Source organism: Burkholderia sp. RF2-non_BP3 (assembly GCF_001522185.1).
In the GTDB taxonomy this organism is placed as follows: Bacteria; Pseudomonadota; Gammaproteobacteria; order Burkholderiales; family Burkholderiaceae; genus Burkholderia; species Burkholderia diffusa.
The window spans coordinates 1-57,671 of sequence record NZ_LOSU01000002.1 but is presented as its reverse complement, the minus strand read 5'-3'; the positions used below and the strand labels follow the sequence as shown (position 1 = coordinate 57,671).

The window sequence follows — 57,671 nt, the reverse complement described above, 5'->3', positions numbered from 1 at the left end:
ACTGGTAGACGGGCATGCCCGCGAGTTTGCCGAGGATGTCCCACAGCGCCATGTCGATCGCGGCGATCGCCGTCATCGTCACGGGCCCGCGCCGCCAGTACGCGCCGCGATACAGGTATTGCCAGATGTCTTCGATTTTGCGCGGGTCGCGGCCGACGAGGCACGGGAACACGTGGTCTTCCAGGTACGCGCGCACCGCGAGCTCGCGCCCGTTGAGCGTCGCGTCGCCGAGGCCGTATACACCTTCGTCGGTCACGATCTTCACCGTCACGAAATTGCGGCCCGGACACGTGACGATGATCTGCAAGCGTTCGATTTTCACTGCGCTCCTCCAGCGGGCGTTTCAGTCGACAAAGTAATGCGGCGCGCGGCTGCGCACGTCGGGCAGGTGCGAGCCGATCCGGTCGACGTGCGCCGCGACCGATGCGCCGAGCAGCGCCATGTTGCGCGACGCGATGTGCGCGAGGATCTGTTCGTGTTCCTGCAGCGCGCGGCGCGCGTGATCCTCGACGCGGTCGAGCAGGAGCCAGCGCACGCGGTCGAACTGGCGCTTCATCGGTTGCAGCATTTCCCACACGTGCGGCCGGCCCGCGAACGCGAACATCCGGCCGTGCATCGCCTCGTCGAGATCGAAGAACGCTTCGACATCGCCGGCCGCCACGGCCTCGCGCTGCGCATCGATGATCCGCGACAGTTCCGCGAGCTGCGCCGGCGTGATCTTCTGCGCGAGCTCGACGTGGTTCGCGCATTCGAGCGTGCTGCGCGCGAAGCGCCCTTCCTCGAGGATCGACACGGGAATCGGCGCGACCAGCGTGCCGACCTTCCGGATGATCTGCACGAGCCGCTCATCGGCGAGCTGCGCGAACGCTTCGCGCACCGGCGTGCGGCTGACCTTGATCGTCGTGGAGATCACCGCCTCCGACAGCGCGGTGCGCGGCGGCAACGCGCCGCGCACGATCGCGTGGCGCAGCAGCGCATGCACCTGATCCGTATACGACCGGCTCTCGTCCAGCGAGAACCCCTGCAACGCCGTGACCACGACGTCTGCTTCTTCCAGTGCTGCCGTTTCGCTCATGGTTGCGATTGATCTGGCTTGATATCGATGTCTACCATGGTACATAAGCAATCGAATTCAGACGATCTAGCGTTTACACCGATAACTTCGCGGTGAAACTCGAAATAACCTGCACGCACTCCACCATCTACCATGGTACAACTCGTTGCCAATCGTCATGTCATCAGCCCCCGATTTCCTGCGCACCGCGCCGCCAGGCACGCGCCGCCCCGGTTATGACCGGCAGGCGGTCCGCACGGGCATCGTCCATCTCGGCCTCGGCGCGTTCCATCGCGCGCATCAGGCGCTGCATACGGATACGGTGCTCGAACAGGGCGACCTGCGCTGGGGCATCGTCGGCGTCGAACTGCGGCGGCGTCATACCGTCGACCTGCTCGCCGCGCAGGATCACCTGTACACGGTGACCGAACGCGACGGCCAAGGCGCGCGCACGCACATCGTCGGCGCGGTGCACGGCGCGCTGTTCGCACCCGAATCGCTGCCGGCGCTGCTGGCGCTGATTGCCGATCCGGCCGTGTCGATCGTCAGCCTGACCGTCACCGAGAAAGGTTATTGCCGCCGCCCCAGTGGCGGTCTCGATGCCGACGATCCCGCGATCCGCCACGATCTCGCAACACCCGACGCGCCGCGCACCGCGCTCGGCGTGATCGCGGCCGGCCTGCGGCTGCGGCCGGCCCATGCGCCTCTGAGCGTCGTCAGCTGCGACAACATGACGTCGAACGGCGACACGTTGCGCGCGCTGATGATCGACTACGCGGAACGCATCGACAGCGCGCTCGCGCGGCGCATCCGCGACGACGTCGCGTTCCCGAACAGCATGGTCGACCGGATCGTGCCGGCCGCGACGCCCGAATCGCTCGACTGGGCACATGCCCATCTCGGCGCGCGCGACGCGGCCGCGATCGTCTGCGAGCCGTTCTCGCAATGGGTGATCGAGGATCGCTTCGCCGGCCCGCGCCCGCGCTGGGAAGATGCCGGCGCACACCTCGTCGGCGACGTGCGGCCCTACGAGACGATGAAGCTGCGGCTGCTGAACGGCTCGCATTCGGCGATCGCGTACGCGGGGCAATTGCGCGGCCGTGCGACCGTGTCCGATGCGATGGCCGATCCGGCGATCGCGGCACTCGTCGACGGCGTGATGACGCGCGACCTGCTCGCGACCGTCGACGTGCCGGCCGGATACGACGCGCACGGCTATTGCGCGACGCTCGTGCAGCGCTTCCGCAATCCGACGCTCGCGCATCGAACCGAACAGATCGCGATGGACGGCACGCAGAAGGTGCCGCTGCGCTGGCTGCCGGCGCTCGGCGAAAGCGCGGCGGCCGGTGCCGAGCGACCGTACCTGGAACGCGCGCTCGCGCTGTGGCTGCACTACCTCGCCACCGCGCATGACGAATCGGGCCGACCGCTCACGATCAGCGATCCGGGCGCGGCCACGCTCGGCGCGACGTTGTCCGCGGCCGGCGATTCGACCGGCGCGGTTCGGGCCGCACTCGGCAGCACCGCGCATGCAGGCTCGGCCGCGTGGCCCGACACATTGATCGCGCGCGTCGGCGAGCACCTGTCGACGCTGCGCGCGGGCGGCACCGATGCGCTGCTCGCGCCATTGCACGCGCGCTGAACGACCGTTTACCCGGTTCGCGGCAATCGACGCGAACCGCGCAATACCCTGCCCGCCGAGGTCCACGACGACGCGGCAAACGATCGACAAGACAACACATGACGGCCGGCCCACCGGCACGAAGGAGACGGAGATGAAGCAGAAGTCGCAGGCATGGTTCACGGTATTCCTGCTGTTCCTGGTGTACGGCATCAACTATCTCGACCGCGTCGCGCTGTCGATCGTCGCGCCGATCGTGCAGACCGATCTCGGCATCGACGCCGCACAGATGGGCCTCGTGTTCAGCACGTTCTTCATCGGCTACGCGCTGTTCAATTTCATCGGCGGGCTTGCGTCCGACCGGCTCGGGCCGAAGCTCGTGTACGTGCTGTCGGTCGGGCTGTGGTCGGTGTTCTGCGGGATGACCGCGCTCACCGTCGGCTTCGTGAGCCTGCTGATCGTGCGGCTGCTGTTCGGCATGGCCGAAGGGCCGCTGTGCTCGGCGGCCAACAAGATGGTCAACAACTGGCTGCCGCGCGACGCCGCCGCGACCGCGATGGGCCTGCTCAGTGCCGGCTCGCCGCTCGGCGGCGCGATCGCCGGGCCGATCGTCGGGCTGCTGGCCGCGCAGTTCGGCTGGCGACCGGCGTTCTGGATCGTGTGTGCGATCGGGCTCGTGTGGGTCGTCGTGTGGATGATGTCGACGACGGACCGTCCGGCCACGCCGGTCGGCGATGCCGAGCGTGCGCCCGCGGCAACGCTTGCCGCAACGCCCGCCCACGCCGCCCCTGCCGCTGCCCCTGCCGCCGCCGGCACGGCAACGCCCGCGCACACGCTGTCGCACTACGTGCGCCAGCCGCGCATCCTCGCGACGGCCGCCGCGTTCTTCAGCTACAACTACGTGTTGTTCTTCTTCCTGAGCTGGTTCCCGAGCTACCTCGTGCGCGCGCACCATCTGAACATCAAGGAGATGAGCATCGCCACCGTCGTGCCCTGGCTCGTCGGCACCGTCGGCCTCGCGTGCGGCGGCGCGATCTCGGATGCGCTGTACCGGCTCACCGGCAACCTCCTGCTGTCGCGCCGCATCGTGCTCGTCACCTGCCTGCTCGGCGCCGGCGCGTGCGTGGCCGTCGCGGGCGCCGTGCAGTCGACGCAAGGCGCGGTCGCACTGATGTCGGTATCGCTGTTCTTCCTGTACGTGACGGGCGCGATCTACTGGGCGATCGTGCAGGACGTCGTGCATCCGGCGCGCGTCGGCGGCGTCAGCGGCTTCCTGCATTGCATGGGCAGCCTCTCCGGCGTGATCGGGCCGGCCGTGACCGGCTTCATCGTCGAGCGCAGCGGCTCGTTCGCGTCCGCGTTCGTGCTGGCCGGCGCGATCGCACTGGCAGGCGCGGTGCTGGCCGGCGTGTTCGTGCGCAACGTGCGGCCGTCGGAAGTGCTGCGCGAACGCGCCGCGCACTGACCTTTCACGGCTGACGAAGGCCGCGCGATGCCGCAGACGTCGGCGCCGCGCGGCCTTGTCGTTTCCGCCAATCATCGGACCCTCGAATATCTCCCATCCGATATCGCGATTTCCGCCGTCGAGCGCGCGCCTCTAGACTGGCTACGCGATGGCGACGCATCGCCGCGACACGGCGATGCGTCACGCCCCCACAAAAGCGATATGGGAGAGTTCGATGTCCGACCGGGATGCGCGCCGCGGCGCGCTCAAGACACTCGGCCTCGCGGCCGGCACCGCGCTGCTCGGCGCCTCGCGCGTCGCGCAGGCGGCGACACCCGAATCCGGCGCGCTGCTGGCCAGCGGCGCGACGCGCCTCGCCGACCTCACCCGCCGTCTCGCGGCCATACCGAGACGACGCGACTTCAAGACGGTGCCGATGATCGTCGAGCGCCCCGATCAATGGGATCATGCGGCGCTCATGGAAGTGATCGGCTATCGCGGCGGCCGGAAGCAGGTGTGGGACAACACCGAGCTCGGCGGCCCATGGCTGAACCTGATGCGCAACGCGCTGAACGCGCAGATCTGGGCGTTCGGTCATCCGGACTTCCTCGTCGTATCGGCCACGCATGGCGCCGCGCATCTCGCGCTGTTCGACCAGGCCGCGTGGGACAAATACGGCCTCGCGAAATTCGCCGGCGCAGCGTTCGCGACCAACACGCTGCTTGCCGCGAAACCCGCGCAATCGAAAGACGCCGCCGACCATGAACGGGCCGACGGCGCATTCTCGTCGCACGACAACAGCATCGCCGCGCTGCTGCAGCGCGGCGTCGTGTTCCTGTCGTGCCACAACGCGATCTGGGAACTCGCGGAACGGCTCGACGGCGCGAACGCGAATCCCGACAAGCTGCCGCTCGACGCCCTCGCCGCCGATCTCACCAACCACGTGATTCCGTCGGCGATCGTCACGCCGGGCGCGGTCGGCACGCTGCCCGAACTGCAGCACGCCGGTTTCACTTACGCGAAGTGAGGCGCCCGATGACATCGCTCCGCACGCGTTCTCCGTTGCGACGCCGGTGGCAGCCAGCGCTGCATGCCGCGCTGGCCGCGCTTTGCTGCACGTCGATGCTGTCGCTCGCCGCACCGGCCGACACGTCGCGCAGCATCTTTCCGCCGTGGCAGGACGGCCGCAACAACGACGCGACGAACCGCGGCCTCGAATTCACGGTGCCGCAGGTCGACGTGCTCGCCGATTTCCACGGCGACCTCACCGCGCCGAAGCTGGTGCTGTACGTCGGCGGCAACTACTTCTTCGCGATGGCACCGCTCGTCGCGAAGTTCGAGACCGACCATCCCGAATACCGCGGCCGCATCTTCTGGGAAACCATCCCGCCCGGCCTGCTCGTGAAGCAGATTCACGCGGGCGGCACGATCACCGTCGGCAACATGACGTGGACGGTCAAGCCCGATGCGTATTTCGCCGGGCTCGGCAAGATCCGCGAGCTGATCGCGGACGGCACGCTCGAAGGCCCGGCCGTGCCCTACGTGACGAACCAGTTGACGATCATGGTGCGCGCCGGCAACCCGAAGCGCATTACGTCGCTGAACGATCTTGCGCGGCCCGACGTGACGCTCGCGATGCCGAACCCGGCATTCGAAGGCGTCGCGCGGCAGATCCGCACATCGCTCGTGAAGGCCGGCGGCGATGCGCTCGCGCGCATCGTCTACGACGACAAGGTGCGCGCCGGCACGACCGAGCTCACGCACATCCATCATCGGGAAACCGCGCTGTTCCTGATGCAGGGGCGTGCCGACGCCGGCGTGCTGTGGCAATCGGAAGCGGCGTTCCAGGAACAGGTCGGGCATCCGCTGATGCACATCGACATTCCGGCCGCGCACAATACGACGGCGATCTATGCGGGCGCGATGGTGAAGCAAGCACCGCATCCGGAAGCCGCACGCGCGTGGCTCGCGTTCATCCGGTCGCCGGAAGCGTTCCGGATATTCGCGCGCTACGGCTTCGGGCAATACGACGCGACGGCACCGACGCCGAATCTCGCGCCACGGCCAGACGGGCCCGACGCCGGCTGACCGCGCGGGTGTGCACGCCGGGCCACGCCATAAGACAGACATCAAGGAGGGGACACGTGAACGATTCGGTCGACATCCCGCGGCGCCGGTCCGCGCGGTTGCTGCTCGCCGCGGCGGCACTGCTCGCCGGCCATGCCCACGCGGACGACATCGCACTCGGCAAGACCATCGCCACCCAGGGCACGACGACGGGCGCGGCCGCATGCATCGGCTGCCACGGCGCGCAGGGCGAAGGCAACGCGGCCGCCGGCTTTCCGCGTCTCGCGGGCACGAACGCCGCCTATCTTTCCGCGCAACTCGCCGCGTTCGCGGACGGCAGCCGCCAGAACCCGGTCATGCAGCCGCTCGCGAAACTGCTGTCGGCGCACGATCGCGACGCGGTCTCCGCGTACTTCGCGAGCCTGCCCGCGCCGCCCGCCATTGCCGCTTCCGACGCCACGTCGATCGACCCGGCGAACACCGGCGCTTGGCTCGCGACGCGCGGACGCTGGTCGCAGGGCCTGCCCGCGTGCGCGCAATGCCACGGCGCGGGCGGCCTCGGCGTCGGCGCCGCGTTTCCGCCGCTCGCCGGCCAGCCGGCCGCATACATCGCGGGCCAGTTGAACGGCTGGAAGCACGGCACGCGGGCGCCCGGCCCGATGGCGCTGATGCCGACGATCGCCGGCAAGCTGTCCGACGCCGATGTCGACGCGGTGGCTGCGTACTATGCGCGTGGCGGTGCCGCGAACGGAGAAAAACAATGATCGACCGCACGACGTTGATCCGCGGCGCGCGCGCCGCGCTGCTCGGCGCGGCCTGGATGCCCGCGCTCGCTTGCGCGGCCGCGCCGCAGGACGCACCGGCCACCGCTTCCGCTCCTGCGGCGGTCGCCCTCCCCGCCGCGACGACGGCGAAGCCGTTCACGCCGCCGCCCGAATCCGCGATCCCCGCGGACGACTTCGGCAAGACCGTGAAGCTCGGCGAGCAGATTTTCCTGCACACGCCCGAATACGCGGGCAAGTACGTCGGCAACAAGCTGACCTGCGCGAGCTGCCACCTCGACGCGGGCCGCCGTCCGGATTCGAGCCCGATGTGGGCCGCGTACCTGCTGTACCCGGCCTACCGGATCAAGAACGGCCATGTGAACACGTTCGCCGAACGCCTGCAGGGATGCTTTCGCTACAGCATGAACGGCAAGGCGCCGCCCGCCGGCGACCCGATCCTCGTTGCGCTCGAAACCTATTCGTACTGGCTCGCGAAGGGTGCGCCGGTCGGCGCGAAGCTGCCGGGGCAAGGCTTTCCGAAACTGCCGCCGCCCGCGCAGAAGGCCGACTACGCACGTGGCGCCGCCGTCTACACGCAGCACTGCGCGCTGTGTCACGGCGCGGACGGCCAGGGGCAATCGAGCGGCGGCAAGCCGGTCTTTCCGGCGCTCTGGGGCGCGCGCTCGTTCAACTGGGGCGCGGGGATGGGCGACATCCGCAACGCGGCCGGCTTCGTGAAGGCCAACATGCCGCTCGGGCTCGGCGGCACGCTGACCGATCAGGAAGCGTGGGACGTCGCGACCTTCATGGACAGTCACGAGCGCCCTCAGGACCCGCGTTTCACCGGTTCGGTCCAGGACACCCGCGCGAAATTCCACGACACGCCCGACTCGATGTACGGGCGCGAGGTGAACGGCCGCGTGCTCGGCGCGCCGTGAGACCTGGCTGGTCCGAACGGTGCGGCATGCGCGATCACGGATGCCAGCGATACACGACGACGCTCGACCCGTTGTAGTTGTCCTTCGTGATCACGTATTCGCCGGTCGAGCGCAGGTACGCGCGGATGCCGTACATCGAGTCGACGTCGTTGCCGACGTCCATCGCCGACGTGTTCGAGTTCGTCAGCGTGGTCACGAGGCTGCCGGTGTTGAGGTCGAACACATCGACGTTCGGCACCGTGTGCACGTAGCCGACGAACAGGTAGTGGCCGGCCGCCGCCATCGATTTCGGATTCGCGCTCGTCAGGTTGATCGCGACGTTCGGCGTGCTCGTGTTGCCGGCCTTCCAGCCGCGATAGACCTCGATGTGCCCGTTCATCGCGGTCCAGTCCCAGGTGCCCGCGATGCCTTGCGCGAGGATCATCGTGTCGCTGTCGGCCTGGTAGATGATTCGCGTGAGCGGCAGCACGGTGCGCGGAATCGGGATCTGCACCGGCTTGCCCCACGTCGGTTTCCCGGTCGCGTCGAAACCCGTCATCGGATAGTGCGAAATGTTGTTGGTGCGATCGAGCCCGGCCCACACGTCGCCGTTGTCGTCGAGCGAGAAACCGGCCGTGACCTGCAGCGTCGTGTTGAACGGCTTGCCGGGGATCGAGCCGTCCGGAATCGCGATGTAGCCGTTCGCGCCGTTGAAGTGATAGATGTTGTAGTTGCCCGGGTTCTGCCCGGTCGCGACGAGCATCCGGGTGCCGTTCACCAACGCGAGCTGGCCGAAATGCTGGCCGCGCTGGTAGTCGTTCATGTCGAGGCGCGGGTCCTTCGGATAGCTGAACGGATCGATCGTGTTCGCGACGAACGTGCCGCCCGCGCTGCCGGTGTATACGTTGTTGCCGCTGTAGAAGAATGCGCCGTCGGTCGCCGGATCCGGCGCGGCGGCGCCCTCGAAGTTCAGCGCCTGCAGTTTCCATTGCAGCGCGCCCGTCGGGCCGTACGAATGAAGGTCGGTGCTGCCGTTGCGCCCGAGATCCCAGCCGCCGCCCCACGCGTTGTTCAGCACGTACAGGTTGCCGGCCGCATCCTTGCCGATGCCGGCGACGCGCGTGAAGCGCTTGTCGCCGACCTGCCCCTTGATGCCCGAGGTCGTGTCGAGATACCCGCCCTGCACGCCGAACGTGCCGAGCTGCACGGGCTGACCCACGAGCGCGTAGATCTTGATGTTCATGTCGGGGCCTTCGTCGCCCACCAGCAACTGCCCGCTCGGCGCATCGAAATACAGCGACGCCGGCCGCGCGCGGGCCGCCATCTGGATCGTGCTCATCGCCGTGCCCGTCGGGCTGAACTGCGCGACGACGCCCGCGCTCTTGCGCGCGACCCACAGGTTGCCGGCCGCATCGAGCGCCAGCGCGCCGGGGCCCGACACGCCGATGTCGCGCTGCCACACGCCGTCCGTCGTATAGACGCGCACGCGGTTGCCGTAGAAGTCGCTCACGTACAGCAGGTTGCCGGTCGTCGCGAGGCCCGTGATCACGTCCGCGTACTGGATGCCCGTCCACGTGCTGACGGGAATGCGCAGGTCGCGCTGGTTCGTGCTGCGGTTGTAGCGGCCGACCGAACCGCTGCCGAACGTGCGGTTGTAGCCAAGCGCGACGAACAGCGAGTTCGCGTTGCCGGTGATCGCGCCACCCTGGAATTCGTCGTGGATGCCGATCGTGCCGAGCGTCTGTCCGTTCTGGTAGATCGCGACGCCGCCCGCGTTCTCGTCCCAGCGCGACGCCGTATAGATCACGCCCTCGGGCGCGACCCACAGCGAGCGCGCACCGTTGCCGACGTGCGCGGCGAGCGTGCCGAACGTGTTCGCAAGCCAGTCCGTCGTGTATTGCGCTTGTGCGTGACCGACCGGCGCCAGCATTGCCATGCACAATCCAAGCAATGCCGCGCGAATTTGTTTCGATAACATGAATGATGCTCCCGGACGATCGTTTTTCGACACTCTAAATCGCTGCGTATGAAATATTGGTGATTTTTTCAAAAACCGGCTCAATTGCGCCGCGAATGATCCATTACGTTCTTTGACCACGCGACACCGGCTGACTGAAGACACGCCGCTGCGGGTGTCGTATCGCAGATCCGCGCCCCGGCGGCGCTCTCGCAATTCGCGCTTTCCGGCACTAAATTCCGAATCGCCCAATACGGACGCGTCATTTTTTCTGATTTACATGCATTGAATTCCCATTTCCGGCAAAGCGATTCAATGATTACAAATCGAAATTAAAATGAAAGAGAAAAAATATTATGCGGCGCACGCTGCATTGCCGGGAAAGTCGTGAATATGTGAAATAAGGCGATGTGCGGCGGAATGCCGTTGCCGATGAAGATGCGGATGAGGAGAGAGATGTCCCACGCGTGCGGCGACGGGCGATGCGCGCAGCGATGGCAGCGCATCGACGATGCCGATCACGCGCTGCCGGCGGAACAGACATCGACAAGCAACGGGCCACGCAATCGGCGGCCCGCCTCGAACGCGGGCCGCCCGTCATGCGCGTGACGTCAGAACTTCTGGCGCAGGCCGAGGCTGACGATCGCCTGCGACCGCGAGTCGGACGAGTGGCCATTCGCCTTGTCCGACACCGACGCGGTCGCGGCCACCGGCCGGCCGAGCGCGTCGAGCGTCGTGCCGGACGCATGCTGGTACGCGCCGAGCAGGTACACGCTGGTGCGCTTCGACAGGTCGTAGACCGCGCCGAGCGTGACGTTGTGATACTGCGCGCGGTTGTCGATGCCGTCGACGTCGCTGCCGCGCGTGTAGCTGTAGCCCGCGAACAGCTGCGTCTGCGGCTGCACGTTCCAGCGCGTGAACACGCCCGCGACGTTGAAGGTCGCGTGGCCGTTGAACAGCGACTGCGCACCGCTGCGGTACTGCACGTTGCTGTAGTTCACGCCGACCACGGCCGGGCCGAAGTCGTACGTCGCGCCGGTCGCGATGATCTGCTGCGACTGCGCGCTCGCATAGCCTTCGTTGATCGACGAGTTGAACAGGCCGTCGTCGGTGCTTCGCCACTTGCCGGCCGTCGGGTCGGTCGCGCCCGTCTTGCTGTTGTCCGAACGCTCGTAGCCGACGCCCACGCGCAGCGGCCCCGCCGCATATGCCGCGCCGACGCTCCACGTGTTGCGCTGCTTCATGCTGCCCGGCTGGCTGCCGAAGCCGTACAGCGCGCCGAACGTGAAGCCCGAGTAGTTCGCGCTCGTGTACTTGATCGAACTGTCGACGCGCGCGGTCTGGTCGAGATCGTCGATGTCGCCCGGGTGCGCGCCGAAGCCGCCGATGAACGACGACGGGCCGACCGGGCTCACGAAGTCGTCGAGCGACGTGTACTGGCGGCCGAGCGTGACCGTGCCGTAACGGGTGCTGCCGACGCCGACGAACGCCTGCCGGCCGAACTGGCGACCGCCCTGGCCCGATGTGCCGTTGGTGATGTCGAAGCCGTTCTCGAGCACGAACAGCGCGCGCATCCCGCCGCCGAGATCCTCGGAACCCTTGATGCCCCAGCGGCTGCCGGACAGGTTGCCGGTGGTCAGGCCGACGTTCGAATGCCCGGTATAGGCGCCCGGCGAGCCGACCCGGTCGTTGCTGCGATAGGTGACGCCCGCGTCGACGATGCCGTACAGCGTGACGGAGCTTTGCGCGGATGCGATGCCCGCGAGCGAGAGCAGCAGCGGGGCTGCGATCAGTTGCTTGTTCATGGTTGTTAGCGTCTCCGGGCTGAACCCGTTGTTCTATGCGAGTAGCGTGTGCGGCAGGGAGATCCGCCGGCATGCGAGGCCGGCCGCGGCCGCATACGGGAACGCGCGCGTGCGATACGCGCGCGCGACGTCGCGGCGAGCATGCCCGCCACGGCCGCCATGGTAGTTGGAACCGGTTCCCGTCGACAGCGCAATGATGAAAACAATTTCTTGCGAGAATCGAGATAATCGGTCGCGCATCGAACGCCGCTGTACAGCGCGACGACGTGCGCCCGATAATCGAGCACCCGCCTTGCACAGGGAGCCTTCGGCATGCATCAAACGACCTTGCTGATCTTCGCCGCCGTCGCGTTCGTCGGAATCGCGACGCCCGGCCCGACCGTGCTGCTCGCACTGACCAACGGCTCGCGCTACGGCGTGCGCCGCGCGGCCTACGGTTTCGCCGGCGCGATGCTGTCCGACTTCGCGCTGATCGTCGCGGTCGCGCTCGGCCTCGGCGCGCTGCTGATGGCGTCGGCATTCTGGTTCTCGGTGGTGAAATGGCTGGGCGCCGCCTATCTCGCGTATGTCGGCATCCGGCTGCTCACGTCGAAGGGCTCGCTCGACGTCGCCGTCGCGCATGGCGGCGCGGCGCACGGCCGCAACGCGTCGATCTTCGCGAAGAGCTTCCTGACCGCGGCGACCAATCCCAAGGGCTATCTGTTCTTCTCCGCATTCCTGCCGCAGTTCCTCGATCCGTCCGCGCCGCTCGCGCCGCAATACGTCGCGCTCGCAGTCACGTTCGCGCTGCTCGACGGGGTGGTGATGTTCGGCTACGCGCTGCTCGGCGCTCGCGCGGTGCGGCTGCTGAAGCGCTCGGGCGCGCTGTGGCTCGAACGCACGTGCGGCGCGATGCTGCTCGCCCTGGCCGGTTCGCTCGCGCTGTACCGGCGTCATGCCGCGTAGGCGCGACGGCATGCGCGCCGCAGCGTGCGTGGCGGGTGCGCGATGAGGATCGCCGCGCCGCCCCGCTCCGGTTTCCCCGGCCTGTCGCTCCGGCAGCTCGACCGCGCGGATCTCGACGCGTGGTACGCGTACCTGTCGAATCACGACGTCGTCCGCCACACGAGCTGGAACCTGCATGCGCGCGACGATCTGCTGCCGCTGTTCGACGGCATCGAGTCGACTCATCCGGATTCGATCCGCCGTCTCGCGATCGTCGACGACGCGTCGGGCGCGCTCGCGGGGACGATCGGACTGCATACGGTGTCCACCGCGAACCGCTCGGCCGAGATCGCGTACGACCTCGCGCCGTCGCACTGGGGGCGCGGCATCGCGAGCGCGCTGTGCGCGAGCGTCACCGCGTGGGCGTTCGCCGAAGGTGGCTTCATGCGCATCCAGGGCGTCGTGCTGACCGGCAACGCCGGCTCCGTGCGCGTCCTGCAGAAATGCGGCTACCGCTACGAAGGATTGTTGCGCGCGTACCGGATGGTGCGCGGCGTGCCGGGCGATTTCGCGATGTACGCGCGCATCGCGACCGACTGAAACTCGCCGCACGTCGCGCGTGTCCCGCCATCGATGCGATTGGACGATCCGCGCCGAATTCGCGACAATCGCCGTTCCCCGCCTCGACTTGCTCACCATGAAAATCGCCGCGCTGTCCGACATCCACGGCAACCTCGCCGCGCTCGACGCGGTGCTCGACGACGTGCGCCGCCGCGGCGCCGACGTGATCGTCAACCTCGGCGACATCGTGTCGGGCGCGCTCCATCCCGCCGACACGGCCGACCGCCTGATCGCGCTCGACCTGCCGACCATCAAGGGCAATCATGAACGGCAACTGCTGACCGGCGATCGCGACGCGATGCGGCTGTCCGATCGCTGGGCGCACGACACGCTGCGCGACGACCACCGCGCGTGGATCGCCGCGCTGCCCGAGCGCCTGACGCTCGGCGACGACGTGCTGATGGTGCACGGCACGCCCGCCAGCGACCTCGTCTATTTCCTCGAAACGGTGACGCCCGACGGCTGCCGCGCGGCGACGCCCGATGAAATCGCGCAGCGCGCGGGCGACGCGCCGGCGTCGCTGATCCTGTGCGGCCACACGCACGTGCCGCGCATCGCGAAGCTCGACGACGGCCGTGTGATCGTCAACCCGGGCAGCGTGGGGCTGCAGGCTTACATGGACGATCTTCCGCATCCGCACCGGATCGAAACCGGTTCGCCACATGCGCGCTATGCGATGGTGTCGCGCACGCCGGCCGGCTGGCACGCCGAGTTCCATGCGGTCGAATACGACTGGCATACGGCCGCCGCCACCGCGGCATCGCGCGGCCGCGACGACTGGACCGTCGCGCTGCGCACCGGCCGGTGCTGACGCCACATCACGCGGCGTCCGATCACGCCGCGTTCGCCAGCGTCAACCGCGCTTCGAGCCCGCCGCCGTCCGGCCGGTTGCGCAACGTGAGCGTGCCGCCCATCGCGAGCGCGAGCTGACGCGCGATCGCGAGGCCGAGCCCCGTGCCGCCCGTCTCGCGGTTGCGCGACGTCTCCACGCGCCGGAACGGTTCGAACACCGCGTCGAGCTGATCGTCCGGAATGCCGGGCCCGCGATCGCGCACCGCGATGACCGCGCCGCCGCCCGGTGCGGCCTGCACGTCGATCTCGGCCGCGCCCGCGAACTTCAGCGCGTTGTCGACGAGGTTGCCGACGATCCGGCGCAGCGCCTTCGGCCGCGTGACGAGCGCGAGCGGCCCGCCGCTGTGCAGCGCAACGTCCTGCCCCGCATCCGTGTAGTCGCACACGATGCTGTCGAGCAGCGCGTCGAGATCGATGCGGCGCGCGGCCTCTTCCGTGCCGTGCAGCGTGCGCGCATACGCGACGCCTTCCTTCACCAGATGCTCCATCTCGAGCAGGTCCTGGCGCAGCTTCGCGCCCTGCGCGTCGTCGTCCATCACGTCGACGCGCAGGCGCATCCGCGTGATCGGCGTCTGCAAGTCGTGCGAAATCGACGCGAGGATCTGCATGCGCTCGGCCATGTACTGCGCGATGCGGTCCTGCATCGCGTTGAACGCGCGGGCCGCGCGCGCGACTTCGGACGGGCCGTCCTCGTTCAGGCGTTCGCCCTTCAGGTCGGGGCCGAGCGCGTCGGCCGCCTGCGCGAGCTGCTTCAGCGGCCGCGTCGCGAGCCGCACCGCGAGCCAGCAGCATGCGGCCAGCACCGCGAGTTGCAGCGCGAGCACGACCGGCAGCCAGCCCGACAGCGGCACAGTCGACATCGGATGGATGTCGATCGTCAGCGGCGAGCCATCGGTCAGGCGCAGATGCACTTGCAGATGCTCGCGATCGCCGGGGAGCGCGTTCGCGGTCAGCGGGTAATCGCCGCCGATGCCGTCCGAGATCGAACGTTCGACGCGCGCCGAGAGCCGCGCCTCCGGCGGCGTGCCCGTCTCGCCCGGCCCGAGGATGAACGCGTAGCTGCGCCGCGCGAGACGCGGCAGCCACGCGGCGCGCTGATCGGGCGGCAGGTGGTCGAGCAGCGCGACCGAGCTCGCGACCTCGCGCTCGATGTAGCCCATCATCAGGTTGGTGGTCGCCTGGTCGCGCTCGGTCACGGTGAGCCAGAACGACAGCGTCTGCGCGAGCGCGAGGCCCACGCACAGGATCAGCGCGAGCCGCGCGAACAGCGAGCGCGGCCAGTGCCACAGGGTGCGCGTGTTCATGCGTCGCCTTCGACCGCGGTCACCGCCGACGAGAACACGTAGCCCTCGTTGCGCAGCGTCTTGATGTAGCGCGGCTCGCGCGCGCCGTCGCGCAGACGCTGCCGCAGCCGGCTCACGAGCAGGTCGATCGACCGGTCGAACGGATCGGACTGCCGGCCCTGCGTGAGGTTGAGCAACTGGTCGCGCGTCAGCACGCGCTGCGGATTGTCGAGGAACACCCGCAGCAGCCGGTACTCGGCGCCGCTCAACGCGACCAGCGTGCCTTCGGTGTCGAGCAGGTGACGCCCCGTCGTGTCGAGCCGCCATTCGCCGAACGCGAGCATCGCGGCCGTCTCCGTCACCTGCATGCCGGGCGGCAGCATGCGCGCGCGGCGCAGCACCGAGCGGATCCGCGCGAGCAGTTCGCGCACCGCGAACGGCTTCGCGAGATAGTCGTCGGCACCCATCTCGAGGCCGATGATGCGGTCGGTTTCCTCGCCGCGCGCGGTCAGCATCAGCACCGGCACCGTCCGGAACTTGCCCGCGCGCAGGTCGCGGCACAGCGTGAGGCCGTCCTCGCCGGGCATCATCAGATCGAGCACGATCAGGTCGGGCGCGCCGTCGTCGAGCGCGTTGCGCATCTCGCGGCCGTTCGCGGCGAGCGACACGCGCATGCCGTTCTTCTCCAGATAATCCGCGATCAGTTCGCGGATCGCGCGATCGTCGTCGACGATCAGTACGTGGTCGATCTTGTCCATGAGTCGATGTCGTTGGCGTGATGTTCCGGCTGGTGATGTCCGCTTTTATACCGCACCGCGGGCGCGCGTTTGTATCCCAATGTATCGCGTCGCCGTGACGACACACAACTTTGCACACGCGCGGCTTGCCGGACACACCGCAGATACGTCGGCGCGGCCCAATGACGGCTGTCGAAACCTGTCCGGCCCGCGCACTCGCGCAGCGGCCGGCCGAACCGGAGAACCGCCATGCTGCCCAGATTCAAGACCGCCGCCCTCGTGATCGCCCTCGCCGCCACGGCCGGGCTCGCCGCGTTCGCCGGCACCCGCGACGACGCGGGCATGACCGCCTCGCTGGCCGGCACGCCGGCGCCCGACTTCACCGGCATCGAGCGCTGGCACAACAGCGCGCCGCTCAAGCTCGACCAGTTGCGCGGCAAGGTCGTGCTGGTCGACTTCTGGACGTACTCGTGCATCAACTGCATCCATACGATTCCGTACGTGAACGACTGGTACCGGAAGTATCGCGACCAGGGGCTCGTCGTGGTCGGCGTGCATACGCCCGAGTATCCGTTCGAACGCGACGCGAAGAACGTCGCCGATGCGGTCAAGCGCTTCGGCATCCAGTATCCGGTCGCGCAGGACAACCGCTACGACACGTGGCGTGCGTACGGGAACCAGTACTGGCCCGCGCTATACCTGATCGACGCGAACGGGAAGGTCGTCTATACGCGGTACGGCGAGGGCGGGTATGACAAGACGGAAGCGGCGATTCGGGGGGCGCTGGCGCAGGCGGGGGAAGGCGAAAAGCGATCGCAATAGATGACGCGAGCGGCCGCAGGTAAACCGATTCGGAAACAGCGAACGCACGCACTCCGGATTCATGCCCCCAGCGGGCGGTTTCCCCGTGATTGTTGCTGGTTCAAACTTGCCATTCCAAGGAAACCTATCAATATCGAGATGCGCTATCGCACCACGCGGCTACGATGACGGCTTTCCGAGAGGGCTGACCAATGAAAAGAAGAATTGCAGTCGTTGGCGATAGTCTTTCAAGCGGTGGGACAATTGAACCATACCGCGGTCCGCCGTTCCTTGTACACGGATATCAAGCAGCCCTGATTGGAGGTAACGCATTCTGCACCGCGTGCCAAAGCCTCGGCACCATCGCAAAATCCGGTGGCCCATACCGAATCAAATTCCAAGGAGAGGTCGCTCTGGACAACGATGTCGTCCTGTGCGGCTGCACGACTCCACCGCACATCGTTGCACTGCTGGCAGGAGAAGTTTGGTGCAATGATGGGATAAAGAGTCTCGGAGAAGTCATCTCGAGCCGCACGCTAACGGGCGAGATCGCATCGATCAGGAAAGGCGCTTTCGACGAGCGGGTAAGGGCGACCAAGGAGGTAACGGAAGGGTTTCCCTACTATATCGAAACCTCCGACGGTCGCATGCATTTGGGGCGTCTCGATTCAAGCGGAAAACTGCCCCGTATCCATACCGGAGACGGGGCAAGTGATTACATGGTCTATTGGGGCGATGACGCGCTCTCCAAGCAAAACGGGGAGTAACGGATGCCACACACCGAGCCCACAAGAGTTCGTACTACCAACACGAAAGGTTCCGAGAAGGTGGTGCCGTTAGCAGGGGTCGCCTTCAAGGAACTTTGGGATAATTTCCCGTCCGGCAATCCGTACGACGACCCAGCGTATACCAATCAATGCGCCATTCGCCTTAGCGTTGCGCTGCACCGTGTCGGTGTCGGAATGAAATCGTTCAATGCGAGGAACGTCAGGCCGATGTTGGGTGCAAAGACGATCGGCCGTATCTTGCTTGACGGGAAACCCACCGCGACCCGTGCCGATGAGTTGGGCGCATGGTTGCAGCTACAGCCGTTCGCCGGTCTTCCCAAAGCCGAAAACATCACTGGGGAGGATTGGGCATCGAAGGTCAAAGGCCGCACCGGTATCATCCAGCTTTCAAGGTACTGGACACGCGATGGCGAATCGACTGAAAACGCTAGCGGCGGTCACATCGATTTGTGGAACGGATCGCGACTGACGGTCAGCGGATTTTGGAATGGGTTCGCGACATGGGGGCGTTATCTTGGCATCGGGTCCATCCGTCAAGGCGCGTCCATACTGGCCGGCGCATCGTATTCTGATCTGGGAGGGGCGAAGCAAATCCTATTTTGGGAAATCAAGTGAAACGGTTTGCAATATCACTCTGCGGCTTCTTTTACGGGTTGCTCGTCGCATGGGTATTCATGTACACGCTCAGCCGTGTTCACTGGTTCAAACCTGACCATATCGCAACGGGCTGCCATGAACTCGGTAAATGTCCTACGCCGTGGTGGGTTTTACCCGTATTGGTTTCGTATTTTTTTGGTCCCGCTATCGCTTTCGGCACACTCAACGCCGTTGCCTGGAAGCGGTGGTCCGCCAGAAAGTGGGCACTGTGGAGTGTCGCCATTCTCATCGTGACCGCCACGCTTTATATGGTCGATTCCGTCATGAAGTAAACCACGTGACCTGCACGACACGTGCCAGCTACCTTCACCGACATGTGCATTGCGCCATACGAGAAGGTGCGAGAACCGTCGAGAACAATCTGCCCGACCGCAAACGACCTTCGCACGACACTGTGATCTCGGCGACGGACGCCGCGCCTCGCGATCGCGAGACTATTCTTTCTTGCGGTCCGCCTCCGCCAGCATCGCCTCCCCGATCGCGAGATTCCCGTCCGCGATCAGCGCGTCGCCCGCGCCGCGGATATCGTCGACCGCCTTGTTCTGCCCGAGCTTGCGCTTGCCGACGAGCCGCGTGATCTCGATCTGCAGCCCGACGATCGACTGCAGCATCGTGTCGAGATAGTCCTTCGGCGCGTCGGTCATCTTCCACGGCGCCGGCTGCGACGCCTCGTGCGTGCGCGTCAGCCGCGCGACCACGCCGCGCACGAACTTCTCGTCGTCGCGCACCGTGATGCGGCCGTATGCATGCACGACCACGTAGTTCCACGTCGGCACCTGTCGATGCGCCGCGTGCTTGCTCGGGTACCAGTTCGGCGAGATGTACGCGTCGCCGGCGCGGAAGATCACGAGCACCTCGTCGCCGTTCGCGACCTCCTGCCAGACCGGATTCGCCCGCGCGACGTGCGCATGCAGCTCGCCGAGGCCGCCGTCGGCCGGCAGCAATTCGAACGGGAGGTGGTTCGCGTCGAGCCCGCCCTTCCCGTGCGTGACCAGGCTGCCGAACGGATGATCGACGATCAGTTCGCGCAGCGCGTCGGGGCGGGATTCGGCGAAATCGGCAGGGACATACATGGCGGCTCCACGGTCGAAAAGGGTTCGGACGGAACAGGCGCAACCGGCCCGTCATGCGCAGATTGTGATCGCTAACTGGTTTATGCTGTAGAGCCGGTTTCGAATAATTTCAGCAGACCAGAATCATGGCCAGAACCGCCCGGATCGTCGAAATCCCGTCGCTCGGCGTGCTCGATCGCGCGGCCGGCGACCTGAGCCGCCAGCTCGCGCAGGCGTTGCGGGACGCGGTGCGACGCGGCGACATGCGGCCCGGCGACACGCTGCCGTCCACGCGGCTGCTCGCGACGTCGCTCCAGGTCGCGCGCGGCACCGTCGTCGATGCGTATGCGCAGCTCGTCGCCGAAGGCTTCCTGGAGTCGCGCGGCGGCGCCGGCACGCGGGTCGCGAACGCGCTGGCCGAGCCCGCTCCGCCGGCCGGTGAACCGCCCGCCGCCCGGCGGCGTGCCGCACACGCCGGACTGCCCGAACCGGCCGCGACGTTCGCGCGGATCGCCCGCGAATTCCGGCCGTTGCCGGCCGTGCCGTTCGCGATCTCGGTGCCGGTCGGGCTCACCGCGCCCGACGACATCTGGCGCCGGCTCGGCAACCGCCTGCGCGCCCGCGGCGCCGGTGCGCCGTCCGGTTACGCGGATCCGCAAGGCGCGCTGCCGCTGCGCGAAGCGATCGCCGATTACGTGCGCCGCTCGCGCTCGGTGCGCTGCAGCGCCGATCAGGTCGTGATCACGAGCGGCACGCAACAGGGGCTGCACCTCGCGAGCCAGGTCCTGCTCGGCCCGAACGATCGCGCGTGGGTCGAGAATCCCGCCTATCGCGGCATCACCGCGCTGCTCGAAAGCACCGGCCGGTGCGACGCGATGGTCCGCGTGCCGGTCGACGCGGACGGCATCGACGTCGACGCCGGCATCCGTCTCGCGCCGAACGCACGCGCGGCGTTCGTCACGCCGTCGCATCAGTACCCGCTCGGGATGCCGATGAGCATGGCACGACGCAACGCGCTGCTCGGCTGGGCGCGCGCGCATCGCGCGTGGGTGGTCGAGGACGACTACGACAGCGAGCTGCGCTACGAAGGCTATCCGTTTCCGTCGCTGCAAGGTCTGGATCCGGAACACGTGATCTATCTCGGCACGTTCAGCAAGATCCTGTTCCCGTCGCTGCGGCTCGGCTACGTGATCGCGCCCGACGATCTCGTGCCCGCGTTCTGCGGTGCGCGCGCGCTGATGGATCGGCACGCGCCGACCGCCGATCAGCACGTGCTCGCCGCCTTCATCGCGGAAGGGCATCTCGACCGCCACATTCGCCGGGTGCGCGGCGTCTACGCGGAACAGCGCGCGCTGCTGATCGACACGCTCGGCGCGCGGCTGCCGCGCGAGCGCGCGTGGGTGCAGCCGGGCGATCAGGGGATGCACGTCGTGCTGTGGCTCGCGCAAGGGATCGACGATCTCGACGTGGTGGCGCGCGCCGCGCAGGCGGGCGTCGCGGTGCGCGCGGTGTCGCCGATGTTCGCGCCGGGCACCGCGCGTCCGGGCCTCGTGCTCGGCTTCGGCGGGTTCGATCGCGCGCGGATGGAAGCGGCCGCGCAGCGGCTCGCGGATGTGGTCGGCGAAGCGGCCGGCACCGTTTCATCGGAAGAATCGCGGCGGCGCACACGACCAAAGGTTGTCCGCGGGAAACAAACGTAATCGTCTGTAAATCCTGCAAGAAAACGGGCTGTTTGACCGCCGGCAACGGTGCGCGGTTTGCTAGGATCGCGCCTTTTCCGCTCGCGCTCCTGCCGTCGTGAATCGCTTCGTGCCGTTTCTTCGTGACCTGTGGCTTCGCTGCCGCACCGGCGCCCGCGTGCTGGGCGCCGGCGCTTGGCATCGCCTGCGCCATCCGACGCGCCGCGGTGTCGCGCTGACGCTCGCCGCGATACCGGTGCTCGGCTTGCTGGTCCTGCTCGCGTTCGTCCCGTTCACGCCGAGCATCGGCGACATCCGCAAGGCGCGCATCGACCGCCCCGCGCGCGTGCTGTCGGCCGACGGTCAGCTGATCGCCGAATTCCGGCCCGTCAATCGCGAATGGGTGCCGCTCAAGCAGATCTCGCCGCACATGGTCGACGCGCTGATCGCGACCGAGGACCACCGCTTCTACGCGCATCACGGCATCGACTGGCGCCGCACGCTCGCGGCCGGGCTGCACACGTTCTCGGGAAGCCGCCAGGGCGGCTCGACGATCACGCAGCAGCTCGCGCGCAACCTGTATCCGGACGAAGTCGGCCGCGCGCCGACGCTCACGCGCAAGGTGAAGGAGCTGATCACCGCGTTCAAGATCGAGACGGTGTACAGCAAGGACGAGATTCTCGAGACCTACCTGAACACGGTGCCGTTCCTGTACAACGCGTACGGCGTCGAGATGGCCGCGCGCACCTATTTCGGCAAGTCGGCGGACCAGCTCGACATCGTCGAAAGCGCGACGCTCGTCGGGATGCTCAAGGGCAACAGCTATTACAACCCGGTGCTGAACCCCGAGCGCGCGGAACAGCGCCGCAACATCGTGCTCTCCCGGATGGCGGCGATGGGCATGCTGTCGCCCCGGCAGCTCGCGCAGTTGCAGCGCCGGCCGCTGCGCGTCGACTTCGAGCCGCAGACCGCGCAGCCTGGCCCGGCCCCGCACTTCGCGGTCCAGCTGCGCAAGTGGCTGATCGCATGGGCCGACCGCAACAACTACGATCTTTACGCCGACGGCCTCGTCGTGCGCACGACGCTCGATGCGCAACTGCAGGACATGGCGACGCAAGCGCTGACGCAGCAGACCGATCGCCTGCAGGCGATCGCCGATAGCGCGTGGCACAACCCGTCCGGCTGCGGGCTGCGCAACGACCTGTTCCGCGGCTTCATCCGGCAGACGCCCGACTATCGCGCCGCGCGCGACGCGGGGCTCGCCGATGCGGCGGCGCTGAAGCAGCTCGGCGCGAATCGCGCGTTCATCCGCGCGTTGTGCGAGCGCAAGACGCAGGTGCAGGCGGGCTTCGTCGCGATCGATCCGCGCAACGGCGCGATTCGCGCGTGGGTCGGCAGCCCCGATTTCGGCAGCGAGCCGTTCGATCACGTCGTGCAGGCGCGACGCCAGCCGGGCTCGACGTTCAAGCCGTTCGTCTATGGCGCCGCGTTCGCGGACGGCATGCGGCCGGGCGATACGTTCGTCGATCGTCCCGTCGCGATTCCGATCGGCGCGCACGCGGTGTGGCACCCGACCGATGCCGAGCCGCCGACGGACGCGCCGATGACGTTGCGCGACGCGCTTGCGCTGTCGCGCAATCGGATCACCGCGCAGGTAATGCAGCGCGAAGGCGCGGCCAGGGTCGCGCAGCTCGCGCGCGCGATGGGCGTGCGCGACAGCGCGCTCGACGCGGTGCCGTCGCTCGCGCTCGGCACGAGCCCCGTCACGCTGAAGGAAATGGTGTCCGCGTACGGGACGATCGCGAACCGCGGCGTGTACGTCGCGCCGCAGATGATCACGCGCATCGAGGACCGCGACGGCAAGGTGCTCGCCGCGTTCGGCAGCGCGCCGCCCGAACGCGCGCTGCCGGTGGCCGCGGCCCAGACGCTGGTCGACGTGATGCGCGGCGTCGTCGATTACGGGACCGGCGCCGACATCCGCTCTCGCTACGGGATTCGCGTCGACGTCGCGGGCAAGACCGGCACGACGCAGGACAACACGGACGGCTGGTTCATCCTGATGCATCCGCAACTGGTGGCCGGTGCGTGGGTCGGCTTCGACGACGGTAGCGTGACGCTGCGCAGCGACTACTGGGGCGCGGGCGCACACAGCGCGCTGCCGATCGTCGGCTCGTTCTACGATGCGGCGTTGCGTGCGCGCGCGATCGATCCGCGTGCGCAGTTCTCGCCCGATTTTCGGCCGCGCAGTGCGCCGGCACCGGTGCCGAAGCGACATCCGCACCCCGGCCTGTTCGACTGGCTGAAAATCTTCCGCTGAGCACCACTCGACAATGACGCTTCGTCATCCTTGACGAAGCGATCCCGGCACGCATCGCGCATCGTCGACGCGTTCGCGCGCGTCGCCACCGCGTGGCGTTTCGCGTTCCGCGACTGCACGCCGTACGATTTTGCGGGCGACCTGCGTCAGGCCCCGAACGATGCGCGGGCGGGCGGATGCGGCCGACAACGCGCTCAGGCCGCCGCGAGCGTCGCGGCCAGTGCATCGAACTGGCGCACCCGCCGTATCGCCTTCGTCGGACCGGCTGTCGTCAGTCCGCCGTGTCGCCGTTCTTCGGCAGCTTCGACCATGCGTTGCGCCCCGGCGCCGGCGACCATGCCGGACGCGTCTTGCGCGCGCTGTCGATCACGGCCAGGTAGCGGCCGGCGATCGGCGTGATGTCGCGATCGCGGCGCAACACCCACAATGATTTGCCGGCCTCGACGCGCGCCTGATAGTCGTCGTCGAGGATGCCGTGCGTGTCGAGGAACGTGTTCAGCGACGCAGGAATCCGCACGCAGCCTTTCGAATGCCGGATGCCGAGCAGCGGCTCGAGGCGATCGGGGTCGGTCGCGTGCATCTGGAAGCGCATCGGCGACTTGCCGCCCTTGCCCCAGCCGCGCTCGCCGTCCACCCAGCCGAAGTCGTAGATGCGCATGTCGCGCTTGCCGTAGCCGCGAATGCCGTTGTCGTTCGTCGTGCCTTCCGCGCGGAAATCCATGTTGTCGGGCGAGTGGTGGAACACGCCGAGCGGCGTCAGGAAGTGATCGTATTTGCCGGGCCAGCCGGTGCCGACCGGCGACGCGCCGATCATCAACCACGCATTGGACGGTGTCGCGCGGAAGTAGATGAACAGCGCCTGAACGTTCGGCGCACGGTCGACGAGCGCAACGTATTCGCCGGCCAGATCGCCTAGATCCGCATCGGCGAGCGCGTTCTGAAGGCGATCGCCATACGCGCGCTGCTCGCTCGCGGGCACGTTCAGGCGCCGCGTGACTTCCTGCGTGAAGCGCTTGCGCATGTCGATCGCACGCGCGGTTGCGTTCCTCGCCTCCTCGGCCGACAACGGCGGGTGCCGCCGCGGCGGCGTCGGTGCGGGTGCTTCGGCTTCGCTTGCCGGTGTGGCGGATGCCGCCGATGCCGGAGAGGCCGCGGACGCGGCGGATGCAGCGGACGCGGCGGAAGCCGGCGCTGCCTCCGACGACACATGTGCCGGCGAAGCCGGATGCGCAGCCGAAGCAGTTGATGAGGATGACGTAGCAGTGGCCGACGGCACGTCGGACGCGGCAACGGCCGGCCGCGCGACAAGAACGGAGATCGGGACAGCGGCCGCGAGCCACACATACGTGGCGACCGCGAGGGTACGGCAACGCGGCCTGGATAACCGCCGCGTCAGGTCGGAGAGCATCATGCAATCGAAGCCATCGGCCGATCCGGCCATCGCACGTGGCGAACGGCGCATCTCCCGCGCAAGCCATCGACACGCCGGCGGCACGCATGTGCCCGGCGCCGACGCCTCTTCGCGGTGGAGTCGTTCGCAGTACAACGCGTTCGGTCCAATGGCGGCTAGTGAGTCGTCAGGTCTTCCATTCTACCCGCGCGAACACGAATCGGCAGGGCCGAACCCCCGGTTTCGCGGCGGTGTTGCGCTTCGTCACGCTTTGTTTCAACTCGTTGCCGCTTGCTTGTCACCCGCGTGCCGCACGCGACACGCGAGTGCGCAACCGGCGTCTACTTCGAAATGGTTTCGAGCGCGATGCCTTTGGTACGCGGCCCCATGAACCCGATCGCGGCCATCACGATCACCATCGCGCCGGCAATGAACGCGAACACGCCGAACGTGCCGAAGCCCTTCAGCACGGCCGCGATCACGAACGACGAGAAGATCGCCGAGAAGCGGCTCCACGAGTAGACGAAGCCCACCGCGCGCGCGCGGATCGACGTCGGGAACAGCTCGGCCTGATATGCGTGGAAGCTGTACGACATGATGTTGCTCGCGAGCGTGAGGCCGATGCCGAGCACGATCAGGAACGCGCCCGCCGTCGTCTGGCTGAACAGCAGCCCGCAGACGACGATCGCCGCCGCCATCGCGACGATCACCGACTTGCGCTCGAAGCGGTCGGCGATCACGAGGCCGATCAGCGGGCCGAGCGGCGCCGCGAGCGCGATCACGCTCGAATACATGAGACTCGACGTGATCGTGATGCCCTGCTTGATCAGCAGCGTCGGCACCCAGTTCGCGAAGCCGTAGAAACCGACCGTCTGGAACACGTTGAAGATCGTCATCATGATCGTGCGGCTGCGATACGGCGGCACCCACATGTCGCGGAAGCTGCCGCGCGGCGGCACCGGCTCGGCCGGCGCGGGCGGCGGCAGCGGCCGGCCATATTCGGCTTCGACCTTCGCCTCGAGCGCGCGCATGATGCGATCGGCTTCGTCGACGCGCCCCTGCTGCGCGAGCCACCGCGGGCTCTCGGGCAACTCGCGGCGAATCCACCACACGAACAGCGCGCCGTGCGCGCCGATCAGCACGACCCAGCGCCAGCCGTCGAGGCCGAGCGGTGCGTGCGGCACGAGCAGGTACGCGAGGAACGCGACCACCGGCACCGCGACGAAGCCGACCGCCTGCTCGCACGCGAACGCGCGGCCGCGGATCTGCTTCGGCACGAGTTCGGAGATGTACGTGCCGATCGTCACCATCTCGACGCCGAGGCCGAGACCGACGACGAAGCGCCAGAAATTCAATCCGCCCGCCGTGTCCTGGAACGCCATCACGACGTTGGCGGCCGTGTACCACAACAGCGACCACGTGAAGATCGCGCGGCGGCCGAAGCGGTCCGCGAGGAAGCCGCATGCGATCGTGCCGATGAAGAGGCCGGAGAACAGCGCGGCGATGAAGCTCGCGACGCCCGTGGTGCCGAACAGGCCGTGCGTCGTCGCGGACAGGATCCCGCTTTTCACGAGGCCCGGCGCGACGTAACCGCTGTACAGCAGATCGTAGAGTTCGAAGAAGAAGCCGAGGCTCAGCAGCACGACGAGCTTCCAGACGCTGCGGGTCGGCGGCAGGCGATCGAGGCGGGCCGAAATCGAGCCGGCGTCGATGGAAGAGGACGAGGCGGCTGCCGGTGGAAAGCTGTCCGTTGAGACCATCTTGGTCGTGTCTCCTGATCGTGTCGTATGTTTTGTTGTCCGGCGGCCAGCGGGCCGCCGTCGGGCGATTCGCTGCATTGTACCGGCACGCCGCGCGGGCCGCGCGGCGTGGCGAACCGGTTCGGACAACCCACTTTCGCGGCGGGTATTGTGTAAATTGCGTAACCGTCTGTCGGATCTGTAAGGTTCGTCGGCGTCGCGACGTTTCGCTGCCGGACTGCGAACGCAACCCGTCACGGCCCCGCCGGCAGGGGCTCGCGGGGCCATCGCATGCCCGCGCGGGCATCACGGTACGCGCCAGGCAAGATGCACGATCGGCAGCGCCGCGGCCGCCATGCCCCGGTAACATGCTACCGGGCCAACTCCCGGCTTCCGGGCGCCTTGCGGCGCCCGTCATTGTCGGCAAAACGTAAGCACTCCATGTCCATACAACGACTATCCACGTACGCACGCCGGATCGCGCTGTTCGCACTGCTGCAGTTCGCGGCCATCGCGACCGCGTCGGCATTTCCGACGGCCGCGTCCGCCCCGGGCGCGAGCGGCGTCGGCGTCCCCGTGCCGACGATTTCGCTCGGCGACGCCGTTGCGCAACTCAAGCAGATGCAGGTGCAGCAGGACCGCATCAAGCAGCAGACGTCGAACGCGACCAACAGCAAGGAGCTCGACGAACTCGGCGACGCGACCCAGGAACTGAGCGCCGACGTCGACAAGCTGCAGAGCCAGCTCGCGCCGCAGCGCACGCAGGTCCAGGCGCAGCTCGACGTGCTCGGCCCGCCGCCGGCCCCGGGCGCATCGCCCGAAACACCCGCCGTCGCACAGCAGCGGGCGACACTGAACGCGCGCAAGGCGCAGATCGACGCGGCGCTGAAGCAGGCCGCCGACCAGAAGACCAACCTCGCGAACCTGAACGACCAGTTCTCGAAGCTGCACCGCAGCTTGCTGAAGAACCAGCTTGCGTTCCGTTCCGGCAGCATCTTCGGCGCGCAGTTCTGGCTGCCGCTGTTCCATCTGTCGCCGGACGACGTCCAGCGGCTCGACGATTTCAACGACGAACTGCGCGACATGCTGCGTTCGTCCTGGACACCCGGCCAGCGCGCGCTCACCACGCTGCTGGTGATCGCCGCGCTCGCGGCCTGGCTCGGCGGCCGCCGCATCGTCGAACGCGGGCTTGCGTGGTTCTGCCTGAACCGCCTGCCGCCCACGCGGCTGCGCCGCAGTGCGCTGGCGCTGGCGACGGCGTTCTCGACGCTGCTCGCGACCGCGGTCGCCGTCCAGATCCTCTATCTCGCGCTCGCCCGCCACGCCGAGCTCACGTCGTCGATGACCGATCTGTGGGACCAGTTCGCGAAGCTCGCCGTGACCTGCGCGCTGATCGCCGGCCTCGGCCGTGCGCTGCTTTGCACGAAGCATCCGTCGTGGCGGCTGCCCGCGCTCGCCGATCCCGTCGCGCTCGCGATGAGGCCGTTCCCCGGTGTGCTGGCCGCGCTGCTGCTGATGTCGGGCACGCTCGAATCGATCAACCGGATCGTCGATACCAGCCTGTCCGTCACGCTGTTCGGCCGCGGCATCGTCTCGCTCGTCGTCGCGCTGACCGTCGGCGCGTCGATCCTGCGCGCGAATCGCGTCCGCAGCGCGCTTGCGGCATCCGGCGAGGCGCCCGAAGATCGCTCGACGCTCGCGGGGCTGATCCATGCGGGCGTCACGCTGGCGATCGTCGTGTCGCTCGGCGCGCTGCTGATCGGCTACATCACGGTCGCACGCTTCATCACGTACGAGCTCGTGTGGTTCGAGATCGTGCTGTGCAGCGTCTACATCATGACGCAGCTGACGCGCGACGCGAGCGAAAGCCTGTTCTCCGCGAACCTGTCGACCGGCAAGCAGATCAAGCACCTGTTCGCGCTCGACGACCGGCATCTCGACCAGGCCCACACCGTCGTGTCCGGTCTCGGCACGAGCCTGCTGATGCTGGTCGCGGCGATCGCGTTACTGACGGGCGGTTTCGGCACGACGCCGAGCGACCTGCTCGACAGCGCGGTCGCGATGATCGGCGGCCAGCGGCTGCAAAGCCTGAACATCATGCCCGACCGGATCATGAACGCGGTGATCGGGTTCGCGATCGGCTTCTACCTGCTGCGCTCGGTGCGGCGCTGGCTCGACAGCGAGTTCATGCCGGCACTCGGCATGGATGCGGGAATGCGCGTGTCGCTGATCACGTTGTTCACCAACGTCGGCTACGTGCTGCTCGTGCTGATGACGCTGGGGCTGCTCGGCGTCAAGTGGAGCAACCTCGCGTGGATCGTCAGCGCGCTGTCGGTCGGTATCGGTTTCGGCCTGCAGGAGATCGTGAAGAACTTCGTGTCGGGACTGATCCTGCTGACCGAGCGGCCGGTGAAGGTCGGCGACATGGTCAGCATCGCGGGCGTCGAAGGCGACATCCGCCGCATCAACGTGCGCGCGACCGAGATCCAGCTCAGCGACCGCTCGACCGTGATCGTGCCGAACTCGCAGCTTATCTCGCAGAACGTGCGCAACGTGACGATGGGCAACAGCACGCAGGGCGTCGCGACGCTGATGCTGACGTTCCCGCTGAACACCGACCCCGAGCAGGTGCGCGACCTGCTGCTCGATGCATATCGCGAGCATCCGGCGATTCTCGACAAGCCGGCGCCGTCGGTCACGTTCAGCCAGCTGGCGCCGGACGGGATCACGCTGAGCGTCACAGGCTACGTGGCGAGCCCGCGGATCGCGAGCGCGACGAAGAGCGACCTGCTGTTCGAGATCCTGAAGCAGTTGCGGGCGTCGCAGATCACGCTGTCGACGCCGCAGATGCTGGTCGTGCAGAACATGCCGGCAGTCGACGGATCCACCCGGCACGAATGAATACGTGATCGGGCGGGCGCGGATCGGGCATCGCCGCGCACGCATCGCCGAAAACGACAAGGGCCGGTTACCGCTTTCGCGGCAACCGGCCCTTGCCCTTGTCATTCGAACGTCAACGCGCCCTGACGGGCCGCTGCGTCACACGTCGAACTTCACGCCCTGCGCCAACGGCAACTGACGGCTGTAATTGATCGTGTTCGTCGCACGGCGCATGTACGCCTTCCACGCATCCGAACCCGACTCGCGGCCGCCGCCCGTTTCCTTCTCGCCGCCGAACGCGCCGCCGATCTCCGCGCCGCTCGTGCCGATGTTCACGTTGACGATCCCGCAATCGCTGCCCGCCGCCGACATGAACTGCTCGGCCTCGCGCATGTCGTTCGTGAAGATCGCCGACGACAGGCCCTGCGGCACCGCGTTGTGCACGTCGATCGCGTCTTCGAAGTTGTCGTAGACCATCACGTAGAGAATCGGCGCGAACGTCTCGCGCTCGACCACCGCCGATTGCTTCGGCATCCGTACGATGGCCGGACGCACGTAGTACGCATCCGCGTGACCGACATCGATGCGCTCGCCGCCCTTCACTTCGCCGCCCTGCTCGCGTGCGTCGGCCAGCGCCTTCTGCATCGCGTCGAACGACGCACGGTCGACCAGCGGGCCGACGAGCGTGCCTTCCTCGAGCGGGTTGCCGACCTTCACCGACGCATAGGCCTTCTCGATGCGCGGCAGCAACTGGTCGACGACGCTGCGATGCACGATCAGGCGGCGCAGCGTCGTGCAACGCTGGCCGGCCGTGCCGACCGCCGCGAACGTGACGGCGCGCACCACGAGGTCGAGGTCGGCGCTCGGCGCGACGATCATCCCGTTGTTGCCGCCGAGTTCGAGGATGCCGCGCGCGAGACGCTGGCTCAGCACCTTCGCGACTTCCGTGCCCATCCGCACGCTGCCGGTCGCGCTGATGACCGGCACCTTCTTCGACGACGTCAGCACCTCGCCGACGTCGCGCATGCCGAGCACGAGCTGGCTCAGGCCTTCCGGCGCGACGCCCGGATGCGTCTTGTCGAATTCGCGCAGCGCCTTGGCGAGCAGCTGGTGACATGCGATCGCGGTGAGCGGCGTCTTTTCCGACGGCTTCCACACGACCGGATCGCCGCACACGAACGCGAGCGCGGCATTCCACGCCCACACCGCGACCGGGAAGTTGAACGCCGAGATCACGCCGCACACGCCGATCGGGTGCCACGTCTCCATCATCCGGTGACCCGGGCGCTCGGACGCGATGGTCAGGCCGTAAAGCTGACGCGACAGGCCGACCGCGAAGTCGCAGATGTCGATCATTTCCTGCACTTCGCCGAGCCCTTCCGACGTGATCTTGCCGGCTTCGAGCGTGACGAGGCGGCCGAGCTCGGCCTTGTGCTCGCGCAGCACGTTGCCGAACACGCGCACGAGCTCGCCGCGCACCGGCGCCGGCACCGTGCGCCACTTGAGGAATGCGTCGTGCGCGGCGTCGATCTTGCGCTCGGCGTCGGCGGGCGAGTCCACCGCCAGCGTCGCGAGCGTCGCGCCGTCGAGCGGCGAACGCGCGGTCAGCGCATTGCCTTTCCACTGGGCGAGATCGATGTCGAGCGCAGCAAGAATGTCGTTGAATTGCATCACTTCCTCTTCAGGGACAGATTGATCGGTGCGGCGGCGACGCCGCCCGCGTGATTCGATTGGAGCGCGTTCGCGCGCCCTGTGCAAGCGGATGCGCAGCTCGGCAGGCCCGGTGCGCCGCCTGGCGCATCGCGCGGCGCCGCCGCCGGAAACCCGGCCTGACGGCACGCCCCGGCCTCGCGAGGCACGATCCATGAGACACATTGTCGATGGCCACAAGTCGGGCCGCTATTGATATTAACTCACGACTTCATTCCCAAAACGCAACACCTCGGCAGGACCGATCCGCCCGTTTCGACGCCGGCATGGGACGTATCCAGGGCCGATGGCCGGGCCGCCCGACCCGATTGCGCCGCGCGACAAGTTGATGACAAAGCCGCATCACCCTGTGCGGAAATATCGTTTGCCGCGCATGCGGCCGGCACACACAATCGGGGCGGCGTCGACGAGGTGCACGGCACCCGGCGCGCCGACGGCCGCCCAGCGGCAGCCGGACGACAGACGAAGACGACACGCGTCGCGCACCGCTGCACCGCTGCACCGGTAAATCCGGTCGATCCGGTGGATCCGGATCAAGCCCGCGAAGCAGTGTCGCCGACCGCCGGCCGGCCGCCGACGCGTCGCCCTTCGTCACCAAAAAACAATCCCGGAGACAGCGCCCAGCACCCGCCATGCATTCAGATGCCCGCCCCGACTCGCCCCGTCCGTCCGGCTCGCCGCCCGCGAAGCCGTCCCTCCACCGCGCGCTGCAGGCGCGTCATCTGCGGATGATCGCGATCGGCGGCTCGATCGGCACGGGCCTGTTCGTGGCGTCCGGCGCGTCGATCTCGCAAGCCGGCCCCGGCGGCGCGATGCTCGCGTACATGCTGATCGGCCTGATGGTCTACTTCCTGATGACGAGCCTCGGCGAAATGGCCGCGTTCATGCCGGTGTCGGGCTCGTTCGCGACCTACGGCGCGAAATTCGTCGACGAAGGCTTCGGTTTCGCGCTCGGCTGGAACTACTGGTACAGCTGGGCCGTGACGCTCGCGGTCGAACTCGTCGCCGCGCAGCTCGTGATGCACTACTGGTTTCCGCACGTGCCGGGCGTCTGGTGGAGCGCGATCTTCCTCACGCTGATCTTCGCGCTCAACGCGCTGTCGGTACGCGGTTTCGGGGAAGCCGAATACTGGTTCGCGCTGATCAAGGTGCTGACGGTGGTCGCGTTCGTCGGCATCGGCCTGTTGATGATCTTCGGGATCATGCAAGGCGGCCCGAGCGCGGGCTGGGGCAACTTCACGATCGGCGACGCGCCCTTCGCGGGCGGTTGGGCAACGATGCTCGGCGTCGCGATGATCGCGGGCTTCTCGTTCCAGGGCACCGAAATGATCGGCGTCGCGGCCGGCGAATCGGAGAATCCGCGCACGACGATCCCGCGCGCGGTCAGCCAGATCTTCTGGCGCATCCTGCTGTTCTACGTGTTCGCGATCTTCGTGATCGGCGTGCTGATTCCGTACACGGACCCGAGCCTGCTGAAGAGCGACGTGACCGACGTCGGCGTGAGCCCGTTCACGCTCGTGTTCCGCCATGCGGGCCTCGCGTTCGCGGCCGGCGTGATGAACGCGGTGATCCTGACGGCCGTGCTGTCGGCCGGCAACTCCGGCATGTACGCGTCGACGCGGATGCTCTACAACCTCGCGGTCGAAGGCCGCGCGCCGAAGCTGTTCGCGAAGCTGTCGCCGGGCGGCGTGCCGCGCAACGCGCTGTACGCGACGACCGCCGTCGGCGCGCTGTGCTTCCTCACGTCGCTGTATGGCGACAAGACGGTGTACCTGTGGCTGCTGAACACGTCGGGCATGGCCGGTTTCATCACGTGGCTCGGCATCGCGGTCAGCCATTACCGGTTCCGCAAGGGCTTCCTGAAGCAGGGCTTTCGGCTCGACCAGTTGCCATACCGGTCGAAGTGGTTTCCGTTCGGCCCGCTGTTCGCATTCGCGTTGTGCGCCATCGTCGCGCTCGGCCAGGACTACCAGGCGTTCCTCGCCGACAGGATCGACTGGGCCGGCATCGCCGCGACCTACATCGGCCTGCCGTTCTTCCTCGCGATCTGGCTCGGCTACGCGCTGGTGCGCAAATGCCGCCTCGTCCGCTACGAGGACATGGAGATCGCGCCGTGGATCGAGCGCAACGCGCCGACCGAGGCGACGGTAAAGGCCGATGCCGGCTATCCGGCCTACGTCGCCGCCCCGGCCAACCCGACGCCGGGCGCCTGACGCCCGGTCGCGCAACGGCCGCCGCCCGATCGCCGCGGCCGTTGCACTGAAAACCCCATTCGACGCGGCGCGCGCGTTCAGGCAAGATCGACGCGCGCCGTTCGTTTTTCCGCCGTCACGAATCCCCGAAAACGCATGCAGAACTTCTACGAAGCCACCGTTACCCGCCAGCCCTACCCGCAACTGACCGGCACGATCGACACGCAGGTCTGCATCGTCGGCGGCGGCCTCGCCGGCCTGTGCACGGCGCTCGGCCTCGTCGAGCGCGGCGTGCGGGACGTCGTCGTGCTCGACGGCGAGCGGGTCGGCTTCGGCGCATCGGGCCGCAACGGCGGCTTCGTGTTCGGCGGCTACAGCCTCGACAACGCGGACCTGCTGCGCACGCTCGGCCGCGACGAAGGCCGCCGCCTGTACCGGCTCACCGTCGATGCGGTCGACCTGATCCGCGCGCGGATCGCCCGCTACGGAATCGACTGCGACATCGTCGACGAGGGCGTGATGCTCGCGAACTGGTTCGACGATCCATCGCGGCTCGACGGCGTGCGCACGCTGATGAAGCAGGAATTCAACGTCGACTGGGAACCGGTCGCAACCGACGCGCTGCGCGCGCGGCTGAAAACGCAGCGCTATTACGGCGGCCTGTTCGAGCCGAACGCGTTCCACTTCCATCCGCTCAAGTACGTGCTCGGCGTCGCGGCGGCCGCATCGTGCGGCGGCGCGCGCGTGTTCGAACGCTCGGCCGCGCTCGGCATCGCGCGCGAAGGCGCCGGCTACGTCGTGCGCACGGCGCAGGGCACGGTGCGCGCGAAGGACGTCGTGTTCGCCGGCGGCGGTTACGCGCGCGGCGTGTCGCCGCGCATCGAGCGCGCGGTGCTGCCGATCGCGACTTACGTGATCGCGACCGAACCGCTCGGCACGCGCCTGCCGGACGCGATCGACGCGCCGTACGCGATCTACGACACGCGTTTCGCGTTCGACTACTACCGTCCGCTGAAGGACACGCGCATTCTGTGGGGCGGCCGGATCTCCGTGCTCGACCGCGGCCCCGACGCGATCGCGCGGCTGCTGCGACGCGACCTGCTGCGCGTGTATCCGCAGCTCGAAGGCGTGAAGGTCGAATACGCCTGGGGCGGGCTGATGAGCTACGCGCGGCACAAGATGCCGCAGATCGGCCGCGACGCGGACGGCGTGTGGCACGCGATCGCATTCGGCGGTCACGGGATGGCGCCCACCACCGTCGCCGGCGAAGCGCTCGCCGCCGCGCTTGCCGGCGAGCGGCCCGTGCCGGAAGGCTTCGCCGCGTTCGGGCTCACGCGCACGTTCGGGCTCGCGGGCCTCGCCGCCGCGCAGCTCACGTACACCGCGTACCAGGCCCGCGACGCGCTCGCGTCGTGCCGGCGCTGAGCGGCAGCAGCAGCCGAAACCGCCCGGCCGATTAGAGCGAAAGGTCGGCCGGGCGGGCATTTCCCGCATGCTAGAATGGTTTCTTCATGCCGCCGCGAACTCACAACAAAGTCACATGAAAGCTGGAAGCAAGGCCGCCACGTCCGAAAGCCGCGCGCTTGCGACCGATGCGCGGCGCAAATACGATCCCGAGCAAACCAAGCGCAACATCCTCGACGTCGCCACGCAGGAGTTTTCCGCGATGGGCCTCGCCGGTGCGCGCGTCGACGCGATCGCCGAGCGCACGAACACGACGAAGCGGATGCTCTACTACTACTTCGAAAGCAAGGAAGGCCTGTACGAGGCCGTGCTGGAGAAGGTGTACGGCGACATCCGCGCGCTCGAGCAGGAACTGCACGTCGGCGACATGGAGCCGCGCGAAGGCATGCGCCGGCTCGTCGAATTCACGTTCGACTATCACGACAAGCATCGCGACTTCGTCCGCCTCGTGTCGATCGAGAACATCCACGGCGCGAAGTATCTCGAACAGCTGAAGTCGTTCAAGAACCGCAACGTCAGCATCATCAAGACGCTCGAGGAACTGCTCGAGCGCGGTGCGGCGAGCGGCGCCTTCCGCAAGGACATCGACGCGTTCGACCTGCATCTGCTGATCAGCTCGTTCTGCTTCCACCGCGTGTCGAACCGTTACACGTTCGGCGCCGCGTTCGGCCGCGATCCGTCGGCGCCGCGGCTGCGCGCGCGACATCGCGAGACGATCACCGACTCCGTGCTGCGCTACGTCGCCGCGTAGGCGCACCGCGCGATTCCGCCCGAAGGCCGGCTGGCGAGCGCTCCACTCGCCGTCCGGCACACCTCCCGAACGTCGCCCCGCCGCGTGCAACCGGCATGAGCCGGACGCACGCGGCACGCTCCTTCAGGCCGCCTCACGCCGCGCGTGCGTCGCGGGCGAGTCCGTCGGCACGGTCGACGCCAGCGCGATCCGCGCCTTCTCTTCCGGGCTTCCCGCCACGTAATATTTCTTCGCCCAGCTCGAATCCGGTGCGAGCGCGAGTTGCCGATGCGCACCGGCGCCATGCCGTTTCGTCTCGATCGACAGCGCCCGCGCGCGGTAGTGCTCGTAGAGCCGCAGGAATTCCGCGAGATAGATCGCCGCGATCCGCGTGTCGCGAATCTCGAGCAGGTTCTCGTCGTTGTACTGCTCGGAGTTGCGGCTCATGTTCGCCGAGCCCGTGTAGACGATCGGGTTCGCGCCTTCCGCATCGATCACGATGAACTTGTGGTGAATCACGACCGGCGGATACGCCGGCGCCGGCTCGCCCGGAAAGAGGCGCAGCTCCGGCTCGAAACCCTTCGGCACCGTCGCCGGCGAAAAATACGCGGCATCGATCACGTCGCGCCGATCGCGCTGGCGATGATAAAGCTCGAGGTTCGCGAGCGTCGCCGCATCGAGCGACTGCCCGTCGTGCTGCGCGGCATCGGCCTTCGTCGCGCTGCCGACGTTGATGCGGTTCACCAGGCCGAACATCATCAGACCACGATCGCCGGCTGCGAAGCATGCGTCGCGCAGCGCAGCGTCGGTCGGCATGAACAGGCAGAACGACACCGAATGCTTCGCGGCCGCGATCGCGGCGACGATCGTATCGATCTCGGTGCGCTGCCCCGCCGGCTCCGGCGAAAACGCGACGCGCACCTGCGCGCTGCCGATCGTCATCGGCGCCGACCAGCCCGCCGACAACTTCGCCGTCTCCGCGATCGGCGGATTCGCGGCCAGCGCGTGCGCACGCGCGTTGTACAGCGCCGCGAGCGCCGGCGAATCGAATGCGTGCAGCACGTTCGCCTGCTCCGTCAGCCCTTCGGTCGTGAAGTTCGCGGAACCGGTCAGCACGCGCGTGGGCGTCACCGCGGTTGCCGCATTTGCCGGTGCGTCGGTCACGATGAACTTGTCGTGCATGATGTGCGTCCGGTCGCGCGGCGCGAGCGTCGCGAGGCCCTGCAGCGCGTCGACGGCCGGCTGGTTCGGCGACGGCAGCGGCGGCTTGCCCTTGCGCGCGGTCGTGTGCGCGTCGTAGACGATCGCGAGCGACGCTTCGCCGTGCCGCCGTCCGAACGCCTCGAAAGCGGGCAGCGCCCACAGCGTGTCCGTCAGGTGATAGACGGCCGACACCGCGCGCGACGCGGGGTCGAGCATCGCCGCGAACACCTGCTCCATGTCGTTCGCGAGCCACGCGCGCAGCTTCAGTGCCTGGTCCGCGCTCGGCGCCGCATCCGGCGCGAGACCCAGCGCCGCGACCTGCTTCGCGAACGCCTGCGAGCTGACGACCGCACGGTTGAACCACGTGCCGACACCGTCCACGACGTGCGCGGGCAGCACGACATCGCACACGCCGGCCTCCGCATCGAGCACCTGCAGGTGCTCCGGCGTGCCGACGACCGGAAAGACGTCATAGCGGAACGACGCATCGCGGTCCTGCGGATCGATGCGCGCGTCCCACCACATGAATTTCTGGATCGGCGCCTGGTCGGTCGGTGCATCGCCCTGCGTGTCGGCGGCCGGGCCGTCGAACGTGAGCCGATTCGGCAGCCAGCTGTTCGGCGCCCGCGTCTTGCCGTCGGCCGACCAGAAGCCCGGCGTGCGCCGGATCGCGAAGCCGAGGAAGTCCGTGCGCGACGCCGCATCGGGCCAGTCGAAGGCAAGCAGGACGAGAGTCGGGGAAAGATAACTGCGTACGCTGACGGTCATTCGTTGCTCCTGCCGGACGGGCCGGTCGAGATGAATGAGTCAGTGTTGACGGTGGTTCTTCCCGCGCGATGACGGTTCGATGAACCTTGTATGTCGGACCCGCGTCAGTCGCACACGAGCAGCTCGATGCCGCGTGCGGTCAGCGCGCGGCGCACGGCCTTGTCCGGCGCGCGCTCGGTGACGAGGTAGCGCGCGGCCGATGTGCCGTTGATCCGCACCGGCGTCACGCGGCCGAACTTCGAATGGTCGGCGACGATGATCGCCGTGCCGGCCGCCGCGATCATCCGGCTGCGCACTTCGGCGGCGAGCCGCGAATAGTCGGTGCAGTCGCCGTCCGACGTGATGCCGCCCGCGCCGACGAACGCGAAATCGACATGGTATTGCGCGAGCTGCTGGATCGTATCGAGCCCGAACGTCGCGTCCTCGTCGTCGGACAGTTCGCCGCCGAGCAGCGTCACGCGATTGCCGTTGCGCCGCGCGAGCACGAATGCCGTGCGCCAGTCGTTCGTGTAGATCGACAGCCGGTGCCGGTCGGCCAGCGCGAGCGCGACCGCATGCGGCGTGCTGCCCGAGTCGATCAGCACCGATGCGTCGTCGGGCACGAATTCGGCCGCGCGTCGCCCGATCGTGCGCTTCGCTTCGGCGTTCGCCGCTTCGCGCTCGGACAGGCTCGGCTCGCGGCGGTCCGCCGCCAGCGCGCCGCCGTGCGTCATCACGAGCAGGCCGCGCGCCGCGAGCGCATTCAGGTCGCGCCGGATCGTCTCGCGCGATACGTCGAGCGAGCGCACGAGTTCGGCGACCGACAGCGCGCCCGATCGTCCGAGCTCCGACAGAATGTATTGATGACGTTGTTCCGCCAGCATCGCAATGCGCCCGAGGCGACTGGTAATGGGTAAGCCGACCATTGTATTACGGCCGTTTGACCGCCATTTGACGGCGGCGCGGCTGGCGGTCGGCGCGTTTCACGAAAGCGAAATTCTGTATTGCCCGATGCGCGCGAATCGGCACGGCAAGCGGTTGCTACACTCTGCGCTTCGCCGAACGACAGACCATCAAGGGGCTTGCGCAATGTATCGCAAAGGCAGTGTGCTCGAAATCCAGTTTTCGCCAGAACGACTCAACGACGGCGCGGGCGATCCGTACTGGATCGACCTGACGCTCGACGAGGCGCGCCGGCTGTACGAACAGCTCGCCGCGCGCTTCGCGACCGACGCACGCGCGAACCAGCCGCTCGACACGTTCTCGCTCGACTGATCCTCCCGTCCTTTCCGCGCGCCACGGCGCGCTTTCATGCCGCAGCACCTTCATCTGGCCGGCCGGTGACGGAATGGCCGCCGCGCTCGCGCCACGGGCGAATGCAGAATCCGACAAGACGGCAGCTCCGGTTCGGCCGATACTGGCCGACTTCACGATTCGTCCGGCCGTATCGCGGCCCGCCATGCATGTTCAACTCGCTCGTCGCCGCGGCTTTCGTCGCGCTGTGGTCCACCGGCTTCATCGTCGCCCGGGCAATCAAGCCGTACGCCGATCCGAACCTGTTCCTGCTCGCGCGTTTCGCCGGCACGGCGGTGCTGTTCGGCGCGGTGGCGCTCGCCGCGCGCGCGCCGTGGCCGGCCCGCCGCGAATGGCCGCGCCACCTGATCGCGGGCGCGCTGCTGCAAGGCGTCTATCTCGGCGCCAGCTACTGGGCCGTCGCGCAGGGACTGAATGCGGGCGTGATGGCGTTGCTCGGCGCGCTGCAGCCGCTCGCCACCGCCGCGCTCGCGGTGCCGCTGTTCAATGAGCGCCTGCCCGCGCGCGGCTGGCTCGGGATGGCGCTCGGCCTCGCCGGCGTCGCGCTCGTGCTCGCGCCGAAAGTGGCGGGCGGCGTCGCGCCGCCGCCGGGCGCCGCGCCCGCGTGGTTCGTCGTGGCCGTGTCGATCCTGTCGGTCGGCTCGATCACCGCCGGCTCGCTGTATCAGAAGGGCAAGCTCGCGCAGAACGACCTGCGCACAGCCGTCGCCGTGCAGAACCTGGGCGCGGCGATCGTCGCAGCGGTCTTCGTCGTGCTGCTGCACGAAACGCGCTGGATCGGTGCGCCGGCGCTGTGGATCTCGCTCGTGTGGGGCGTCGTGTTCCTGTCCGGCGGCGCGGTCACGATGCTGATGTGGATGCTGCGGCGCGGTAACGCCGCGCGCGCGACGTCGTTGCTGTTCCTCGCGCCGCCGCTCGCCGCGCTGCAGGGCTACTTGCTGTTCGGCGAAACGCTCGCGGCCGTCCAGCTCGCCGGCTTCGGGCTCGCGCTGGTGGGCGTCGTGCTCGCGCGGCGCTGACGCGGGCGAGCGGCAGCAGAGAGCCTCCTTACCGCGCCCCTTTCATGCATCGAAACGAGGCATCCGCGTGCACGCCGGAGCCTGCCGCCCCGCGCGCTGCCCCATGACGATGCAGCGCGTCTCGCCGATGCAACGCGCGCCCGCCGGATCGCATGCCCGGCGCGGCGTCGGGCTGCGATTGCGCTTATGATGAGCGCCTCGCATTTCGTTCCGGAACCACCCTCCATGACATCCGCCGATTACGCCAGCCGCCAACGCGCGATCATTGCCGAACTGAACGTCGCCCCGCAATTCGACGTCGATGCCGAAATCGCCCGCCGCGTCGACTTCCTCGCGCAGTACCTTCGTTCGACCGGCTTGCGGACCTACGTGCTCGGCATCAGCGGCGGCGTCGATTCGTCGACGGCCGGGCGGCTCGCGCAGCTGGCGGTCGAACGGCTGCGCGCCGACGGCTACGACGCCCGCTTCATCGCGATGCGCTTGCCGAACGGCGTGCAGAACGACGAAGCCGACGCACAGCGCGCGCTCGCGTTCGTGCGTGCGGACGAGACGTTCACGGTCGACGTGAAGCCGGCCGCCGACGCGATGCTCGCATCGCTCGTCGCCTCCGGCCACGCGTTCGAAAACCCGGCACAGCAGGATTTCGTGCACGGCAACATCAAGGCACGCGAGCGCATGATCGCGCAGTACGCGGTCGCCGGCGCGCGGCGCGGCATCGTGATCGGCACCGACCACGCGGCCGAATCGCTGATGGGTTTCTTCACGAAGTTCGGCGACGGCGGCGCGGACGTGCTGCCGCTCGCCGGCCTGAGCAAGCGCCGCGTGCGCGCGGTCGCCCGCGCGCTGGGCGGCGACGAACTGATCGTGATGAAGGTGCCGACGGCCGACCTCGAGGAGCTGCGTCCGCTGCGCCCCGACGAGCACGCGTATGGCGTCACCTACGACGAGATCGACGATTTCCTCGAAGGCAAAACCGTGGCCGACAGCGTGTACGAAACGGTGCTGCGCTTCTACGACGGCTCGCGCCACAAGCGCGCGCTGCCGTACACGCCGTTCGACTGGCCGGCCGCGTAAGCCCGCCGCATAAGCCGGCCCCGTCGCCGCCGCACCATGCCGTGCCGCGCGAACCTCGCGGTTACGCGCGGCACATGCACGACGGGCGACGCTACGCGTGGCCGCCCGTCTTCTTCGCCTGCAATGCGCGAATCCGCATCCGCGCGCCCGTATCGCTGACCGTCGCGTCGTACATCGTCGCGAGATCGCGCTTGAGCGCGGTGCGCGAACCGCCGTCGAGATACACCATGTGCCCCGACGGATAAAAGCGCGCGGACAGGTTCTGCCGCACCTTCTGATCCTCGAGCGGCATCTGCTGCAGGTCGATCACGGTCTGGTAGAACGGCGTGACGAAATCGTAGAGGCCGTTCGCCGACAGCACCTTCAGGTCGACGTTCAGCGCCATCACCGCGGCGAGATCGCCGGCCGTATAGAGGATCACGTTCCCCTTCGCATCGATGCCCTGCTGCGCGCCGGTCGGATCGATGTGGCTGAAGTCCCAGTTCTGGAACGCCTGGTCGTTCAGGTCCGTGAACGCGGAATTCGACGTGAACTTCAACTGCTCGTTCAGGTAGCTGTTCCACATCGCCGTGTAGACGCCGGTCACGGCCGTCATCGTCGGATCGTTGCCGCCCGAGTTCGGATCGATCTTGCCGGCGATGCCCGACGAGATCCCGGTCACGCGGCCGTCGTACGACCCGAGCGCCAGCCCCTGCGCGTGCAGCAACGTCGTCAGGAACAGCGAATTGCCACGCGCGTCGTAGCCCGCGATGTCGAGCCCCCAGGTCTGCAGCGTCGCGGCGTCGATGCCCGTGTAGCCCGCCAGCTTCCGCACGGCGGCCGGGTCGGCATGCGGCACGTTGCGCAGTGCGGTCAGGTAATCGGTACGCGCGAACTGCGCGACTTCCTCGACGAACGTGCCGAGATCGGTCGGCGCGGGCGTGACGCCGAGCTTCTTGTGATACCACGCGTCGGCCGCGGCGGTCGGCAGCGCGCCGACCGGGTTGCCGGCCTGCCGGTAGTCGAGGATCGACGACTGCAGCGTGACGCCGTTCAGGTCGACGCCGTCCTCGTGCAGCTTGTACGCGAGCACGCAGCTGCGCGCGGTGCCGTACGACTCGCCGAACAGGTATTTCGGCGAATTCCAGCGGTTGTTCTTCGTCAGGTAGCGCTTGATGAACTGCTTCAGCGAATTCGCATCCTGGTCGACGCCCCAGAAATTGCGGTTCTTGTTCGGCGCGACGGCCGCCGAATAGCCGGTGCCGACCGGGTTGATGAACACCAGGTCGCTGTGGTCGATCATGCTGTCCGGATTGTCTTCCATCTGGTACGGCGCGGGCGGCGTGAATCCCGGCATCGAGGTCTTGATGCGTTTCGGCGCGAACGAGCCGAGCAGCACGAACACCGACGACGACCCGGGCCCGCCGTTGTAGAAGAACGTGACGGGCCGCGTTTCCTCCTTCGCGCCGTCGGCCGTGAACGCGACGTAGAAGATCTTCGCGGCCGGCAGCGAACTGCTCGGGTCGACCGTCACGAGATGGCCGACCGTCGCCGTGTACGCGATGCGCTTGCCGTCGATCAGGATCGTATGGTGCGTGATCGCGGCCGCTTCGGTCGTGTCGGTGACCGAGTCGTCGGGGCCGTTGCCGTACGCAACTGGATCGAAGAACGGCTGGTCGCGGCCGTGGCTCAGCGCGACCGGATTGATGGTCGGCGGCACGCCATGCGAATTGTGGTCGCCGTGATGCAGCGGATACACGCCGCCGGAGGATGCGGAATCGATGCCCATCGTGCTGCTCCTGGAGGTGAAAAAAGACGCGGGCAGGAAACCCGCGTCGCGTGAAAAGGCCTGTGCCGGCGTATCAGCTCGACGGCTTGCGCGCGAGAATTGCCGCGAGTTTCGCGCCGTCGGGGCTGCCGAGGCCCGTGCATGCATCCCAGCCGGACGCGGCTGCATACGTGCCGTTCGAGCCTTTGGTGATGTCGCGCAGCGCGCCCGGATTCTTGTACAGCGCCGGATTGATCCAGCCGGCCGATGCGCCTGCCGCCGCGTTGATCCGTGCGATCAGCGCGGCCCACAACGGCGCGACCGCGCTCGTGCCGCCCATCACCGCGGGCGTGCCGGCGATCGACACCTCGTAGCCCGTCTGCGGCGATGCATCGCCGGCGACGTCCGGCACGCCGCGCTTCGCGAGCGGCATGCTGCTGCCGTCGGCGAGCGCAACCTTCAATCCTTGCTGCCATGCCGGCAGGTCGAACAGCGTGCTGACGCCGCCGCCGCCCGCGCCGCCACCGGACGCCTCGTCGTTCCACGTGACCTCGCCGCGGATGCCCTGCCCGGGCAGCGCATCGAGCTGCGTGCCGCCGCAGCCGAGCACGTACGGGCTCGACGCGGGGAAGTCGACGTGATCGGTGCCGTCCTGCAACCCGTCGCCCGAGCCGCTGTCGCCCGACGCCGCGCACACGGTGATGCCCTGCGCGGCGGCCGCCTGCAACACACGGTTGAACGCCTGCGCCGACTGCGCCTGCCAGATCGCTTCCGGCCCGCCCCAGCTGATCGAAATCACCGACGGTCTGTTGGTCTTGTCGGTGACGGCCGCGTTGACGGCCTGGATGAAGCCCGCGTCGCTGTTCGGCGCGAAATAGACCGCGATCTTCGCGGCCGGCGCGATCGCTCCGGCGATCTCGATGTCGAGCGCGACTTCACCGTCCGGGCCGTTCGCGTCGCCGGTCGGCGCGTTGCGGCCGGTGCCGACGTTGACGTCGACGAGCGTCGGCGGCGTGTCGATGCCGAGCCCGCGGAAATACTGCTGGATATCGGCCGCGCGATAGCCGCCGCCGAGTTCGACGATCGCGATGCACTGCCCGGCGCCGTCGCCGGCCGGAAAACCGTACAGCGACGCGAGCTGGACCGGCGTGAACGTGACGCTCGTGGCGCCGCGCGCCGGCCTGAACGGCGGACGCAGCCGGAAGTGCGGCCGCGCCTGCGGGCGGCTGTCGAGGCCGAGCACGGCCGTGACGGCGTCGCCGAGATCGTCCGGCAGCGCGATCGGGCCCGAGCGGCCGCGATACTGACCGATCGAACGATGCTCGAAACGCTCGAGCTTCACGCTGAATGCCGCTTCGAACTGCTGGATCGTGCCCGACAGCACGACGACGCTTTCGACCGGGTCGACGCGATCGACCGTCAACTGATGACGACGCGCGAAGTCCTCGGTCTTGCGGATGTCGTCGGAATGGGCGGAGAAACGCTGCGCGAAGGCTTCACGCGACAGCGGTTTCGCCTGTGCGTCGCCGGTGGCGAGCTGGTGGACCAACGTATCGAGTTGCCCTTCTTCCTGCCGCCGCAACATGATCGTGACGTGGATGCGTTCTGCCGGATCGCACGGGCCGAGGCACTTGGACTCGGGGACGATTCGGGGTTCACGGTCGGCGTGAAGATGCCTTGCCATGTTCTGACCCTCCTTGGTACCGCGTTGCACGGAACAGCCAGGAAATCGGACATAGCCGGCGGAAGTCGGTTCCGTTCGGTCAGTCGGTTCGCGAATGCGCGAAGTTAAAGGGAGTTTAGATCAGTCAGACGATTTGCGCGCACGCCCTTCTGCGGCGGGGCATGGGCACGAAGGCCGGCATTGCACGCGGCCTCCGTCGATCGGCTCAATCCATCGACAGCCGCAGCGCGAACCCGATCAGCGCAGCGGAAAACGTCCAGCGCTGGACCGTCTGCGCGAGCGGATGCGCGCGCATCCACGCCGCGATGCGCGACGCGCCGAACACGCATGCGAGGTCGAAGCACACGCCGGCCGCGACCAGCAGCGCGCCGAGCTCGAACATCTGCCACACGACGGGCCCGGCCTCGGGCCGCACGAACTGCGGCAGCAGCACCGAGCAGAACAGCAGCGCCTTCGGATTCAGCAGGTTCGTCAGCAGCCCCTTGAAGAACGACTGCCGCAGTTCGTCCGAGGCCGCCTCGTCGCCGTCGCCGAGTGCGAACACCGGCGAGCGGAACACCTGGATCGCGACGTACGCGAGATAAAGCGCGCCGCCGTAACGGATCGCTTCGTACAGCCAAGGCGCGCTGCGGATCAGCGCCGCGACGCCGCATGCGGAGAGCGTCACGTGCGCGGTGCGTGACAGCGAAAGGCCGGCGGCCGCCGCCATGCCCGGGCGCACGCCGCGGCCGATGCTGGTCTGCAGCACGAGCGCCATGTCGGGCCCGGGCACCGCGTAGATGGCCGCCAGCGCGGCGAGATAAATCAACAGCAAATGCGTGGAAATCATGGTCTGCCCCCGTCCTTCAATGACGATATGTTGCCGCTGAAGGTGGAGGGATTATTGGCCATCTTTGGCTGAGGATTGGCGATCCATAGCGGAATCCGCCACAATCATGGAATCCAGACACGGATTCCGCCAACATGACCGAACTCGACAAAACCGATCGCGCGATTCTCGCCGCGGTGCAGCGCGACGGCCGCCTGCCGATCGCGCGCCTCGCCGATTCCGTCGGCCTGTCCGAAACGCCGTGCGCGCGGCGCCTGAAACGTCTCGAAAACGACGGCTACATCGAGCGCTACCGCGCGCAGCTGTCACGCCAGGCGCTCGGCTTCGGCGTCGTCGCGTTCGTGCTCGTGCGGTTCGCGACGCACGACCGCAAGGTCGCCGACCGGTTCGAACGGGAAGTGCTCGGCATCGAGCGGATCCTCGCGTGCCACAACGTCGCGGGCACGGCCGACTACCTGCTGCAGGTGGTCGCGCGCGATCTCGACGACTACGGCACGTTCCTGCGCGACTCGCTGCGGATGCTGCCGGGCGTCACGTCGATCGAATCGGCGCTGTCGCTACGGGAGGTGAAGCATGACGCGGGGTTGCCGGTGCCGTGATGCAGGCTGCGGCCCGCTCCGGCGTGACATTCGTCCACAGTGCCGGCGTTGCCTGGCCGCACGCCGGTTCACACGACGTCGGGCGACTGGTGCGCGCGCTCGAGATCCTCGAGAAACGCTTCGACGAGCGGATCGCCGCGCCCATCGCGCGCCACGACCATGTGGAACGTGACCTCGTAATGCAGCCGATCCGGGCTGAGCGGCGCGAGGAGCCCTTGCGCGACATACGGCGCCGCGAAGTGCTGCGGCAGATAGCCGAGGTGATGGCCTGACAGGATCAGCAGCGCGACCGCCTCCATGTTGTCGGCGGTCGCGGTCACGCGATCGGGCGTGGTCGACATCTGCGCCTCCGGCAGCGGATACGAGCGCCAGGCCCATTCGAATCCCGCGACGTCGGCTGGCGTCAGCGCGCCGGCGCGTTCGAACAGCGGATGGCCGCGACCGCAGTATGCGACCTGCCGCTCGACGAACAGCGGCGTGTAGTGCAGCGTCGGCACGCGATGCCAGAAGTAGCCGACCGCGATCTGGATCTCGCCGCTCAGCAGTTTTTCCTCGAGATCGCCCGGCGCGCGCACCGAGATCGAGAAGCGCACGGCCTGGTCGCGCGTGCGGAACGCGGCGATCGCCTCCGCGATCCGCGCGTTCTGGCTGACCGGCGTATGACCGATCAGGCCGATATTCAGCGTACCGACGAGCTGGCGGTCCATGTGCCGCGCGGCCATCCCGAATTCGTCGAGCGCGGCGAGCAGCTTGCGGCTCATCGCGTGGAACCGCTCGCCCTTCGGCGTGAGCCGGAAGCCGCTGCGGCCGCGCTCGCAGAGCCGGTAGCCGAGCCGCGTCTCGAGCGACGACAGTTGCGCGCTGATCGTCGACTGGCCGACGTTCAGCATCGCCTGCGCGGCCGACACGCCGCCCGCGTCCGTGACCGCGAGAAACACGCGGATCAACCGCAGATCGAGGGTCGACAGATTCCCCAGCACGCTATTCCCCTTCCATACATCGATGAAAATCGATGTTTACGTCGATATCTTCGCATTCTTCTTTCCGGTCGGACGCGTAAAACTATGCGCCAGGCCGCGTCGAATGATACGGCAACCCCACATCGGAAGAGACAAGCCCATGAACGATCACACCCATTTCCAGCCGCTCGGCGGCAATGAAATGCCGCGCAGCGGCGGCATCGCGACGATGATGCGCCTGCCGCACGTGGCGAGCGCCGCCGGCCTCGACGCGTGTTTCGTCGGCGTGCCGTTCGACCTCGGCACCTCCAATCGCACCGGCGCACGCTTCGGCCCGCGCCAGATCCGCACGGAATCGGTGCTGCTGCGCCCGTACAACATGGCCACGCGCGCCGCGCCGTTCGATTCGCTGCAGATCGCCGACATCGGCGACATCGCGATCAACCCGTACAACCTGCACGATTCCATCGCGCGCATCGAGACCGCGTACGACGCGATTCTCGCGCACGACTGCAAGCCGATCACGCTCGGCGGCGACCACACGATCGCGCTGCCGATCCTGCGCGCGATCCACCGCAAGCACGGCAAGGTTGCATTGATCCACGTCGATGCACACGCCGACGTGAACGATACGATGATGGGCGAAAAGATCGCGCACGGCACGCCGTTCCGCCGCGCGGTCGAGGAAGGCCTGCTGCACGGCGACAAGGTCACGCAGATCGGCCTGCGCGGCACCGGTTACGCCGCCGAGGATTTCGACTGGTGCCGCGAGCAGGGCTTCCGCGTGGTCCAGGCCGAGGAATGCTGGAACAAGTCGCTCGCGCCGCTGATGGAAGAAGTGCGCGCGCGCATCGGCGACACGCCCGTCTACATCACCTTCGACATCGACGGCATCGATCCGGCCTACGCGCCGGGCACCGGCACGCCGGAAATCGCGGGCCTCACGGTGCCGCAGGCGCTCGAGATCATCCGCGGCGCGAAGGGGCTGAACATCGTCGGTTGCGATCTCGTCGAAGTCGCGCCGCCGTACGACCCGTTCGGCACCACGGCCCTGCTCGGCGCGAACCTCGCCTACGAGTTGCTGTGCGTGCTGCCCGGCGTCGCGTACCGCGACTGATCCCGGCACACGACCTATTCCAAATCAGAGGATTCCAGAGGAGCACATAACAGATGGGGACTGCCATCAAGCAACCGAAGCGGGCGGCGCTCGCTTCATTCGTCGGCACCACGATCGAATGGTACGACTTCTATAGCTACGCGACCGCCGCCGCCATCGTGTTCGGGCCGCTGTTCTTTCCCGGCGAAAGCCGTTTCGTCAGCTTGCTCGCGTCGTTCGGCTCGTTCGCGGTCGGCTTCTTCGCGCGGCCGCTCGGCGGCGTGATGTTCGGCTATCTCGGCGACCGCTTCGGTCGCAAGCGCTCGCTGCTCGCGACGCTGATGCTGATGGCCGTGTCGACGGTCGCGATCGGCCTGCTGCCGACCCATGCGCAGGCCGGCGTGATCGCACCGATCCTGCTGGTTCTGATGCGCGTGCTGCAAGGCATCGCGGTCGGCGGCGAATGGGGCGGCGCGGTGCTGCTCGCCGGCGAGCATGCGCCCGAAGGCAAGCGCACGTTCTTCGCGTCGTTCGCGCAGCTCGGCAGCGCGAGCGGCCTGATCCTGTCGATGCTCGCGTTCGGCGCGATCAGCACGCTGTCGAAGGACGACATGATGAGCTGGGGCTGGCGCGTGCCGTTCCTCGCGAGCGCCGTGCTGCTGGCGGTCGGCTTCGTGATCCGCGCGAGCGTGTCCGAGTCGCCCGAGTTCGAGGAAGTCAGGAAGAGCGGCAACACCGCGCAGAACCCGGTGCGCGAGGCGCTCAAGTACTGGCCGCTGCTGCTGCTCGCGATCGGCGCGAACGTGTACGGGATCGCCGGCGTGTATTTCAGCAACATCTTCATGATCAGCTACGCGACGCAGTTCCTGTCGCTCGACCGGTCGATGGTGCTGCATTGCATGACGATCGTCGCCGTGCTGCAGTTCGTCGTGCAGCTCGCCGCCGCGTTCATCGCGCAGCGCTTCGGCACGACGCGCGTGTTGCTGATCACCGGCGCCTGGGCCGCGATCGTGCCGTTCGTGATGCTGCCGCTCGTGCACATGGGCACGCCGTTGTCGATCACGGTCGGCGTCGGCCTCGCGACGCTCGCGGAATCGGGCTACTACTCGGTGGTCGCGGGTTTCGTCAGCAGCATCTTCATCGCGCGCATCCGCTACACGGCGATCTCGATCGCGTACCAGGTGTGCGGTGCGATCGCCGGCGGCCTCACGCCGCTCGTCGCCACGCTGATCGCACAGAACACCGCGCCGCAATGGTGGCCGCTCGCGATTCAGTACACGAGCGCCGCCGTGCTGTCGTCGGTGTGCGTGTGGCTGATCTCGCGCCGCGTCAGCATCGACGATGCCGGCGCGCCCGGCAAGGCGGACGAAACGCTGCCGCGCGGCGCACGCACCGCGTAACCCCACGCAACGGGCAGGCGACATCGCCTGCCCGTTTGCATTGGGCGTACTGCGGTACGCCGCAACGTCCCCAAACGCTCATCGCGACATGCGGGCCGCCTTTTATGCCGCCCGATCATCGATCGCGACGACATTCACCCCGCGTTCGCGCGTTATCGCACCTGGCTGCGCAGCGTCTTCGCGGCGGCGACCATGTTCGTCAGCGCCGGAATCACTTCCGCCCACTGGCGCGTCTTCAGCCCGCAGTCCGGGTTCACCCACAGGCGCTCCGCCGGAATCCGCTCGGCCGCCTTCTTCATCAGGCCGACGATGTGATCTTGCGTCGGGATGTTCGGCGAGTGGATGTCGTACACGCCCGGCCCGATCTCATTCGGATACCTGAAGCTGTCGAACGCGTCGAGCAGCTCCATGTCCGACCGCGACGTCTCGATCGTGATCACGTCCGCGTCCATGTCGGCGATCGACGCGATGATGTCGTTGAATTCCGAATAGCACATGTGCGTATGGATCTGTGTATCGTCCTGTACGCCGTTCGCGGTGATGCGGAACGATTCGACCGCCCACTTCAGGTACTCGCCCCATTGCGCGCGACGCAGCGGCAGCCCTTCACGCAACGCGGCCTCGTCGATCTGGATCACGCGCACACCGGCCTTCTCCAGATCGAGCACTTCGTCGCGGATCGCGAGCGCGAGCTGGTAGCACGACACCGAACGCGGCTGGTCGTCGCGCACGAACGACCAGTTCAGGATCGTCACCGGGCCGGTCAGCATGCCCTTCATCGGCTTGTTCGTCAGCGACTGCGCATACGCGATCCATTCGACCGTCATCGCCTTCGGCCGGCTGATGTCGCCGAACAGGATCGGCGGCTTCACGCAGCGCGAACCGTACGACTGCACCCAGCCGAACTGGCTGAATGCGTAGCCGTCGAGCTGCTCGCCGAAGTATTCGACCATGTCGTTGCGTTCGGCTTCGCCATGCACCAGCACGTCGAGCTCGAGCGACTCCTGCTCGCGCACGCTGCGCGCGATTTCCGCCTGCATCGCCTCGCGGTAACCGGCTTCATCCAGCACGCCGGCCTTGAACTGGCTGCGCGCCAGGCGAATCTCGGCGGTCTGTGGAAACGAGCCGATCGTCGTCGTCGGGAACGCAGGCAGCTTCAGGCGCGCGGACTGTTTCGGCGCGCGCTGCGTGTACGGGCTCGCGCGATTGCCGAGCTGCGCGTCGATGCGCGCGATCGCGGCCTTCACCGCCGGGTTGTTCACGCGCGGCGAGCGACGGCGTGCGTCGATCGCGGCAGCGTTCGCGGTGAGCGCGTCGACCACCTTGTCGCGGCCTTCGTTCAGCGCGGTCGCGAGCACCTTCAGTTCGTCGAGCTTCTGCAGCGCGAACGCGAGCCATGCACGGATCTCCGCGTCGAGCTTCTCCTCGTTCGCGAGATCGACCGGCACATGCAACAGCGAGCACGACGGTGCGAGCCACAGGCGATCACCCAGTCGCTTCGCGAGCGGTTCGAGCCAGTCGAGCGTCGCGTTCAGGTCCGTCTTCCAGATGTTGCGGCCGTTGATCGCGCCCACCGACAGCACGCGGTCGGCCGGCAGTTCGCGCACGAGTGCATCGATTTCGTCGCGGGCGTTGATCGCATCGATATGCAGGCCGTCGACCGGCAGCGAGACCGCGAGCGTCAGATTTTCCTTGAGCTGTCCGAAGTACGTCGCGAGCAGCAGCTTGATGCGGCGCGTCTCGAGCGCGTCGTACGCGGTGCGCAGCGCCAGGCGCCATTCGGCGTCGAGCTCGGTGACGAGGATCGGTTCGTCGATCTGCACCCATTCGACACCCTGCGCGGTCAGCGTGTCGAGCAGCGCGCCATATACCGGCAGCAACTTCGGCAGCAGCGCGAGGCGATCGGAATCGTCCTTCGCCTTGCCGAGCCACAGATACGTGACGGGGCCGAGAATCACCGGCTTCGCGGCGACGCCCTGCGCCTGCGCTTCCGCCAGTTGCTGGAGCAGGCGCGACGGATCGAGCGAGAAGTTCGTGTCCGCGTGGAACTCCGGCACGATGTAGTGATAGTTCGTGTCGAACCACTTCGTCATTTCACCGGCCGCGACACCGCCGCAGCATGCCGCGTGTTCTTCCGCCGACTGCGCCGAACGGCCGCGCGCGACGCGGAAATAGTTGTCGAGCGCATCGCCATGGAAGTCCTGCACGCGTTTCGGCAGGTTGCCGAGCGTGAAGCTCATGTCGAGCACCTGATCGTAGAACGCGAAATCGCCGATCGGGACGAGATCGAGGTCGCGCTGGTCGTTCCAGTGGCGTTGGCGAAGTTCGGCGCCGAGTGCCTTCAGTGCGTCGCGCGACGATTCGCCCTTCCAGTAGCGTTCGAGACCGAACTTGAGTTCGCGCTTCGCGCCGATGCGCGGAAAACCGAGGTTGTGTGTCGTAACCATGAAGCTGCCATCCAGAAGAAATTGAAGATCCGGCAGCCATCATAGGGATTTCATCTCATGAAATAAAATGGCATTATTTCATTCATTCATTAAATCTGTTCATGTATCTGCTGAGCGAACGATCTCCATGCTGGAACGATTCCATCTCGTCGTAATCCGCGAAGTCGAGCGCCAGGGCTCGCTGACCGCGGCCGCCAATGCGCTGCATCTCACGCAATCGGCGCTCAGCCATACCGTCCGGAAAATCGAGCAGCAGCTCGGCACGCCGATCTGGGACCGGGAAGGCCGCGGCCTGCGGCTCACGCAGGGCGGGCAGTATCTGCTGAAGCTGGCGAACCGGCTGCTGCCGCAGTTCGAACTCGCCGAGGAGCGGATGAAGCAGTACGCGAAGGGCGAGCGCGGCACGCTGCGCATCGGGATGGAGTGCCATCCGTGCTACCAGTGGCTGCTGAAGGTCGTGTCGCCGTATCTGTCGCGCTGGCCGGACGTCGACGTCGACGTGAAGCAGCGCTTCCAGTTCGGCGGCATCGGCGCGCTGTTCGGCCATGACATCGACGTGCTCGTGACGCCCGATCCGCTGAACAAGCCGGGGCTGCGCTTCGATCCCGTGTTCGATTACGAGCAGGTGCTGGTGGTCGCGGATGCGCATCGGTTCGCGAACGCCGACTACGTGACGCCCGAGCAGCTGACCGACGAGGTCCTCATCACCTACCCGGTCGAGACCGACCGGCTCGACATCTACAACCAGTTCCTGACGCCGGCCGGCATCGTGCCGAGACGCCACAAGTCGATCGAGACGACCGACATCATGCTGCAGATGGTGGCAAGCGGGCGCGGCGTGGCCGCGCTGCCGAGGTGGCTTGCCGATGAATACGCGGACCGGATGCCGGTCGTGCCGGTGAAGCTCGGCAAGAAGGGCATCGCGAAACAGATCTTCCTCGGCATCCGCGAGGCGGATGCGTCGATCGACTATCTGGCCGCATTCGTCGCGCTGGCGCGCGAATCGACATGGAGCGCGCCACGCATGCTGCGCTAGCCGCGCTCGCACACTGCGCACTTTCGACGGCCCGCATGCCGGTGCGCAGGCTGGTGTTCACTATATGGACGACGACGCGAGCCTTGCACGCCAAGTTGCGTCACGACGTCACGGCGCCTTCCCCTTACACATCCGTAAGACCATGATTCGTCATCCGTACTGTCATCAAACTGACTGCTAGCGAAAGCTAGGATCGGACGCGGTTCCCTTACGAGATGCCGTCATGAATCATCCTGCTTCGTCCGCATCGAACAATCCGGGTTCAGTCGCACGCACCAGGCAGGTCGGCTATGCCGTGTTCCTGCTGGTGCTCGCGTTCGGCGCCGCCTATATCGCCACACACCTGATCGCCGATCTGTCGCCGGTCCGCGAAGGGTCGCTATTCCCGTACCTGATGCTCGGCGCCGCGCTGCTGATCGCGCTCGGCTTCGAATTCGTCAACGGCTTCCACGACACCGCGAACGCGGTGGCCACCGTGATCTATACCCACTCGCTGACGCCCAACGTCGCGGTGATCTGGTCCGGTATGTGGAACTTCCTCGGCGTGATGGTCTCGAGCGGCGCCGTTGCATTCGGCATCCTGCAGTTGCTGCCGGTCGAACTGATCCTGCAGGTCGGTAGCGGCGCCGGCTTCGCGATGGTGTTCGCGCTGCTGATCGCCGCGATCATGTGGAACCTGGCGACCTGGTATTTCGGGCTACCGTCGTCGAGCTCGCATACGCTGATCGGGTCGATCATCGGCGTCGGTCTGATGAACCAGTTGATGCACGGGCCGTCCGGCACGAGCGGCGTCGACTGGGGCCAGGCGCTCGGTGTCGGCAAGTCGCTGCTGTTTTCGCCGATCGTCGGCTTCCTGTGCGCGGCACTGCTGCTGCTCGTGCTGAAAGCGCTCGTGCGGATTCCCGAGCTGTACAAGGAGCCACAGAAGGATCAACCGCCGCCGTTCTGGATTCGGTGCCTGCTGATTCTGACCTGCACGGGTGTGTCGTTCGCGCACGGATCGAACGACGGGCAGAAAGGGATGGGCCTCATCATGCTGATCCTGATCGGTACGGTGCCGACCGCGTATGCGCTGAACAAGGCCGTCACGCCGGCCGAAACGCAGACCTTCGTCGCCGTCGCGAACCAGGCTGCCGCAACGTTCGGGAAGTACACGAATGGCGTCGCGCCGTCCGCGAACCCGCGCGCCGACGTCGAGCACTACGTGCAGCATCGTGAACTGACGCCCGCCGTGCTGCCTGCTGTGCAACAGCTGTCCACGTCGCTCGCGACCGCGGTCGGCGTGTCGGGGTCGATGGCGGCGGTGCCGCAACGCGACGTCGACAACGTGCGCAACACGATGTATCTGGTGTCCGAAGCAATTCGACTGATCGAGAAGTCGGGGCAGCCGGCGCTCGCCGCCGACGACAAGCTCGCGATCGACAACTATCGCAAGCAACTCGACCACGCGACCAAGTTCATTCCAACGTGGGTGAAGGTCGCCGTCGCGATCGCTCTGGGCCTCGGCACGATGGTCGGCTGGAAGCGGATCGTCGTGACCGTCGGTGAAAAAATCGGCAAGCAGCATTTGACGTATGGGCAGGGCGCGTCGGCCGAACTCGTCGCGATGCTGACGATCGGCGCCGCCGACGTGTACGGGCTGCCCGTGTCGACGACGCACGTGCTGTCGTCGGGCGTCGCGGGCACGATGGCCGCGAACGGATCCGGGTTGCAGTGGAGCACGGTGCGCAGCCTCGTGCTCGCGTGGGTGCTGACGCTGCCCGCGTCAATCGTGCTGGCAGGCGGGCTCTACTGGTTGTTCCGGTCAGCGGCTTGATCGGGTAAACGGGAGGTGGCCGGTGAAAGCCGGTCGCCTCTCGTGGAAAATTTCACGGTCCCTTCTCCGCTTCGACACGTCTCGGCATTCGATGGGGCCGTGCCACGTCGTTGCCTTTTCCGCCTTTCCGGATTGGAGAGCAAGATCTGGAGCGCGCCGGCACACGGACGCCGCTAGACTGGGTTCATCAACTTTCATCGTGGCTTCAACCGTGCACGCGACGCTTGCGAATATTCCGCGCGACCGTACGGCGCCACAACGCTGACGAACCGAGGTACGCCCGTGAATATCGCCAATCCGCAACCTGCCGTCGAATCGACGGACATCGCGCAACGCGTTGATGCAATCGACTGGCCGGCCGTCGATGTCGAGCTCGATCGCTACGGATGTGCGCGAGTACCGGGCCTGATCTCCGCGAGCGAGTGCGATGCGCTCGCCTCGCTCTATCCGCGGGATGCGCTCTATCGTTCGCGCGTCGTGATGGCACGGCACGGCTTCGGGCGCGGCGAATACAAGTACTTCGCGTACCCGCTGCCCGGGGTCGTCGCCGAGCTGCGTGCGACGCTCTACCCGCATCTCGCGCCGATCGCCAATCGCTGGAACCAGGCACTCGGAATCGACATCCGCTATCCGAAAGAGCACCGGACATTCCTCGATCGCTGCCACGCGGCGGGACAGACACGACCGACGCCGCTGATCCTGCAATACGGTCCCGACGACTACAACTGCCTTCATCAGGACCTGTACGGTGAGCATGTCTTTCCGCTTCAGGTCGCTATCCTGCTGTCGGTACCTGGTCGGGATTTCACGGGCGGCGAGTTCGTGCTGACGGAACAGCGACCACGCATGCAGTCACGCGCGGAAGTGGTGCCGCTGATACAAGGCGACGCGGTGATGTTCGCCGTCCACGGCAGGCCCGTGCAGGGAACGCGCGGCGTCTACCGCGTCAACTTGCGCCATGGCGTGAGCAGAATCCGAAGCGGCCACCGCCACACGGTCGGCATCATCTTCCATGACGCGCAATGACGGCCTGCGGGGTGCAACGTGATGTTGTCGCGCCATTCGGCATGCGGGTGAGTTTGCGCAACAAGCACCGCACATCATTGCGCGAGGATCGTTGTGCCGTGCCGCCGCCGCATGGTCCGCGCATCACCGGTGGTGACAGGCGACGGGGCGCACTGTCCTTCAGACGATCGTCGCCATGACGGATCGACGTTTCAAGTGAGCGACAAAAAACTGAAGCCCTCACCCGTCGCGACGCCAATGCAATGAGAAGTCCTGCTTACCCGCGGGCCGCATTTGCCCGCAGGCGATCGCCAGCATTGGAAGCCAGCCGCGCATAACCGGGCAACGTCAGCAGCGCGAGCACGCCCGCCGCAACGAACGCCCAGCGAAAGTCGTCGAGCACGTAATGCATGCCGGCCGCGTCGCCACGCACCAACGCCGCGAGCCGCAGCGACAACGCACCGAATGCGATCCCCATCCCGATCGTCATCTGCTGTGCAGCACTCCACAGCGTGCTGGCCGCGCTCGTCTGCCGAGCCGGGATATCCGCATACGCCAGCGTCGCGAGCGTCGTGAACTGCATCGACCGCGTGAGACCGTAGACGAATACGACGAACAGCGTGATCGCCAGCGGCGTCGACGCTGTCAGCCAGCCACACGCGATCGTGAAGAGACCGACGATCGTCACGTCGACGAGCGCAACGCGCCGGAAACCGAATCGATCGAGGATCCACGACGTTCCCGCCTTCATTCCGAGATTGCCGAGCGCGCTGGCGAGCAGCAGCAGGCCGGACTGGAACGGCGACAGCCCGAAGCCGATCTGGAACAGCAGCGGCAGCAGATACGGCACGGCATTGATCGCCATCCGCGTGATGGAGCCGGTGATCACCGTCACCGAGAATGTCGGCACCTTCAGCGTCGTGAAATCGAGCAGCGGATGCGCACAGCGTTGCGCGTGCATCCACGCGGCGATGCCGAACAGCACGCTCGCGCCCACCAGAATACCCGCGCGCGTGAAGTCGACGTCCTGCTGGCCGGCCGCTTCGGTACCGATCAGCAGACAGGTCAGCGCAGCGCCTGCCAGCACGAAGCCGACCCAGTCGAGCGGTCGTTGCTCGTCGGCACGCGTGTTCCGGACGATCAGCCAGGTACAGACGAGCGCAACAATGCCGAACGGGACATTCAGCAGGAAGATCCATCGCCATGACGCGTAGGTCGTGATGAAGCCGCCAATGGGCGGCCCAACGACCGGCGCGACAATGCCAGGCCACGTGATCGTCGCGATTGCGCGCATCAGCTTAGCCTTCTCGGTGCTGCGAACGACGATCATCCGTCCGACCGGCACCATCATCGCTCCGCCGACACCCTGCAGCAGACGCGCGGCTGTGAACGTCATCACCCCCTCGGACAGCCCGCACAGCACCGACGCGCCGGTAAAGACGAAGATGGCGGTGGCAAACACCGTGCGCGAGCCATAACGATCCGCGATCCAGCCGCTGATCGGGATGAACACCGCGAGCGCCAGCATATAGGCCGTCATCCCGAGGCTCAGCGCGTTCGGCCCGACGCCGAACGAGTGCGCCATCTGCGGCAGCGCAGTCGCGATCACGGTCGTGTCGAGATACTCCATGAAGAACGTTGCAGCGACCAGGTATGGCAAGAAGTCGGTCGTCCGACCACTCTGTGCGGGGCTGTCGGTCATGAACGGTGCGGGAAACGGAATGCGAAGGACACCGAGTGCCGGCTTATGCAGATGAACACCGGGAATCGGGATGAACGGCGATATTACCCTGAAGGGCTGCTTATCTGCTTTGCCGGGCATGTCGCGCAAATGGACTTTATGCGCATAGATTTTTATGACGATATCGTGCCGCAGTCACCGAATGGCGGGACGAGAACATCAAGTCGGGGGATTTTTTCCGGAAAGTGACGTTGTTCGACGATCATCGAACAACGTCGGGCATCATCGGCCATTAGAGCACCTTTGCCAGATTCATCGACATTGGCTGGCGCCAACTGATCGCGGATTGGTCTGATCTGGATAAGGGGTGCCGAGCGATCTCGGTGGTGCGAAGTGGCGGATTGCTCGAGAACCGTGGGCATCTGGAGCAAGACCTTGGGTGCGTCAGCTCCAGCCGCCTTGCACTCGCCATTCCGCGCGCGTTTCCGCCGCGCCAATGCAAAAACCCCCGCCTGTTCGGGCGGGGGTTTCTGGCTTAGGGAGCCTGACGATTACCTACTTTCACACGGG

At 67.2% G+C, this 57,671-nt stretch carries 47 protein-coding genes (1 of these 47 running past the window's edge); 29 read left to right on the top strand and 18 right to left on the bottom strand.

Going from position 1 to position 57,671, the window contains the following annotated elements:
- Both manD and WS45_RS00720 read right to left on the bottom strand, forming a co-directional pair.
- A protein-coding gene (manD, locus tag WS45_RS00725; protein WP_059697608.1) for a D-mannonate dehydratase ManD crosses the window boundary here: on the bottom strand, positions 1 to 322 show its 5' portion. It extends 887 nt beyond the left edge of the window; 322 of the gene's 1,209 nt are visible here — the first part of the coding sequence; the start codon lies at positions 320 to 322; its stop codon lies beyond the left edge, outside the window.
- Between the two features lie 21 nt (positions 323 to 343).
- On the bottom strand, positions 344 to 1,075 hold the full coding sequence (locus WS45_RS00720) for a GntR family transcriptional regulator (RefSeq protein ID WP_059532528.1): 732 nt from the start codon (positions 1,073 to 1,075) through the stop codon (positions 344 to 346).
- 157 nt (positions 1,076 to 1,232) lie between these two features.
- Here WS45_RS00720 and WS45_RS00715 point away from each other — a divergent pair, with 157 nt between their 5' ends.
- The 6 genes from WS45_RS00715 (at position 1,233) to WS45_RS00690 (ending at position 7,888) form a co-directional block, all read left to right on the top strand.
- Positions 1,233 to 2,696, top strand: a complete 1,464-nt coding sequence (locus tag WS45_RS00715; protein ID WP_156436980.1) for a mannitol dehydrogenase family protein — start codon at positions 1,233 to 1,235, stop codon at positions 2,694 to 2,696.
- Between the two features lie 133 nt (positions 2,697 to 2,829).
- The gene (locus WS45_RS00710) at positions 2,830 to 4,140 is read left to right on the top strand and encodes an MFS transporter (RefSeq protein ID WP_059697604.1); all 1,311 of its coding nucleotides are present in this window, start codon (positions 2,830 to 2,832) and stop codon (positions 4,138 to 4,140) included.
- Between the two features lie 214 nt (positions 4,141 to 4,354).
- Complete coding sequence (gene tetH / locus WS45_RS00705) at positions 4,355 to 5,146, top strand: thiosulfate dehydrogenase (protein WP_059697602.1); 792 nt, start codon at positions 4,355 to 4,357, stop codon at positions 5,144 to 5,146.
- 8 nt (positions 5,147 to 5,154) lie between these two features.
- Positions 5,155 to 6,207, top strand: coding sequence for a molybdate ABC transporter substrate-binding protein (locus tag WS45_RS00700; protein ID WP_059697600.1), 1,053 nt, complete (start codon positions 5,155 to 5,157; stop codon positions 6,205 to 6,207).
- Positions 6,208 to 6,263: 56 nt separating this feature from the next.
- Entirely contained in the window at positions 6,264 to 6,950 is a 687-nt protein-coding gene (locus WS45_RS00695) for a c-type cytochrome (protein WP_059691617.1), read from the top strand.
- Positions 6,947 to 7,888 carry a c-type cytochrome gene (locus WS45_RS00690; protein WP_059697598.1) on the top strand — a complete coding sequence of 314 codons (942 nt, stop codon included), beginning with the start codon at positions 6,947 to 6,949 and terminating at the stop codon, positions 7,886 to 7,888. Before WS45_RS00695 ends, WS45_RS00690 begins: the two co-directional genes overlap by 4 nt.
- Before the next feature lie 34 nt (positions 7,889 to 7,922).
- Here the strand turns inward: WS45_RS00690 and WS45_RS00685 are convergent, their stop codons facing one another.
- A complete protein-coding gene (locus tag WS45_RS00685; protein WP_059697596.1) occupies positions 7,923 to 9,845 on the bottom strand; it encodes an SMP-30/gluconolactonase/LRE family protein in 1,923 nt (640 codons plus the stop codon).
- 590 nt (positions 9,846 to 10,435) lie between these two features.
- The gene (locus WS45_RS00680) at positions 10,436 to 11,629 is read right to left on the bottom strand and encodes a porin (RefSeq protein WP_059691620.1); all 1,194 of its coding nucleotides are present in this window, start codon (positions 11,627 to 11,629) and stop codon (positions 10,436 to 10,438) included.
- Positions 11,630 to 11,941: 312 nt separating this feature from the next.
- On the opposite strand from WS45_RS00680, the gene WS45_RS00675 reads away from it, so the two are divergent.
- The 3 genes from WS45_RS00675 (at position 11,942) to WS45_RS00665 (ending at position 13,985) form a co-directional block, all read left to right on the top strand.
- The gene (locus WS45_RS00675; protein WP_059697593.1) at positions 11,942 to 12,574 is read left to right on the top strand and encodes a LysE family translocator; all 633 of its coding nucleotides are present in this window, start codon (positions 11,942 to 11,944) and stop codon (positions 12,572 to 12,574) included.
- 42 nt (positions 12,575 to 12,616) lie between these two features.
- On the top strand, positions 12,617 to 13,153 hold the full coding sequence (locus tag WS45_RS00670) for a GNAT family N-acetyltransferase (RefSeq protein ID WP_059697591.1): 537 nt from the start codon (positions 12,617 to 12,619) through the stop codon (positions 13,151 to 13,153).
- A gap of 97 nt (positions 13,154 to 13,250) precedes the next feature.
- Positions 13,251 to 13,985 (top strand): metallophosphoesterase family protein, encoded by a 735-nt coding sequence (locus tag WS45_RS00665; RefSeq protein ID WP_059532562.1) that lies wholly within the window; start codon positions 13,251 to 13,253, stop codon positions 13,983 to 13,985.
- A 22-nt stretch (positions 13,986 to 14,007) separates the two neighbouring features.
- On the opposite strand, the gene WS45_RS00660 is transcribed toward WS45_RS00665, so the two are convergent.
- Both WS45_RS00660 and WS45_RS00655 read right to left on the bottom strand, forming a co-directional pair.
- Positions 14,008 to 15,330: an ATP-binding protein gene (locus WS45_RS00660; RefSeq protein WP_059697589.1), complete on the bottom strand. Its 1,323-nt coding sequence runs from the start codon at positions 15,328 to 15,330 to the stop codon at positions 14,008 to 14,010.
- Positions 15,327 to 16,067, bottom strand: coding sequence for a response regulator (locus tag WS45_RS00655; protein WP_059532572.1), 741 nt, complete (start codon positions 16,065 to 16,067; stop codon positions 15,327 to 15,329). The genes WS45_RS00660 and WS45_RS00655 overlap by 4 nt, the downstream gene beginning before the upstream one ends.
- Before the next feature lie 228 nt (positions 16,068 to 16,295).
- On the opposite strand from WS45_RS00655, the gene WS45_RS00650 reads away from it, so the two are divergent.
- The 4 genes from WS45_RS00650 to WS45_RS34605 all read left to right on the top strand — a co-directional run bounded on the left by WS45_RS00650 (position 16,296) and on the right by WS45_RS34605 (position 18,564).
- Positions 16,296 to 16,868 (top strand): thioredoxin family protein, encoded by a 573-nt coding sequence (locus tag WS45_RS00650; protein WP_059532574.1) that lies wholly within the window; start codon positions 16,296 to 16,298, stop codon positions 16,866 to 16,868.
- A gap of 191 nt (positions 16,869 to 17,059) precedes the next feature.
- The gene (locus tag WS45_RS32800) at positions 17,060 to 17,614 is read left to right on the top strand and encodes a PAAR domain-containing protein (RefSeq protein ID WP_082721795.1); all 555 of its coding nucleotides are present in this window, start codon (positions 17,060 to 17,062) and stop codon (positions 17,612 to 17,614) included.
- 3 nt (positions 17,615 to 17,617) lie between these two features.
- A complete protein-coding gene (locus WS45_RS00645) occupies positions 17,618 to 18,250 on the top strand; it encodes a type VI secretion system amidase effector protein Tae4 (RefSeq protein ID WP_059697587.1) in 633 nt (210 codons plus the stop codon).
- A 59-nt stretch (positions 18,251 to 18,309) separates the two neighbouring features.
- Positions 18,310 to 18,564 (top strand): hypothetical protein, encoded by a 255-nt coding sequence (locus tag WS45_RS34605; RefSeq protein ID WP_156436978.1) that lies wholly within the window; start codon positions 18,310 to 18,312, stop codon positions 18,562 to 18,564.
- Between the two features lie 162 nt (positions 18,565 to 18,726).
- Here WS45_RS34605 and WS45_RS00640 read toward each other — a convergent pair whose 3' ends face one another.
- Positions 18,727 to 19,365, bottom strand: a complete 639-nt coding sequence (locus WS45_RS00640) for an FMN-binding negative transcriptional regulator (RefSeq protein WP_059697585.1) — start codon at positions 19,363 to 19,365, stop codon at positions 18,727 to 18,729.
- 125 nt (positions 19,366 to 19,490) lie between these two features.
- Between WS45_RS00640 and pdxR the strand changes: the two genes are divergently transcribed.
- On the top strand, positions 19,491 to 21,044 hold the full coding sequence (gene pdxR, locus WS45_RS00635) for a MocR-like pyridoxine biosynthesis transcription factor PdxR (protein WP_059697583.1): 1,554 nt from the start codon (positions 19,491 to 19,493) through the stop codon (positions 21,042 to 21,044).
- A 97-nt stretch (positions 21,045 to 21,141) separates the two neighbouring features.
- A complete protein-coding gene (locus WS45_RS00630; protein ID WP_059697580.1) occupies positions 21,142 to 23,340 on the top strand; it encodes a penicillin-binding protein 1A in 2,199 nt (732 codons plus the stop codon).
- 271 nt (positions 23,341 to 23,611) lie between these two features.
- Here the strand turns inward: WS45_RS00630 and WS45_RS00625 are convergent, their stop codons facing one another.
- Entirely contained in the window at positions 23,612 to 24,802 is a 1,191-nt protein-coding gene (locus WS45_RS00625; protein WP_059697578.1) for a hypothetical protein, read from the bottom strand.
- Positions 24,803 to 25,071: 269 nt separating this feature from the next.
- The gene (locus WS45_RS00620) at positions 25,072 to 26,490 is read right to left on the bottom strand and encodes an MFS transporter (RefSeq protein WP_059697576.1); all 1,419 of its coding nucleotides are present in this window, start codon (positions 26,488 to 26,490) and stop codon (positions 25,072 to 25,074) included.
- A gap of 420 nt (positions 26,491 to 26,910) precedes the next feature.
- Here WS45_RS00620 and WS45_RS00615 point away from each other — a divergent pair, with 420 nt between their 5' ends.
- Complete coding sequence (locus WS45_RS00615) at positions 26,911 to 29,370, top strand: DUF3772 domain-containing protein (protein WP_059697574.1); 2,460 nt, start codon at positions 26,911 to 26,913, stop codon at positions 29,368 to 29,370.
- A gap of 138 nt (positions 29,371 to 29,508) precedes the next feature.
- On the opposite strand, the gene amaB is transcribed toward WS45_RS00615, so the two are convergent.
- Complete coding sequence (amaB, locus tag WS45_RS00610; RefSeq protein ID WP_059697572.1) at positions 29,509 to 31,020, bottom strand: L-piperidine-6-carboxylate dehydrogenase; 1,512 nt, start codon at positions 31,018 to 31,020, stop codon at positions 29,509 to 29,511.
- A gap of 671 nt (positions 31,021 to 31,691) precedes the next feature.
- Here amaB and WS45_RS00605 point away from each other — a divergent pair.
- From WS45_RS00605 to WS45_RS00595, 3 genes are all read left to right on the top strand, one after another.
- Positions 31,692 to 33,272: an amino acid permease gene (locus tag WS45_RS00605; RefSeq protein ID WP_059697570.1), complete on the top strand. Its 1,581-nt coding sequence runs from the start codon at positions 31,692 to 31,694 to the stop codon at positions 33,270 to 33,272.
- A 135-nt stretch (positions 33,273 to 33,407) separates the two neighbouring features.
- On the top strand, positions 33,408 to 34,676 hold the full coding sequence (locus tag WS45_RS00600) for an NAD(P)/FAD-dependent oxidoreductase (RefSeq protein WP_059697568.1): 1,269 nt from the start codon (positions 33,408 to 33,410) through the stop codon (positions 34,674 to 34,676).
- Between the two features lie 115 nt (positions 34,677 to 34,791).
- Positions 34,792 to 35,466 (top strand): TetR family transcriptional regulator, encoded by a 675-nt coding sequence (locus WS45_RS00595; RefSeq protein WP_059464545.1) that lies wholly within the window; start codon positions 34,792 to 34,794, stop codon positions 35,464 to 35,466.
- Positions 35,467 to 35,589: 123 nt separating this feature from the next.
- Here the strand turns inward: WS45_RS00595 and WS45_RS00590 are convergent, their stop codons facing one another.
- Both WS45_RS00590 and WS45_RS00585 read right to left on the bottom strand, forming a co-directional pair.
- Entirely contained in the window at positions 35,590 to 37,416 is a 1,827-nt protein-coding gene (locus WS45_RS00590) for a phospholipase D-like domain-containing protein (protein ID WP_059697566.1), read from the bottom strand.
- 104 nt (positions 37,417 to 37,520) lie between these two features.
- Entirely contained in the window at positions 37,521 to 38,279 is a 759-nt protein-coding gene (locus WS45_RS00585) for a DeoR/GlpR family DNA-binding transcription regulator (RefSeq protein ID WP_059532616.1), read from the bottom strand.
- A 205-nt stretch (positions 38,280 to 38,484) separates the two neighbouring features.
- Between WS45_RS00585 and WS45_RS00580 the strand changes: the two genes are divergently transcribed.
- The 3 genes from WS45_RS00580 to nadE all read left to right on the top strand — a co-directional run bounded on the left by WS45_RS00580 (position 38,485) and on the right by nadE (position 40,802).
- Positions 38,485 to 38,670, top strand: a complete 186-nt coding sequence (locus tag WS45_RS00580) for a hypothetical protein (protein WP_006752380.1) — start codon at positions 38,485 to 38,487, stop codon at positions 38,668 to 38,670.
- 188 nt (positions 38,671 to 38,858) lie between these two features.
- On the top strand, positions 38,859 to 39,728 hold the full coding sequence (locus WS45_RS00575; protein WP_059697563.1) for a DMT family transporter: 870 nt from the start codon (positions 38,859 to 38,861) through the stop codon (positions 39,726 to 39,728).
- A 225-nt stretch (positions 39,729 to 39,953) separates the two neighbouring features.
- A complete protein-coding gene (nadE, locus tag WS45_RS00570) occupies positions 39,954 to 40,802 on the top strand; it encodes an ammonia-dependent NAD(+) synthetase (RefSeq protein WP_059697561.1) in 849 nt (282 codons plus the stop codon).
- Between the two features lie 91 nt (positions 40,803 to 40,893).
- Here the strand turns inward: nadE and WS45_RS00565 are convergent, their stop codons facing one another.
- The 3 genes from WS45_RS00565 to WS45_RS00555 all read right to left on the bottom strand — a co-directional run bounded on the left by WS45_RS00565 (position 40,894) and on the right by WS45_RS00555 (position 45,062).
- Positions 40,894 to 42,570, bottom strand: a complete 1,677-nt coding sequence (locus tag WS45_RS00565) for a S10 family peptidase (protein ID WP_059532624.1) — start codon at positions 42,568 to 42,570, stop codon at positions 40,894 to 40,896.
- Between the two features lie 73 nt (positions 42,571 to 42,643).
- Positions 42,644 to 44,233: a S53 family peptidase gene (locus tag WS45_RS00560; RefSeq protein ID WP_059697559.1), complete on the bottom strand. Its 1,590-nt coding sequence runs from the start codon at positions 44,231 to 44,233 to the stop codon at positions 42,644 to 42,646.
- A gap of 205 nt (positions 44,234 to 44,438) precedes the next feature.
- Positions 44,439 to 45,062, bottom strand: coding sequence for a LysE family translocator (locus WS45_RS00555; RefSeq protein ID WP_059532629.1), 624 nt, complete (start codon positions 45,060 to 45,062; stop codon positions 44,439 to 44,441).
- Positions 45,063 to 45,196: 134 nt separating this feature from the next.
- On the opposite strand from WS45_RS00555, the gene WS45_RS00550 reads away from it, so the two are divergent.
- Positions 45,197 to 45,661 carry an Lrp/AsnC family transcriptional regulator gene (locus WS45_RS00550; protein ID WP_044848788.1) on the top strand — a complete coding sequence of 155 codons (465 nt, stop codon included), beginning with the start codon at positions 45,197 to 45,199 and terminating at the stop codon, positions 45,659 to 45,661.
- Positions 45,662 to 45,729: 68 nt separating this feature from the next.
- Here the strand turns inward: WS45_RS00550 and WS45_RS00545 are convergent, their stop codons facing one another.
- The gene (locus tag WS45_RS00545; RefSeq protein WP_059532632.1) at positions 45,730 to 46,641 is read right to left on the bottom strand and encodes a LysR family transcriptional regulator; all 912 of its coding nucleotides are present in this window, start codon (positions 46,639 to 46,641) and stop codon (positions 45,730 to 45,732) included.
- Positions 46,642 to 46,780: 139 nt separating this feature from the next.
- Between WS45_RS00545 and speB the strand changes: the two genes are divergently transcribed.
- Together speB and WS45_RS00535 are read left to right on the top strand one after the other, a co-directional pair.
- Positions 46,781 to 47,737 (top strand): agmatinase, encoded by a 957-nt coding sequence (gene speB, locus WS45_RS00540; RefSeq protein WP_059532635.1) that lies wholly within the window; start codon positions 46,781 to 46,783, stop codon positions 47,735 to 47,737.
- Between the two features lie 53 nt (positions 47,738 to 47,790).
- Complete coding sequence (locus WS45_RS00535) at positions 47,791 to 49,116, top strand: MFS transporter (RefSeq protein ID WP_059697557.1); 1,326 nt, start codon at positions 47,791 to 47,793, stop codon at positions 49,114 to 49,116.
- A gap of 152 nt (positions 49,117 to 49,268) precedes the next feature.
- On the opposite strand, the gene metE is transcribed toward WS45_RS00535, so the two are convergent.
- On the bottom strand, positions 49,269 to 51,563 hold the full coding sequence (gene metE, locus WS45_RS00530; RefSeq protein WP_059697555.1) for a 5-methyltetrahydropteroyltriglutamate--homocysteine S-methyltransferase: 2,295 nt from the start codon (positions 51,561 to 51,563) through the stop codon (positions 49,269 to 49,271).
- 127 nt (positions 51,564 to 51,690) lie between these two features.
- Here metE and WS45_RS00525 point away from each other — a divergent pair, with 127 nt between their 5' ends.
- From WS45_RS00525 to WS45_RS00515, 3 genes are all read left to right on the top strand, one after another.
- The gene (locus tag WS45_RS00525) at positions 51,691 to 52,599 is read left to right on the top strand and encodes a LysR family transcriptional regulator (protein ID WP_059532643.1); all 909 of its coding nucleotides are present in this window, start codon (positions 51,691 to 51,693) and stop codon (positions 52,597 to 52,599) included.
- Between the two features lie 223 nt (positions 52,600 to 52,822).
- Positions 52,823 to 54,415 carry an inorganic phosphate transporter gene (locus tag WS45_RS00520; protein WP_059697553.1) on the top strand — a complete coding sequence of 531 codons (1,593 nt, stop codon included), beginning with the start codon at positions 52,823 to 52,825 and terminating at the stop codon, positions 54,413 to 54,415.
- 282 nt (positions 54,416 to 54,697) lie between these two features.
- Positions 54,698 to 55,441: a 2OG-Fe(II) oxygenase gene (locus WS45_RS00515; RefSeq protein WP_059697551.1), complete on the top strand. Its 744-nt coding sequence runs from the start codon at positions 54,698 to 54,700 to the stop codon at positions 55,439 to 55,441.
- Positions 55,442 to 55,697: 256 nt separating this feature from the next.
- Here WS45_RS00515 and WS45_RS00510 read toward each other — a convergent pair whose 3' ends face one another.
- A complete protein-coding gene (locus WS45_RS00510; protein WP_059697549.1) occupies positions 55,698 to 57,122 on the bottom strand; it encodes a DHA2 family efflux MFS transporter permease subunit in 1,425 nt (474 codons plus the stop codon).
- Between the two features lie 45 nt (positions 57,123 to 57,167).
- Here WS45_RS00510 and WS45_RS34600 point away from each other — a divergent pair, with 45 nt between their 5' ends.
- The gene (locus tag WS45_RS34600; RefSeq protein WP_156436976.1) at positions 57,168 to 57,350 is read left to right on the top strand and encodes a hypothetical protein; all 183 of its coding nucleotides are present in this window, start codon (positions 57,168 to 57,170) and stop codon (positions 57,348 to 57,350) included.
- The last annotated feature ends 321 nt before the right edge of the window (positions 57,351 to 57,671 follow it).

Coding starts and splice junctions, on each gene's coding strand:
- WS45_RS00720 (WP_059532528.1), bottom strand. CDS start 1,075: ATGAGCGAAACGGCAGCACTGGAAGAAGCAGACGTCGTGGTCACGGCG.
- WS45_RS00715 (WP_156436980.1), top strand. CDS start 1,233: ATGTCATCAGCCCCCGATTTCCTGCGCACCGCGCCGCCAGGCACGCGC.
- WS45_RS00710 (WP_059697604.1), top strand. CDS start 2,830: ATGAAGCAGAAGTCGCAGGCATGGTTCACGGTATTCCTGCTGTTCCTG.
- tetH (WP_059697602.1), top strand. CDS start 4,355: ATGTCCGACCGGGATGCGCGCCGCGGCGCGCTCAAGACACTCGGCCTC.
- WS45_RS00700 (WP_059697600.1), top strand. CDS start 5,155: ATGACATCGCTCCGCACGCGTTCTCCGTTGCGACGCCGGTGGCAGCCA.
- WS45_RS00690 (WP_059697598.1), top strand. CDS start 6,947: ATGATCGACCGCACGACGTTGATCCGCGGCGCGCGCGCCGCGCTGCTC.
- WS45_RS00685 (WP_059697596.1), bottom strand. CDS start 9,845: ATGTTATCGAAACAAATTCGCGCGGCATTGCTTGGATTGTGCATGGCA.
- WS45_RS00680 (WP_059691620.1), bottom strand. CDS start 11,629: ATGAACAAGCAACTGATCGCAGCCCCGCTGCTGCTCTCGCTCGCGGGC.
- WS45_RS00675 (WP_059697593.1), top strand. CDS start 11,942: ATGCATCAAACGACCTTGCTGATCTTCGCCGCCGTCGCGTTCGTCGGA.
- WS45_RS00670 (WP_059697591.1), top strand. CDS start 12,617: ATGAGGATCGCCGCGCCGCCCCGCTCCGGTTTCCCCGGCCTGTCGCTC.
- WS45_RS00665 (WP_059532562.1), top strand. CDS start 13,251: ATGAAAATCGCCGCGCTGTCCGACATCCACGGCAACCTCGCCGCGCTC.
- WS45_RS00660 (WP_059697589.1), bottom strand. CDS start 15,330: ATGAACACGCGCACCCTGTGGCACTGGCCGCGCTCGCTGTTCGCGCGG.
- WS45_RS00655 (WP_059532572.1), bottom strand. CDS start 16,067: ATGGACAAGATCGACCACGTACTGATCGTCGACGACGATCGCGCGATC.
- WS45_RS00650 (WP_059532574.1), top strand. CDS start 16,296: ATGCTGCCCAGATTCAAGACCGCCGCCCTCGTGATCGCCCTCGCCGCC.
- WS45_RS32800 (WP_082721795.1), top strand. CDS start 17,060: ATGAAAAGAAGAATTGCAGTCGTTGGCGATAGTCTTTCAAGCGGTGGG.
- WS45_RS00645 (WP_059697587.1), top strand. CDS start 17,618: ATGCCACACACCGAGCCCACAAGAGTTCGTACTACCAACACGAAAGGT.
- WS45_RS34605 (WP_156436978.1), top strand. CDS start 18,310: ATGTACACGCTCAGCCGTGTTCACTGGTTCAAACCTGACCATATCGCA.
- WS45_RS00640 (WP_059697585.1), bottom strand. CDS start 19,365: ATGTATGTCCCTGCCGATTTCGCCGAATCCCGCCCCGACGCGCTGCGC.
- pdxR (WP_059697583.1), top strand. CDS start 19,491: ATGGCCAGAACCGCCCGGATCGTCGAAATCCCGTCGCTCGGCGTGCTC.
- WS45_RS00625 (WP_059697578.1), bottom strand. CDS start 24,802: ATGCGCCGTTCGCCACGTGCGATGGCCGGATCGGCCGATGGCTTCGAT.
- WS45_RS00620 (WP_059697576.1), bottom strand. CDS start 26,490: ATGGTCTCAACGGACAGCTTTCCACCGGCAGCCGCCTCGTCCTCTTCC.
- WS45_RS00615 (WP_059697574.1), top strand. CDS start 26,911: ATGTCCATACAACGACTATCCACGTACGCACGCCGGATCGCGCTGTTC.
- amaB (WP_059697572.1), bottom strand. CDS start 31,020: ATGCAATTCAACGACATTCTTGCTGCGCTCGACATCGATCTCGCCCAG.
- WS45_RS00605 (WP_059697570.1), top strand. CDS start 31,692: ATGCATTCAGATGCCCGCCCCGACTCGCCCCGTCCGTCCGGCTCGCCG.
- WS45_RS00600 (WP_059697568.1), top strand. CDS start 33,408: ATGCAGAACTTCTACGAAGCCACCGTTACCCGCCAGCCCTACCCGCAA.
- WS45_RS00595 (WP_059464545.1), top strand. CDS start 34,792: ATGAAAGCTGGAAGCAAGGCCGCCACGTCCGAAAGCCGCGCGCTTGCG.
- WS45_RS00590 (WP_059697566.1), bottom strand. CDS start 37,416: ATGACCGTCAGCGTACGCAGTTATCTTTCCCCGACTCTCGTCCTGCTT.
- WS45_RS00585 (WP_059532616.1), bottom strand. CDS start 38,279: ATGCTGGCGGAACAACGTCATCAATACATTCTGTCGGAGCTCGGACGA.
- WS45_RS00580 (WP_006752380.1), top strand. CDS start 38,485: ATGTATCGCAAAGGCAGTGTGCTCGAAATCCAGTTTTCGCCAGAACGA.
- WS45_RS00575 (WP_059697563.1), top strand. CDS start 38,859: ATGTTCAACTCGCTCGTCGCCGCGGCTTTCGTCGCGCTGTGGTCCACC.
- nadE (WP_059697561.1), top strand. CDS start 39,954: ATGACATCCGCCGATTACGCCAGCCGCCAACGCGCGATCATTGCCGAA.
- WS45_RS00565 (WP_059532624.1), bottom strand. CDS start 42,570: ATGGGCATCGATTCCGCATCCTCCGGCGGCGTGTATCCGCTGCATCAC.
- WS45_RS00560 (WP_059697559.1), bottom strand. CDS start 44,233: ATGGCAAGGCATCTTCACGCCGACCGTGAACCCCGAATCGTCCCCGAG.
- WS45_RS00555 (WP_059532629.1), bottom strand. CDS start 45,062: ATGATTTCCACGCATTTGCTGTTGATTTATCTCGCCGCGCTGGCGGCC.
- WS45_RS00550 (WP_044848788.1), top strand. CDS start 45,197: ATGACCGAACTCGACAAAACCGATCGCGCGATTCTCGCCGCGGTGCAG.
- speB (WP_059532635.1), top strand. CDS start 46,781: ATGAACGATCACACCCATTTCCAGCCGCTCGGCGGCAATGAAATGCCG.
- WS45_RS00535 (WP_059697557.1), top strand. CDS start 47,791: ATGGGGACTGCCATCAAGCAACCGAAGCGGGCGGCGCTCGCTTCATTC.
- metE (WP_059697555.1), bottom strand. CDS start 51,563: ATGGTTACGACACACAACCTCGGTTTTCCGCGCATCGGCGCGAAGCGC.
- WS45_RS00525 (WP_059532643.1), top strand. CDS start 51,691: ATGCTGGAACGATTCCATCTCGTCGTAATCCGCGAAGTCGAGCGCCAG.
- WS45_RS00520 (WP_059697553.1), top strand. CDS start 52,823: ATGAATCATCCTGCTTCGTCCGCATCGAACAATCCGGGTTCAGTCGCA.
- WS45_RS00510 (WP_059697549.1), bottom strand. CDS start 57,122: ATGACCGACAGCCCCGCACAGAGTGGTCGGACGACCGACTTCTTGCCA.
- WS45_RS34600 (WP_156436976.1), top strand. CDS start 57,168: ATGCAGATGAACACCGGGAATCGGGATGAACGGCGATATTACCCTGAA.